26 protein-coding genes are annotated in these 47134 nt (G+C 72.4%); 12 read left to right on the top strand and 14 right to left on the bottom strand.

What is annotated here, in order from left to right:
- Positions 1-2: 2 nt before the first annotated feature.
- Complete coding sequence (locus tag D6689_09115) at positions 3-1331, top strand: hypothetical protein (GenBank protein ID RMH42166.1); 1329 nt, start codon at positions 3-5, stop codon at positions 1329-1331.
- A 106-nt stretch (positions 1332-1437) separates the two neighbouring features.
- Entirely contained in the window at positions 1438-2088 is a 651-nt protein-coding gene (locus D6689_09110) for a PorT family protein (protein ID RMH42165.1), read from the top strand.
- 134 nt (positions 2089-2222) lie between these two features.
- Here the strand turns inward: D6689_09110 and D6689_09105 are convergent, their stop codons facing one another.
- On the bottom strand, positions 2223-2705 hold the full coding sequence (locus D6689_09105; protein ID RMH42164.1) for a hypothetical protein: 483 nt from the start codon (positions 2703-2705) through the stop codon (positions 2223-2225).
- On the bottom strand, positions 2702-13945 hold the full coding sequence (locus D6689_09100) for a tetratricopeptide repeat protein (GenBank protein ID RMH42163.1): 11244 nt from the start codon (positions 13943-13945) through the stop codon (positions 2702-2704). Before D6689_09100 ends, D6689_09105 begins: the two co-directional genes overlap by 4 nt.
- Before the next feature lie 20 nt (positions 13946-13965).
- On the opposite strand from D6689_09100, the gene D6689_09095 reads away from it, so the two are divergent.
- From D6689_09095 to D6689_09070, 6 genes are all read left to right on the top strand, one after another.
- Positions 13966-15882, top strand: a complete 1917-nt coding sequence (locus tag D6689_09095; GenBank protein ID RMH42162.1) for an ABC transporter ATP-binding protein — start codon at positions 13966-13968, stop codon at positions 15880-15882.
- A gap of 74 nt (positions 15883-15956) precedes the next feature.
- Positions 15957-17696, top strand: coding sequence for an ABC transporter ATP-binding protein (locus tag D6689_09090; protein RMH42168.1), 1740 nt, complete (start codon positions 15957-15959; stop codon positions 17694-17696).
- 119 nt (positions 17697-17815) lie between these two features.
- Complete coding sequence (locus D6689_09085; GenBank protein ID RMH42161.1) at positions 17816-20275, top strand: response regulator; 2460 nt, start codon at positions 17816-17818, stop codon at positions 20273-20275.
- Positions 20276-20505: 230 nt separating this feature from the next.
- Positions 20506-20907, top strand: coding sequence for a hypothetical protein (locus D6689_09080; GenBank protein ID RMH42160.1), 402 nt, complete (start codon positions 20506-20508; stop codon positions 20905-20907).
- A gap of 17 nt (positions 20908-20924) precedes the next feature.
- Entirely contained in the window at positions 20925-22364 is a 1440-nt protein-coding gene (locus D6689_09075; protein RMH42167.1) for a potassium transporter Trk, read from the top strand.
- Between the two features lie 11 nt (positions 22365-22375).
- Complete coding sequence (locus D6689_09070) at positions 22376-23029, top strand: TrkA family potassium uptake protein (GenBank protein ID RMH42159.1); 654 nt, start codon at positions 22376-22378, stop codon at positions 23027-23029.
- Positions 23030-23041: 12 nt separating this feature from the next.
- On the opposite strand, the gene D6689_09065 is transcribed toward D6689_09070, so the two are convergent.
- Complete coding sequence (locus tag D6689_09065; protein RMH42158.1) at positions 23042-24127, bottom strand: ATP-dependent 6-phosphofructokinase; 1086 nt, start codon at positions 24125-24127, stop codon at positions 23042-23044.
- Positions 24128-24159: 32 nt separating this feature from the next.
- Between D6689_09065 and D6689_09060 the strand changes: the two genes are divergently transcribed.
- Entirely contained in the window at positions 24160-24672 is a 513-nt protein-coding gene (locus tag D6689_09060; protein RMH42157.1) for an SET domain-containing protein-lysine N-methyltransferase, read from the top strand.
- Between the two features lie 16 nt (positions 24673-24688).
- Here D6689_09060 and D6689_09055 read toward each other — a convergent pair whose 3' ends face one another.
- The 3 genes from D6689_09055 to asd are packed head-to-tail and all read right to left on the bottom strand — an operon-like array spanning position 24689 to position 28778.
- Entirely contained in the window at positions 24689-26491 is a 1803-nt protein-coding gene (locus D6689_09055) for a S1 family peptidase (GenBank protein RMH42156.1), read from the bottom strand.
- On the bottom strand, positions 26239-27699 hold the full coding sequence (locus D6689_09050; GenBank protein RMH42155.1) for a hypothetical protein: 1461 nt from the start codon (positions 27697-27699) through the stop codon (positions 26239-26241). The genes D6689_09055 and D6689_09050 overlap by 253 nt, the downstream gene beginning before the upstream one ends.
- On the bottom strand, positions 27687-28778 hold the full coding sequence (gene asd, locus D6689_09045; GenBank protein ID RMH42154.1) for an aspartate-semialdehyde dehydrogenase: 1092 nt from the start codon (positions 28776-28778) through the stop codon (positions 27687-27689). The genes D6689_09050 and asd overlap by 13 nt, the downstream gene beginning before the upstream one ends.
- Before the next feature lie 161 nt (positions 28779-28939).
- Here asd and D6689_09040 point away from each other — a divergent pair, with 161 nt between their 5' ends.
- Positions 28940-30820, top strand: a complete 1881-nt coding sequence (locus D6689_09040) for an ATP-dependent DNA helicase RecQ (GenBank protein RMH42153.1) — start codon at positions 28940-28942, stop codon at positions 30818-30820.
- A gap of 9 nt (positions 30821-30829) precedes the next feature.
- Here D6689_09040 and rlmB read toward each other — a convergent pair whose 3' ends face one another.
- The 4 genes from rlmB to D6689_09020 form a co-directional block, all read right to left on the bottom strand.
- Entirely contained in the window at positions 30830-31555 is a 726-nt protein-coding gene (gene rlmB, locus D6689_09035; GenBank protein RMH42152.1) for a 23S rRNA (guanosine(2251)-2'-O)-methyltransferase RlmB, read from the bottom strand.
- 38 nt (positions 31556-31593) lie between these two features.
- Entirely contained in the window at positions 31594-32301 is a 708-nt protein-coding gene (locus D6689_09030; GenBank protein RMH42151.1) for an orotidine-5'-phosphate decarboxylase, read from the bottom strand.
- Positions 32298-34022: a proline--tRNA ligase gene (locus D6689_09025; GenBank protein RMH42150.1), complete on the bottom strand. Its 1725-nt coding sequence runs from the start codon at positions 34020-34022 to the stop codon at positions 32298-32300. Before D6689_09025 ends, D6689_09030 begins: the two co-directional genes overlap by 4 nt.
- Positions 34023-34269: 247 nt before the next feature.
- Positions 34270-36147, bottom strand: coding sequence for a hypothetical protein (locus D6689_09020; GenBank protein RMH42149.1), 1878 nt, complete (start codon positions 36145-36147; stop codon positions 34270-34272).
- 107 nt (positions 36148-36254) lie between these two features.
- On the opposite strand from D6689_09020, the gene D6689_09015 reads away from it, so the two are divergent.
- Positions 36255-37298 carry a hypothetical protein gene (locus tag D6689_09015; GenBank protein ID RMH42148.1) on the top strand — a complete coding sequence of 348 codons (1044 nt, stop codon included), beginning with the start codon at positions 36255-36257 and terminating at the stop codon, positions 37296-37298.
- A 135-nt stretch (positions 37299-37433) separates the two neighbouring features.
- Here the strand turns inward: D6689_09015 and D6689_09010 are convergent, their stop codons facing one another.
- Complete coding sequence (locus D6689_09010) at positions 37434-38294, bottom strand: hypothetical protein (protein RMH42147.1); 861 nt, start codon at positions 38292-38294, stop codon at positions 37434-37436.
- Positions 38295-38345: 51 nt separating this feature from the next.
- Positions 38346-41858, bottom strand: coding sequence for a DNA polymerase III subunit alpha (locus D6689_09005; protein RMH42146.1), 3513 nt, complete (start codon positions 41856-41858; stop codon positions 38346-38348).
- Positions 41859-41934: 76 nt separating this feature from the next.
- Between D6689_09005 and D6689_09000 the strand changes: the two genes are divergently transcribed.
- Positions 41935-43686 (top strand): hypothetical protein, encoded by a 1752-nt coding sequence (locus D6689_09000; GenBank protein ID RMH42145.1) that lies wholly within the window; start codon positions 41935-41937, stop codon positions 43684-43686.
- An 86-nt stretch (positions 43687-43772) separates the two neighbouring features.
- Here the strand turns inward: D6689_09000 and D6689_08995 are convergent, their stop codons facing one another.
- Both D6689_08995 and D6689_08990 read right to left on the bottom strand, forming a co-directional pair.
- Complete coding sequence (locus tag D6689_08995) at positions 43773-45992, bottom strand: MFS transporter (GenBank protein ID RMH42144.1); 2220 nt, start codon at positions 45990-45992, stop codon at positions 43773-43775.
- Positions 45989-47134, bottom strand: coding sequence for a saccharopine dehydrogenase (locus D6689_08990; GenBank protein RMH42143.1), 1146 nt, complete (start codon positions 47132-47134; stop codon positions 45989-45991). The genes D6689_08995 and D6689_08990 overlap by 4 nt, the downstream gene beginning before the upstream one ends.

The following is a 47134-nucleotide window of genomic DNA, read 5'->3' as shown; positions in this document are numbered from 1 at the left end:
GCGTGGCGCCGGGCGCCGGCGCGCTCGATGAGCTGATCGCGGGCTGCGCGCGCGCGCGCGCAGGCACGGCCGCGCTGTCGACCTGCCGCCGGGCGCTGCGGGCGGCCGGGCCGGCCGGCGTCGCCGCCGCCCGCCGCATCGCGGCCGATGGTGGCGCGCGCCCCGCCGCGCGCACCGCCGCGCTCGACGTGCTCGCCGCAGCGGACGGCGCCGAGGCGCTCGACGCGCTCGCGGCGCTCGCGGGGACCGGCACGCCGCGGTGGCGGGCCGCGGTCGCCGCCGCGCTCGCCGCACGGCCGGCCGAGGATCTGGCCGCGATCGTCGCGGCCGCGGACGGCGCCGATACGCCCGCGCGCGAGGCCGACCTGTGGCGAGCCGCCGGCGGCCTCGCCCGGCGCGCGCCCGACCCCGCGGTCGCGGTCGACGCGATGCGGCGCCGGCTCGCGACCGCCCGCGACTATGAGGTGCGCTATCGGCTGATCGGCGCCCTCGCGGCGATCGACGCGGACGCCGCGAGGGAAGCCGCCGCCGCGGCGCTCACCGATCGGACCGGGGGCGCGCGGGGCGCGGCCCTACGCCGCGTGGCGGTCGCGGGGCTCGGCCGCAATCCGTCTCCGGCCGCCGCCGCGCTGCTGGCGCGCGCGCTGGCCGACCCGGACCCCGGCGTGCGCATCCGCGCGGTGGGCGCGCTCGCCGAGCGCGCGGACCTTCCGGCCGCCGCTTCGGCCGGCCTCGTCCGCGTGCTGCGGACCGACCGGTGGCCGCGCGCGCGGCGCGGCGCCGCCGGCGCCCTCGCCGGCCTGTGCGGCCAGCGGGCGGCAGCCGACGCCCTCGCGGGAGCCGCCGGCGCGGACCCGGATGCCGGCGTGCAGACCGCCGCGCTCGCCAGCCTGTTCGCCTGTCGCGACCCGCGCGCAGCCGACCTCGCGCTCGCGATCGCCCGCGACCGCGGCCGCGACCCGCACGTCCGCGCGCGCGCCGTCGCGCTCGCGGCCGCGGCCGGTGGGCCCGTGTGCGAGCCGCTGCTGAGCGCGTTCCGCACGATCCGCGGCCAGGCGTGGGACGACTCCCGCGCCGTCCGGGTAGCTGCCGCGGCGCTGGCGGCAGCGGTCGACGCGTGCGGCGCGCGGGCGGTGCCCGCCGTGGAGCAGGCCGCGGTCGACGACGCTTTCCCCGCCGTGCAGGCGGCGGCGATCGAGGGCCTCGGACGGCTGTGCCCGCCCGGCGCGGCGCGGCTGCTCGGCCGAGCCGCCAACCTGGACGACCGCGCGGTCGCGGCGGCGGCTCGCCGCGGCCTCGCGCGCTGCCGGCGCCCGGCGGGCGGCCGGTGACGCGGCGGCGGCGGCCGGCGCACGCCCCCTGGCCGCCGGACTGCGATGCCGTTCCGGCGCGGCGAAGCCGTTGCGCGCCTCGTCGATCTGATTACAATGCGCCGCGATGACACGCACCGCATGCGCTCTCGCTTTGTGCTCCGCGCTCGCGCCGCTGCCGGCGCTGGCTCAATCCGCCACCGCGACCCAGCCGACCGGCGACGCCGCCGGCGCCGCGCGCTGGCACAACGGCGTCAAGGGGGGGCTCGCGGTCGGCAGCCTCGGCGGCGACGTGACCGACAAGGCCGGGAGCCATGTCGGCGCGACGCTCGGTTACTACTTCGTCTACAGCTTCGGCAGCGGCATCGACCTGCAAGTCGAAGCCGCCGTCACCGAGACGGGGGGAACGGACGCGGTGCTCAACGAGTCCGGCCGCGAGTCGGACATCATCGCGACCTACTTCGAGGTTCCGGTGTTCGGGCGCTACGACATTCCGCTCACCGGGCCGATCCAGCCGTACGCCTACCTCGGCCCGATCGCGTCCGTGGTGATCGACGCGCGCCGGATGATCGGCACCGACGGCGTCGACTACGAGGACTCGCTCAAGCCGTTCAATGTGGCGGCCGCCGCAGGGCTCGGGGCCGAGTGGTTGATCGGCAAAGGCACCGGCATCTCGCTCGACCTGCGCTACGCCTACGGCCTCACGTCGATCGACGACGCGAACCTCGGCTCGATCAAGACGCGCACGTTCACCGCGACCTTCGGCATCTGGAAGTAGCGCACAGCGCGGGCGGGGCAGCGCCCGGGCCGCGACCGCACATCGCGGGCGCGACTCCTTGCGCCGCTGGTCCGCGCGGGGCGGACGCGGCGGTCACCTGCCCCTCGCGCCGAGCACCGCTCGCCGTCCGCCGATCATCGGCCGCCGGCGCCCGCCGCGTCGAGCACCGTCCGGTAGACGCGGTCCATCAGTGCATCGCAGGCGGCGGCATCGAGCGGCTGGCACGTGTAGCGCAATCGCGTGCCCACCTGTGCGACGAACAGCGTGCCGGTCTCGCACTGGTACGCGACCGCCGGCGGCGACACCTCCTCCGCGACCAGCGTGCAGCCGATCCGCTCGGCGCCCACCTTGAGAAGCGGCAAAACCGGCTGTGCGCTTCCGAGTTCGATCTCCGCGTAGTCGACCGGCGGCGCGGCGTCCGGCACGCCCGCATCCGGTTGCGAGCGCGCCGTCGCCGCGGGCGCCGGTCCCGGCGCAGCCGCCGGCGCCCGACCGCCGCACGCCGCCGCACCGGCCACCGCGAGCGCCAGCCCGACCCGCGCCCGCGCCGTGCGGATCCGTGCGCGCGCCCGCTGCGGCAGCGACCGCCGCCGTACCGTTGCCTCCGCGCGCATCACCCCTCCAGCGCCGCCAGCGCGCGCGACAGCTCCGGGTGGTCGGGCGCCAGCTCCAGCCCTCGCTGGTACATGCCTTTGGCCTTGGCCGGTTCGCCGAGCTGCACGTGAATGTTGCCCAGCGCCAGGTAGACGTCGGCCTTCGAGATGCCGAGCGACGGATCGATCTGTTGCAGCACCATCGACCGGTACACGCGACGCGCCTTCTCCCACTGCTGCGCCGCCAGGTACAGCCGGCCGAGACCGGCCATCGTGACCACGTCGGTCGGATTGACGCGGAACGCTTCCTCGTAGGCCGCGCGCGCCGCGTCGACGTCGCCGAGCGCCTCGGCGATCGCACCGAGCCGCTGGCGATAACGCGCGACGTCTTTCATCCGGCGCGCCGCCTTCGCCGCGTCCGCCAGCCGCTCGTACACGGGGCGCGCGTCTGCGTAGCGGCCGGCGGCGTAGTACAGGTCCGCCAGCGGCGCGGCGACTCGCTCGTCGTCAGGCGCCGCCGCGGCCGCCTGCTCGAGTAGCGGGATCACCGCGTCGGGCTGGCCGAGCCGCGTCCGGTACAGATCCGCGAGTTCGAGCGTCACGTCGAGGCGGACGGCCGGGTCGGTCTCGAACGACAGCCGCCGTCCGAGCATGTCGGCGACCACCGGCCAGTCCTCGCGGTCCCGCGCGATCGCCTCGACCGCGCGCACGGTCGGCGGGTGTGCCGCGTCGTGCTTGAGCGCCTCGCCGAAGTAGCCGGCCACCTGCTCGTCGTCGTCGCCGCGATGCCTCGCCATCTCGCCGAGCCGGAAGTACAGGTCCGCCGCGTCCGTGCCCTGCGGCCCGAGCGCCAGCGCCCGTTGCAGCACGTCGCTGCACCGGTCGTAGTCGGCCGCCGCCTCGTAGATGCGCGCGAGTCGGCTGAGTGCCGGCACGTAGTTCGGATCGCGCGCCAAGATCTGCTCGAGGATCTCGGCCGCGGCATCCGGCGCGTCGAGGCGCTCCTCCCACACATCGGCCGCCTTGGCCAGGTAGTCGATCTCGCGCCCGGCGTCGCCCAGCGTCCCGGCGACCTCCGCGGCGCGCTGGTACAGCTCGACCAGATCGTGCCAGCGTTCCGCAGCCGCCAGCAGCCGCTCGAGGTCGGCGTACACCGACAGATCGGCGCCGTCGAGGTCGAGGATCTGCATCAAATGGCCGATCGCGTCGTCCGGCGCGTCCCGGTGCTGCTCGGCGACGGCGGCCAATCGGCGGTAGATCGCCGCGCGCTCGGCGTTCGTGGACACCGCGTCGAGCCGGCGCATGAGCACGTCCTGAACCGACAGCCAGTCGCCGCGCGCCGCGTGGACGCGCTCGAGCTGTTCCAGCGCGTCCAGGTCGTCCGGCCGCAAGTCGACCGCCGCCTGCCACGCGTCGGCCGCCGCGTCCATGTCGCCGACCGCATCCGCGTACAGCCGCGCGATGCGAACCCGCAGCGCGCGCTCGGCGTCCGCGTCGCCGGCGAACCGCGCGGCGACACCGAGGATGTCGATCAGGTCGGCCCAGCGCTGCTGCTGCTCGTACAGCCGCGCGAGTTGCGCGTGGGCATCGCGATCCCCCTCGTCGAGGTCGAGCACCTGTCGCCACGCCGCTTCCGCACCTTGTACGTCGCCGATCTGTTCGCGAAGCTGGGCGACCTCCACGAGTTGGCGGCGCTTGGCCTGCGGGTCGTACGACAACCCCACGCGCCGCATCAGAATGTCGGCGACAGCGGCCGCGTCACCGCGATCGCGGTAGATTCTCTCGAGGCGAGCGAGCGCATCGTCGCTGTCGGGATCGTCGTCGACGATGCGGCGGAACGTCACCTCGGCCGCCGCCGCGTCACCGACGCGATCGAGCTGCACGTCGCCTAGATGCATCTGCAGCGCGCGGCGCACGTCCGGGTCGTCGAGCGAATCGATCACGCCCGCGAGCCGTGCGGCGACCTCGCCCCAGCGGCCGGTCGCATCGGCAAGGCGGTCGAGTTGCGCGAGCGCCTCCGGGGAGCGCGGATCCTCGGCGAGCCAGCCGCCGGTGGCGTCCAGCGCGCGGACCGGATCGCCGAGGCGGTGTTCGGCGATCTCGGCGAGGCGCGCGTAGATCTGCGCCCGCTCGAACGCATCGTCGACGATGCCAAGCTTGGCGCCCAGCAGGTCGGCAAGCCGAACGTAGTCGCCGTCAGCTTCGTACAGCGGCTCCAAGATCGCGATGATCTGGCCGCGCTCGGCATCCGACGACAGCAGTCGCTCGAGCCCGGCGCGTGCGGCACCGTGGGCCGGGTCGCGATCGAGAACGTCGCGATAGGCATCGACGGCGCCGGCCGCGTCGGCCAGTTGCCGTTCGCGCACGTCGCCGAGCCGATACAGCAGTTCGGCCTGTCGCGCCTCGTCCATGTGGACCTCCGCCTCCCGCGCGAGCACGCCCGCCAATTCGGCCCACCGCCCCGCCCGCTCGTAAATCCGGTCGAGCGCGGCCAGAGGCTCGCGTTCGTCGATCGCCAGGTCGAGCGCGCGCGCGTACGCGGCGGCCGCCCGCTCCAAGTCGCCGAGCGCTTCCTCGTAGATCCGAGCCTCCTGCGCGCGGTAGGCGTACTCCAACTCCGCGTCGCCGGTCGCGTCGGCCGCGCGCGCGTACAGATCCGCCAGTTCGCCCCACGCGCCGCGCGCTTGCGCCAGGCGTTCGAGTTCGGCGCGCACCTGCGGCTCGTCCGGATGGTCCGCGAGCGCCCGGGCCCAGGTCGCGAATGCAGCGTCCAGATCGGCGCGGCTGAGTTCGTGCACTTCCGCCAGCGCCGCAATCAGCGCGAGCCGCTCGCTCGGATCGCCCCCGGTCGCCGCCGCAATTCGCCGTTCGTACAGCTCGGCCAGCGCATCGTGCGCTCCCTCGGCCCGGTAGATCGGCTCGAGCGCCGCCGCCGCGGCCGCCATCGTGTCCTCCTGCGCCGAAAGGCGCTCGAGCGCGGCGCGCGCGTCCGCGTGGCTCGGATCGATGTCGAGGACGGCCGCGTAGCGCTCCACCGCGCGGTCGACCTCCATCAACTCCCGCTCGACCACGGCGGCGGCGCGGTAGGCGAGGTCCGCCCGGTTCGCCGCGTCGAGCTGCGCGCGCCGATCGATGACCTCCACCAGGTCCGTCCACATCTTCTCGCGCGCGAGCACCTCGTCGAGCCGCGCGAGCGCCTCCGCGTCGTCGGGCTGGTCGTCGAGCACGGCGCGCAGCTGCGCGATCGCCTCGTAGGGATCATTTAACCGCTGGTCGTACAGGTCGGCGGCGGCGAGCCGCAATCCGCGCCGTGTAGCCGCGTCGCCGGCGATCTCGATCTTGCGGCCCAAAATCAGCGCCAACTCGGCGTCGTTCCCGGTCGCGCGGTACAGGCGCTCGAGCGCGTCGAGCGCGCGCTCGTCCTCGTCGTCGAGGTTCAACACGGTCCGCCACGTGGCGATCGCATGGTCGACGTCGCCGAGTGCGGTCTCGTGAATCTCGGCGATCCGGTACAGGAAGTCTTTGCGCTGGACGTCGTCGTCCGCCAGCTCCGCGCGTCGCTCGATGATCTTGACCCGTTCGTCCGCACGCCCTTCCGCGCCGAGCAGCCGATCCAGTGCCGCAAGAGCGACCGCGTCCTCGTCGCTCACCTCGAGCAACCGGCGCCACGCGTCGATCGCCTTGGCGTTGTCGTGCCGGCGCGTTTCGTGGAGTTCCGCGATGCGCGCGAGAATCTTGGCGACAACGTCGAAGTCGTAGTTGCCGTCGATGCCCTCCTCGAGCGCGGCGATCAGTTCGTCCCACGCGCCCAACTTGGCCGCGAGCGCCTCGAACTCCGCGTAGACCTCGTCGGAGGTGACGTCCTCCTTCCACGCGCGCGCCAACGCGGCGAGCGCCAGCCGCGGATCGCCCCCGCGGGTCTCGTGAATGCGCGCGATCTCGCGCAGCATCGCGACCCGTTCGCCGGGATCGTCGACGTGCGGGAGCCGCGCGTCGTGCAGCAGGACGACGAGCTTCTGCCACCAGTCCCGCTCCCGATACAGCGGCTCGAGGATGCGCGCGATGCGATCTTGGTGGTCCGGCTCCTGCACGAGCCGTTCGAGCGCCGCGAGCGCTTCGTCCGCTTCCGCCCCGCCGCCGGCCAGCACCGTCTGGTAGTGGTCGATCGCCCCCGCGGCGTCGTCGAGCTGGCTCTCCAGCAGCTCGGCGAGTCGCAGCCGCAGGGCGGCGGCTTCCCGATCGTCCTGCGCGCCGGCGAGTCGGCGACCGAGCAACTCGGCCAGCTCGTACCACTGGCCGCTGGCAGCGTACAAGCGGTCGAGCGCGTCGAGCGCCGGCCGGTGGCCGGGGTCGATGTCCACGATCGCGCGGTACGCTTCGATCGCGCGGTCGACGTCCTGCAACCGCTCCTCCTGCACGCGCGCCGTCCGCGCCAGCAGCTCGATCCGCCACGCGTCGTCCGACGCGTCGGCGAGCGCCTGCTCGTACACGTCGACCAGCGCAAACCAGCGCTCCGCGCCGGACAGCATCGCCTCGAGCCGGGCGAACGTGTCGCGGTCGTCCGGCCTCACCCGCAGCGCGCGCCGGTACGCCGCGTGTGCGCGCTCGACCTCGCCGAGCCGGCGGTCGTAGACGTCCGCCAGCGCGAGTGCGATCGTCCGCACGTCCTCCGTGTCGCCGAGCGCGTCGTCCAGCACCTCCTGCAACACGGCGGCGTAGTCGCTCCAGTTTTCGAGAATCGTCGCCAGCCGCGCGAGTTGGTCGCGCACCGCCGCATCGGACGGCGTCTCGCGCAACACCCGGCCGTACCACCGGAACGCCTCCTCGAGGTCCTCGAGCTGTTCCTCCTGCAGCCTCGCGATGTAGCGCGTGAGCGCGAGCCGCTCCGCCGGCTCCTCGGCCGCGTCGAGCTTGATCTCGTAGATGCGCACGAGCTTGGCCCAGTCCTGATGCGCCACGTAGACCGGCTCGAGAACCGTCGCCGCCGCCGCGCGCGTGCCGGGATCGTCGAGCAATCGCTCGAGCGCCGCCGTCGCCTCGGCGTGGTTCGGGTCGCCGCCGAGCGTCGCCGCGTACGCGGTGACCGCCGCGTCCGGATCGCTCAGCTCGCGCTCGTACAACTGGCCGAGCCGGAACTGCAGCGAAACCGCCTCCGGCACGCTGTAGGCGAAGCCGAGGCGGCATTGCAGCAGGTCGGCCAGATCGTGCCAGCGCGATCCCTCCGTGTACAGCTTCTCGAGCGCCGACGCCGCCCGCGCGTCGTTCGGCAGAAGTTCGAGCACCTGCTCCCAGTGCAAGATCGCGTCGTCGGTTCGGCCGAGGTGGTCGGCGCACAGCTGAGCGGCCTCCGCCAGCGCCGCCGCCTTGGCGTCGATGTCATCGCCGATCGTCTCCGCCTTGCGCGCGAGCACGTCGTACAGGCGCGCGTGTTCCCCCGCGTCGCGGTAGATCGCCTCGAGCGCCGCCATCGCGCGCGGATCGTCCGGTTGTGCGTCGAGCACGAGCTGGTAGTAGCCGCGCGCGACCTCGTCGTCGCGCAACACCGCGCGCGCCAGGTCTGCGATGTCGAGATAGATCCGCCGCTGCAGATCGCCGTCGAACACATCCGGCGCGATCGCGCGAAACACCTCGATCAACTCCTCCATGCGCCCCTGCTCGGCGGCGAGGCGCTCGAGTTCGTCGATGTAGTGCGCCAGCTCCGGCTCCGCCAGCGCGTCCGGCAGCAGCTGCGCATACGCATCGAACGCGCCGTGGGCGTCGTCGAGCATGTGCTCGCGCAATTCGGCTACCCGTGCGAGACAGCGGACCCGCTCGCGTGGATCGTCGACCGACTCGGCCAGCCGCTGGAGCAGCCCCGCGAGTTTCGCGTGCTCGGCGTGCGCCTCGTACAGCGGCTGCAACACGTCGGCCGCGCGGCGGCGCAGCGCGTCGTCGTCCACCATGGACTCCACCGCGGCGAGCGCCGCGACGTGCGCCGGGTTGGCGCGCAGGACCGCCGCGTACCGCTCGAGCGCCTCGGCGCCGCGGCCGAGCCGGTGAAAGAGCAGGTCGGCCAGCTCGTGGGTATGCTCGGCGATCTCGAGCGGATCCTGCGCGAGCGCGAGCCGCCGCTCGGTCACTTCCAGCAGATCCGTCCACCGCTCGGCCTCGCGGTAAAGGCGGGCCAACTCCGCGAGCGTCTCGCGATCGTCCGGACTGTGATCGAGCACTTCGAGGTGCGCGGCGATCGCCTCGTGTGCGTCGCCCAGTTCGCGCTCGTACAGCGAAGCAATCCGCCGCAGCTGTGCCTTGCGCTCGGCGGCATCGCCGGCGAGGTCGACGCGGCGGCGCAGCACGTCGATCAGTTCGTGCCAGGCCTCGCGAGCGGCCAACAGCCGTTCGAGCGCGTCGAGCGCCTCGGCGTCGTCCGGAACGTCGACGAGCAGATCGCGCCACGCGGCGATCGCGGCGTCCGCGTCGCCCAGTTCGACCTCTTCGAGGCGGGCGACCCGGGCGAGCAGCTCGCGGCGGCGCGCCGGCGTGTCCGCCCATTCGGCCTGGCGCCGCAGGATGTCGCGCAGATCCGACCACTGTTGGCGGTCGGTGTACAGGCGCTCGAGCGCGGCGGCGGCGCGGTCCACCACGTCCCGGTTGCCCGGATCGACGTCCAGCAGCCGCCGGTACGCGGCGATAGCCTGGTCCCCGTCGCCGAGCGGGCCGTCGTACATCGCGGCCAGTTCGGTCAACAGCGCCGCACGCAGGCCGACATCGGCGGGATCGGCCGCATCGACCGCAGCCTCCCACGCGGCCGCGGCGTCCGGCCACCGGTCGAGCAGCTTGGCGAGCCGCCGGAGCGCCTCGCGCGGGCGCGGGTCGGACGGATCGGTTCGCAGCGCCTCGCACCACGTCGCGAACGCGCCGCGCTCGTGACCCAGGTTTTCCGATTCGATCTGCGCGACCTGCGCCAACAGGTCGACCGCCTCGCGGGGTGTCGCCGCGAACTCGCGCTGCGCGCGCAGCACCAGCACCAGGTCCCGCCACAGGCCGTCGGCGCGGTACAGCGGCTCGAGGATGCGCGCCACGCGCAGCCGCTGCTCCGCATTGGGCAACAGCTCCTCGAGCAGCTCGCGGCCGTCCGTGTGCCCGGGCGCCAGCTCCACGACCTGCTCGAGCAGGTCGATGGCTCCGGCCGGATCGTCGAGCGCGCGGGCGTGCAACACCGCGCGGCGATACAGCAGCGCGACCCGCTGCATGCGCAACTTGTCGTCCGCGGGATCCAGGTGGTCCAGCTCGCGCTCGATGGTCGCGTCCAGCTCCGGCCACGCCTCCTTCGCCTCGTACAGGCGCTCGAGCGCTTTGTACGCGCGGATCACCCCGGGGTCGAGTTCGAGCACTCGGTGGTACATGTCGATCGCGGCGTCCGGATCGTCGAGCACTCCCTCGTCGAGATCGCAGACCTGCAGCAACAGGTCCTTGCGGCGCTCGGCGTCGTGAAGCTGTTGCTCCCGCGCCAACAACAGGTCGCGCAGTTCCCGCCACCGCTCGGCGCCACGGTAGATGCGGTCGAGCGCGTCGTACGCGGCCGCGCACGCCGAATCGAGTTCGAGCACGCGCTTCCACGCCGCCTCGGCGCGGTCGATCTGACCGAGCCGGTCGTCGTAGATCGTCGCCACGTCGACGGCGATCGCCCGGCGAGTCGCCGTGTCCACCGCCTCCGCGTCCGCCGCGAGCGCGTCGAGCCGGTTCGCGGCGTCGTCGAGCGCGTCCGCCGCGACGGCGCAGTCGATCGCCGTGCGGCGCGCGTCGCGATCGTCCGGCGCCGCTTCCACCACGCGCATCGCTGCCTCGTAGGCGCTGCGGGCGTCGCCGAGGCGCCCCGCGTACAGCGCCGCCAGCCGCCGGTCGAACGCCAAGCGCTGAGCCGCGTCGTCCGTCGCGTCGCGCAAGATCTCCAGGCAGCGCGCGGTGTTCGCCGGCTCGTCGGTTTGTTCGTAGACCGGCAACAGCAGCCGCGCGACGTCCGCGCGTTCGTCGTGGTCGACGTCGGCCGGCGCGACGAGGAACCGCTCGAGCGCCGCGTGCACCTGCCGATTGGTCGGCGACAGCTCCAGCGCCCGGCGATACCCCGCCAACGCATCGGCGCGCCGACCGAGCTTGCTCTCGTACAGGGCGCCGAGGCGCAACAGGAGTCCGACCTGCGCCTCCGGCTCGCCGGCGAGCGCGAGCTGCCGCTCGAGCACGTCGGCCAGTCCGCCCGCGTCACCGCGCGCCTCCTCCACCTTTTCGAGCGCTCGCAGCGCGCGCGGGGAGCCGGCGTCGATGTCCAGGATCTCGCGATACGTCGCCGCGGCCGCGTCGAGGTCGCCGAGCCGCTCTTCTTCGAGAAACGCGATCTTGAACAGCAGGTCCAGCCGCGCGCCGTCGTCGTCGGTCAGCGCGACCCGCCGGCGGTAGACGTCCAACAGGTCGCGCCACTGGCCTTGCTCCGCGAACAGCCGCTCGAGCGCCGCGATCGCCGCCTCGTCGTCCGGCGCGATCGCCAGCACGCCTTCGTAGTACCGGCGCGCGTCGTCGGGGCGGTGCAGCCGCGTCGACGCAATCGTCCCGAGTTCGCGCAACAGCCGCAGCCGCTCGTCGTCGGGCAGATCCTGCGCTTGCAGCCGCCGGTCGAGCACCGCCGCGACCTCTTGCCATGCGTCCGCCTCGGCGCCGAGCCGCTCGAGGTCTTCGAGCAACGCGGCATCCGCCGGCGCCAACTCGTATGCGCGCGCCGCCCACTGGAACGCGAGCGCCTTCGAGCCGAGGCGTTCCTCGGCGAGTTTGCGGATCGCGAGATGCAGCCGCAACTGTTCGTCCACGTCAGTCGCGTGACCCAGCAGCACCTCGTAGATCGCCAGCAGGCGCGCCCACTTTTGCGTTCGCTCGTAGATCGGCACGAGCGCGGCGGCCGCCCGGCGGTGTGCGGGATCGACCGCGAGGATCCGCTCGTAGGCGCGCGCGACCTTTTCGGGATGGGCGACGTGCTGCTCGGCAATCGCGGCGGTGCGCTCGAGCAACGCCAGCTTGCGGTCCCCCTCCGCCCGGTCGGCGAGTCCCGACAGCACGTCGACCAGTTCGTCGAACCGGCCGACGTCCCTGTACAGCGCCTCGAGCGCGTCGGCGTCGCCGGCCGCTACGAGCAGTTCGCGCAGCTGGCGCAGCGCCCGCGCGTGCCCTGGATCCAGCGCGAGGATTTCTCGCAGCACCGGCACTGCCTGGTCCGCCGCTCCGAGCCGCTCGGCGTACACGGCACCGAGGCGTTCGAGGACGCCGATTGCCGCCGCCGGATCGGTGTCGCCGATCGCGGCGCGTTGCCGGTGCAGCACCTCGGCGAGCGCCAGGTAGCGCTTGTTGCGTTCGTACAGGTGCGCGAGCGACTCGAGCGCCTCCGCGTCGTCCGGGTCGAGTTCGAGCACACGATTCCACACGCCGATCGACAGCGCCGGATCGCCGAGCCGGTCAGACGCTAGCCGCGCGATATCCACCAGGTGCGCGCGCCGCTGGTCGGCGGGCAAAAGCTGCGTTTCGCGCTCCATCAACCGGATGAGCGCGCGCCATTGGCGCCGCCGCGCGTAGATCTCCTTGAGCTTCGCGATCGCGTCCCGGTCCTCCGGGCGCAGTTCGAGCAGCTGTTCGAGCGGCTTGATCGCCTGCGCATAGTTGCCGAACCGATCCGCCCACAGCGACGCCGTCTTGCGCAGCAGTTCGACGCGCTCGTCCGACGGCGTATCCGGCAACTCGGCCATGCGCGCCCACACCGCGATCAGGTCGTTCCACCGGCCGAGCTGCTCGTACTTGGCGGCCAGCGCGTCGAGCGCGGCGCGGTTGCCGGGCTGGAGCTGCAGGATCGTGTTGTAGGTGTTGATCACCATGACGTCGAGATGCAGCCGATCTCGGTAGATCTCGACGACCTGTTCGAGTCGGCTCACTCGCCGGTCGACATCGTCGGGCGGCAGTCGATCGATCTCGTCTTTGATCAGGTCGAGCAGCGCGTTCCACTTCTCGGTCGCGCGGTACAGCCGCTCGAGCGCGGCGCGCGCCTCCGCGTTGTCCGGCTCGCGCCGCAGCACGCCTTTCCACGCCTCGATCGCCTTGTCCGCGTTCGCCAGCTCGGAGTCGGACAGCCGCGCGATTTCGATCGACAGGTCGCGGCGGAGGTCGTCGTCGGCGGTCGCCTTGAGCGCCTGCCGCAGAACCTGCACGAGTTTGGCCGCCTCGCCGCGCGCCGTGTAGTACTCGCGATAGAACGTGAGCGCCGCGGGGTGGCCCGGCTCCGCCTTGCGAATGCGGCGGAAGTACTCCTCGGCCGCGTCCGGGTTGCCGAGCCGCTTCCAGTGCAGCATCGCGATCTGCAGCAGGATGCCGGTTTCGGGCTCCGTGTCGACGCTGCGGCGCCGCGCCTTGAGCGCATTGGTATACAGCATCACCAGCGCGGACCAGTTCTGCTCCTTTTCGTACAGGTCGGCCAGCATCGCGAGCGCCCGCGGATGGGCCGGGTCCTGGGCGACCAACTTCTTCATGCAGTCGATGGCGAGCTGCGGGTCGTTCAGGCGGGTCTTGGCGACATCGGCGAGCGCCAGCAGCGCCTGGCTGCGCTCTTCCTTGACGGCCGCGGCGTCGGCGCGCTGCTCGAGCAGCGCCGCCAGGTCCTGCCAGCGGCCGGCCCGCCGCAACAGCCGCTCGAGGTGCAACGCCGCGCGCCGGTTGCGCGGCTCGACCTCGAGCGCCTTCCGCAGATACCGTTCGACCTGGTCCGACTCCGGCTCGTAGCGCGCCCACATCTCGGCGGCCGACAGGTACAGCGACGTCGTGAGCTGACGGTCCGTCGACGCCTTCGCCTCGTCGACGTACTTGTCGGCGATCTTGCGCCAGTTGTCGCGCACCAGGTCGAGTTGCGCGAGCGTCTCGCTGGCGTCGGCGTCCTCCGGGCGCAGCGCGAGCACTTGCCGAAAACACTCGACCGCGGTCTGCTCATTGAGCAGGTCGTCGGCGTACAGCTTGCCCTTCGCCAGCAGCAGATCGGCCTTGCGGGCGCGATCCCCTACCGCAGCGATCTCCACGTCGAACAACCGCGCGACGACTTCGAGTTCCCCGCGCTCGCGCAGCTGCGCGCGCGCCCGCTCGAGCGCCACCGCCGCCTCTGGAGTATCGAGCTCACCGTTGTCGAGGCTTTCGAGCGCGCGCAGCGCCGCCTCGTCGTTCGGATCGGAGTCGAGGGTCGCAAGGTACTGCTCGTACTCGGCCATGTCCCGCCTTTCCCGGTTTTTTGTGTGTTTCGGGAGCGTTAGGATGCTACCGCGCGCGCGTCGCGCGCTTCAACGCACCCCGTGGGTTTTCGTCCGGATTGCTCGCGCGCCGCGCGCGGCCGCCGGCCGGCCCCGGCAACCGTACGGCAATCCGGGCTATAGACGACATCGTGGCCGCATCCTCCCGCACTCCTTGGACCTACCTGCGCCGCTATCGGCGCGCGGTGGCCCTGGGCTGCGCCGCACTCGTCGCGACCTCCGCGCTCGCGCTCGTCGTGCCGTACCTGCTCGGGCGCACGATCGAGGCGCTGCGCGGCCCGGCGCCGTCGGACGCCGTCCCGCCGCTGGCCGTCGCGATGATCGCCTTCGCCGCGGCGCAGGCGACGTTCCGCATCGCGTCGCGCATCCTCCTGTTCAACGCGGCGCGCAAGGCCGAGTACGACCTGCGCTCGGACCTGTTCGCGCACCTGCTGCGGCAACCGCCGTCCTTTTTCCGGCGATACCCGGTCGGCGACGTGATGTCGCGCCTCACACAAGACGTCCAGACGGTGCGGGCGATGTGGGGGCCCGGCGTGCTCAACGTCGTCAACACGACGTTCCTGTTCGGCACCGGCGTCGCGCTCATGTTCGGCATCGACGCCCGCCTCGCCCTGTGGGCGCTGTTGCCCTACCCGCTCATGGTTCTCGTCGGCCGGGGGTTCGCCGGCCGCCTGTACCGGTCCAGCCGCGACGTGCAGGACTACCTCGGTCGCGTGTCCGCCGCCGTGCAGGAAGACCTCGGCGGCATCGGCGTGATCAAGGCCTACACGGCCGAGCCGGAACGCGAGCGGCGATTCGCGCGCATGGCCGACGATCTGTTGCGCAAGAACATGCGCGTGACGCTTTTGCGCGGCCAGCTCATGCCGCTGCTGGGCGGACTCGGCTCGGTGAGCGTCGTCGTCGTGCTGTACGTCGGCGGCCACGCCTATGTCGATGGGCGCATCGACCTCGGCCAGCTCGTCCAGTTCAACGCGTACCTCGCGCTGCTCGTGTGGCCGACGCTGGCATTCGGTTGGATGCTGTCGCTGTTTCAGCGCGGGATCGCGGCGTGGAAGCGGCTCGCCGCCCTGCTGGACGCGGAGCCGACCATCGTCGACGGCTCCGGCCCCGACCTGCCGCCGGAGCACGTGCGCGGCGACATCGACATCCGCCATCTGAGCGTCGAGGTCGACGGCCGCCGCGTGCTCGACGACGTATCGCTGGCGCTGCCGGCCGGCAGTGTCACCGCGCTCGTCGGCCGGACCGGCGCGGGCAAATCGGTGCTGGTCGAGACGCTGCCGCGCCTGATCGAGACGCCGCCCGGCCACATCTTCCTCGACGGCCGCGACATCACGACGCTGCCGCTGGCGTCGCTGCGGCGCGCGATCGGCTACGCTCCGCAGGAGGCGTACCTGTTTTCGACGACGATCGCCGACAACATCCGCCACGGCCTCGCACACGCGGGCGCCGATCCGAACGACGACGTGCGCATCCGCCGCGCCGCCCACGCCGCGGGGCTGGACCGCGACCTCGCCGCGCTGCCGAACGGGCTCGACACGCTCGTCGGCGAGCGCGGCATCACCCTGTCGGGCGGCCAGCGGCAGCGCGTCGCGCTCGCCCGCGCGATCGCGGCCGAGCCGCGCGTGCTGATCCTCGACGACTCGCTGTCGTCCGTCGACGCGCAGACCGAACGCGAGATCCTCGCTCAGCTCGACGAGGTGATGCGCGGTCGCACGACCGTGTTGATCTCGCACCGGATCGCGGCGATCCGCCGCGCCGACCGGATCGTCGTCCTCGACGAGGGCCGCGTGGTCGCCACCGGCACCCACGACGAGTTGCTCGCCGCCGGCGGCGTGTACGCGGACCTGTACCGCACCGAGTTCGAGGACGCCGACGCCGGCGCCGAGGGGGTCGCGTGACCGCGCCGGCCGCCCCGTCCGCACGCGGCGTCGCGCCAGAGGAGGTCCTCGGCAAGGCGTACGACGCCCGCCTGATGCGGTGGGTGTGGGGGTTCGTGCGCCCGCACTGGCTGCTCCTCGTCGGCGCGATGGCGATGATGCTGCTGTCGGTCGCGTTCGAGATGGCGCAGCCGCTCGTGATCAAGCTGGCGATCGACGACTACATCCTCGCGGGCGACACGGCAGGTCTCGCGGGGGTCGCCGCCGGATTCATGGCGCTGGTGGTGCTGCAATCGGCCGCGATGTTCGCGCAGCTGTACGCGCTCACACTGCTCGGCCAGCGGTCGATGCGCGATTTGCGCGTACAACTGTACGGCCACGTGCTCCACCAGCGCGCCGCGTTTTTCGATCGCATGCCGGTCGGCAGATTGCTCACGCGCATGACATCCGACATCGAGAGCATCAACGAAATGTTCGCATCCGGCGTCGTGACGCTGGTCGCCGACGTCGTGAAGCTCGCTGCCATCGTCGGCATGATGCTCTACCTCAACTGGGCGTTCGCGCTGCTCACCCTGCTGACGGTGCCGCTGCTGGCTGGCGTGGTCGAGTACGCGCGCCGGCTGATGCGCACGTCGTTCCGCGAGATCCGAGTCAAGCTCGCGGCGATGAACGCGCACCTGTCCGAGCACCTCAACGGCCTGAAGGTCGTGCAGCTGTTTACGCGCGAGCGACAGTCGCACGCCGAATTCAATGCGCTCAACGCGGCCCATCGAGACGCCTATCTCGGAGCCATCCGCGCCGACGTCACCCTGTATGCGCTCGTCGAGGCGATCGGCACGGTCGCGGTCGCGCTCGGCGCCTGGTACGCCGCCGGGCAGATCGGCCACGGCGGCGTTACCGTCGGCCTGGTCGTCGCGTTCATCGAGTACGTCAACAAGTTCTTCGTGCCGGTGCGCGACATGTCGGCCAAGTACACCGTCATGCAGTCGGCGATGGCCGCCACCGAGCGCATTCATCGACTCATGGCGACCGACGAACCCGACGCGCCGGTCGCCGGCGAGCCGGACGCCGACGCGGCCGGCGGCCGCATCCCGCCGCCGCGGCCCGGCGCGCCCGCCATCGAGCTGCGCGACGTCACCTTTGGCTACCGGCCCGACGAGCCGGTGTTGCGCGGCGTGTCGCTGGCGGTCCCTCGCGGGCATACGGTGGCCGTCGTCGGACCGACCGGTTCTGGCAAGTCCACGCTGATCCGGCTGCTCGCGCGCCTGTACGACCCCGACCGAGGCGCGATCTACGTCGGCGGGCGCGACATCTCTCGCTTGCCCGCGCCGGTCGTGCGCCGCCTCGTCACCGTCGTGTCCCAGGACGTGTTCCTGTTCTCGGGCACGATCGCCGACAACGTTCGCATCGGCGCTCCCGACGCAACGGACGCGCAGGTCGAAGCCGCCCTCGCGCGCGTCGGCGCCGACCGGGTGCTGGCGCGCCGCGGGGTGGACATCCACGCGCCCGTGGCCGAACGGGGCGCCAACTTTTCCGCGGGCGAGCGCCAGCTGATCGCGTTTGCGCGCGCGCTGGTGCGCGACCCGGAGGTGCTCGTGCTCGACGAGGCGACCGCACACGTCGACCCGGAAGCCGAGCGCCTGATCGAGCGCGGCGTCGCCGAGCTGATGGCCGGGCGCACCAGCCTCGTCATCGCCCACCGGCTGTCCACCGTGCGGCGCGCGGACGAGATCGTCGTGCTCGTACGCGGCCGCATCGTCGAGCGCGGCAGCCATGACGAGCTGATCGCGCACGGCGGCGTCTACGCGCGCCTCGAGGGCACCGTCGTCCGGTGACCCGATCCCCCGATTTTGCGCAAAGCGTGCGGTTTCCATGGGTTGCTGGGACATCCCGGACAGCCCGACCGCGACGGCGCCTGCTACAATAGTGATGCCGCCTACGGTTTAGGGGATCTTTGCACCCGCACGACGACACGATTCGCCTCCTGGACCGCATGGTCGAGACCATGGCCGACGGGGTGATCCTCAGCGACGCCGACCGCGAGATCGTGCGCATCAACCCCGCCGCGCGCGCGATGCTCGGCATTCCGGCGGACGCCGCCGTCGACCGCCAGTACCTCAAGGAGCGGCTCGGCTTCTACCCGTTCGACCTCGTCGCGACCCCCGCTGCGGCGCCGGCCACCGGCGCCGACGAGACGCTGCGCGAGGAGCTCAAGCTCGGCGACAAGGTGCTGCACTCGACGGTGTCGCCGGTGCGCGCCGCCGACGGCCGGCTCGTCGGCGTGGTGGTCGTCCTGCGCGACATCACCGAGGCCAAGGCGCTCGATCGCCGCAAGGACGAGTTCGTGTCGGTCGTGTCCCACGAGTTGCGGACGCCGCTGACCTCCGTGACCGGGGCGCTCGACATCGTCCTGAAAGAATACGTCGGCCCGGTGTTGCCGAAGCAGCGCCGCTATTTGCAAATGGCGCGCGACTCGTGCGCGCGCCTGAACGTGATCGTCGACGATCTGCTCGACGTGGCGCGGTCGCAGACCGGCGGCATGCCGATGCACTTTCGCGACGTGCTGCTCGACGAGCTGGCGGCCGACGCGGTCGAGCGCTATCGCGGGGCGGCGGACGCCAAGGGCGTCGACCTGCGCGCCGAGTTCGAAGCGCGCGACATTCGCATCATCGGCGATCCCGATCGACTCGCGCAGGTCCTCAACAACCTGCTGTCGAACGCGATCAAGTTCACACCCGAACGCGGCCGCATCGACGTCGAAGTCTTCGGTCCGTCCGTCGCGTCGAGTCACGTCGGCGTGTCCGTCTACAACAACGGCGAGCCGATCCCCCAGGACGCGCGCGAGCGCGTGTTCGACAAGTTCGAGCAGATTCGCGACTCCGACAGCCGGCGAGTCGGCGGCACCGGCCTGGGGCTGGCGATTTCCCGCGCGATCATCGAGGCGCACGGAGGGCGCATCTGGGTCGACTCGCGCGACGACGGCACCAAGTTCGTGTTCACACTGCCCGCGGCGCCGGCCGCCGAAGTGCAGCGCGAAGCGGACGTGTCGCGCGCGCGCGACGCCACCGCGGTCCCGGCGGAGTTGGCGTCGACCATCCTGGTCGCGTGTGTGGACGACTACACGACGTTCATCGTCAAGGGCGTGCTGATGGAGGCGGGCCACCGCGTGGTCGAGGCGCGCGACACCTACCAGGCGATCGCCCTCGCCCGCCAACACCGCCCGGCGCTGGTACTCGTCGACGCGCCGAGCATCGGCCAGGAGGCCCGCGCTCTGGTCGACATCCTCAAGCACGATCCCGAGACGAAGAAGGCCGCCGTGCTCATGGTCGACACGGCCGCCAACCGCGAGGCGACGCTCGAGTGGGGCGCCGACGAAGCGATCGCCAAGCCGATCGAGGCGGACGGCTTGCTCGCCGTGTGCCAGCGACTCATCCGCGACGCCGGGCAGGCCCAGGCCGCGCGGGTGCTCGTCGTCGACGACGATCCGACCATCCGCATGATCTGCCGCGAAGTCCTCGAAGCGGCCGGCTACAAGGTCCACGAGGCGGCAGACGGCGCGGCGGCGGTCGCCGAAGCTCGCCGGTTCCGGCCCGACCTCGTGCTCCTCGACGTGATGATGCCCGACCGCGACGGATTCGAGACCGCCGAAACGCTCCGGTCGAGTCCGGCGGTCGGCTCGGCGCCGGTCATCTTCCTGTCCGCGCGCAGCGAAACCCACGACAAGGTTCGGGCGTTCCGCATCGGCGCCGAGGACTACATGGTCAAGCCGTTCGATGCGTCGGAACTGGTCGCGCGCGTCGAGCGCGCCCTCGAGCGCCGCGCGCGGGACGTAAGCGCGTCGCCGACGACGCAACTGCCGGGCGCCAGCGCCATCGAGCGCGAGTTGTCGGCCCGCATCGCCGGCGGCGGCCGCCACGCATTTTGCTATCTCGACCTCGACAACCTGAAGGCGTTCAACGACTACTACGGCTATGCGAAGGCGGACGGCGTGATCCGCCAGACCGGCGACATCATCCGCGAGGTGATCCACGCCGAGGGCGGTCCCGACGACTTCATCGGCCACATCGCGGGCGACGACTTCGTGTTCGCCACGTCCCCGGACCGCGTGGACCGCATCTGCACGGCGATCTGCCAGCAGTTCGATCGCCTCGTCCCGCTCTACTACAACCGAGCCGATCGCGAGCGCGGCTACATCGAGACGAAAGACCGGTTCGGCACGCTGCGCCAGTTCCCGATCATGACCGTGTCGATCGCGGTGGTCACGACCGAGGCGGGCGACGTCGGCTCGTTCAACGACCTCGCAGAGGCGGCTGCTGCCGGCAAGAAGCTGGCCAAGGCCGTCGCCGGGTCGTCCTACGTGCGAGACGGGCGCGTCATGCGCGGCATCCCGCCCGCCGAGGGCGCGCTCGCCTAGGAGGCGGTTGCGCATAGCCGCTGGCTGCGGTCGCGATCTACAGGCGATCTGCGGCGTACGTCCTCGCGCCCTTCGGTACCGTATGTGTATACGCGCCCTCGTGCGCTACGGGCGTGCGCCGGACCTCACCTCGCATCTCGCAGCCTCGCTGGCGCGCCTACGCGCAACAGCCTCCATACGGCGCCGGGCACCCGCGCGGCGCCGGGCGACTGGTGTACAGTGCGGACGTCATGATGCGCGCGTTGCGCACTCGAGCCGAGGTGCCGGTCGCCCCTGCGACCGGGAATGACGCGTTGAAGGCGTGTCGCCGTTCGCGCCCGCCGGTCCGCGCGCAGCGGGATCCGGCGCGGACGGCGAGGCGTGCCGCGTTCCGGCCCGCCGCAGGTGCGCCGGCCGGCGACGGCGCGCGCGGCCCGCGCGGTCGCGCGGTCGTTCGCCTCGGCACCGCCGGCCGCGACCCGTCCGCGGCGCCCGACGCGATCGTCGCCGCCGCACCGCGGACCAGGAGCGCCGGCGCGCGCGGGACGGCCCCTCGCTGCCACACCGACCCTCGCACACCGGGCGTCGATGCAGCCCTCGCGCACCCGCGCGATCGCAACACCGAAGTCCGCGCCCTCGTACACATCCCGTGACGCCGCTCCGCTTGCGATTGCGCCTGTTGTCCTTGCGCCTATTTTCGCTGCTATCCCCGCCAGCGTGGTGGCTGTGGTGGCGCCGCCTGTCGCCGCCGGCTCTCATCGTGACGAGCTTCGCCGCGCTGATCGCCGTCGGCACCGCCGGGCTGATGTGGATCCCGGGCCTGCAGGCGGGACCGCCGCTGTCGTTTCTCGACGCGCTGTTCACCATGACCAGCGCCGTATGCGTCACGGGCTTGATCGTGGTCGACACGGCGACGCACTTTACCCGCAGCGGTCAACTGTGGCTGCTCGTGTTCATCCAACTTGGCGGGCTGGGCGTCATCACGCTCACGACCATGCTGATCGGCGCGCTGGGCCGGCGGCTGTCGTTGCGCACCGAGACGATCGCGATGCCGCTGGTGTCGTCGGCCGATACTGACTTGGGCAAGCTGGCGGTCGCAGTCGGCAAGTTCACGTTGGCCGCGGAAGCGGCCGGCGCGCTCGCACTGTTCCTGCTGTGGCTGCCTCGCTTCGACGTGGCCGACGCCGCGTGGCACGCCGTCTTCCACGCGGTCAGCGCGTTTTGTAACGCCGGCTTCTCGACCTTTTCCGACTCGCTCGTCGGCTTCGCCGACAGTCCGCTGACTCTGCTGGTCGTGTCGGCGCTGGTCGTCGCCGGCGGCATCGGGTTCTTGTCCGTATGGGAACTGCGCCACTGGTGGCGCGGGCGCCGCGCGCTCGCGCCGAGCCTGCGAACCCGCGTCCGCGGCCCACGCCTGTCGAGCCACACCGCCACGGTGGTCGTGACGACCGCGGTGTTGCTCGGCGTCGGCTGGATCGCGTTCACGGTGTTCGAATGGAACAACGTGCTGGCCGACATGTCGGTGGTGGACAAGCTCGCCAACGGCCTGTTCATGGCCGTCACGCCGCGCACCGCCGGATTCAACTCGATCTCGTACGCCCAGGTCGGCAACGACACCGCGATGCTGACGATCGTGCTGATGTTCATCGGCGGTTCGCCCGGATCCACCGCCGGCGGCACCAAGACGACCACGATCGCCGTTCTCATCGCACTCGCGTGGTCGCGGATGCGCGGCCGTCGTTACGTGGAGCTGCGCGGCCGCGGCATCCCACAGGGCACGATCGACCGCACCGTGTCGCTGTTGCTGATGGCGATGACGGTCATCACGGCGGCTCTGCTGCTACTCAATTTCATTCGCGCCGCACACATTCCGCCCGCGAAGGCGCGCGGCGAGTTTCTCGCCATCGTGTTCGAGGCGACCAGCGCGTTCGGGACCGTTGGCCTGTCCATGGATCTCACCGCGTCCCTGTGGAGCACGGCCCGCGTGATTCTCATCTGCTTGATGTTCATCGGGCGCGTCGGGCTGCTGTCCTTCTTTTCCGCACTGACGTTGCGCTCGCGGCTGCCGTCGCGCGTGCGACCCGCCCACGAAGACCTGCTGATCGGCTAACCGGAGGTTGCATGAAACGGTTCGTCATCGTCGGACTCGGCACGTTCGGCCGCGTCACCGCCCTGCAGCTGGCCAATCTCGGCCAGGACGTGCTCGCGATCGACCAAGTCGAGGAGCTGGTCGACAGCGTCGGCCCACACGTCGCGCGCGCTCTCGTCGGCGACGCGACCCACAAAGGGGTACTGCAGGAACTCGGCGCCCCCCATGCCGACGCGGCCGTCGTGTCGACCGGCGACAACCTCGGCGCATCGATGCTCGCGCTGCTCGCGCTGCGCGACCTCGGCGTCAAGGACATCTTCGTCAAGGTACAGTCGGAGGAGCAGGCGCGCATCGTCGACGCGCTCGGCGCCGCCGAGGCGGTATTCCCAGAAAAGGAAGCCGCGCTCGGGTTGGCGTCGCGGCTGGTGAGCGGCCGATTGTTGCGATACCAACAGCTCGGCCCGGAATTTTCGCTGCAGGAAATGGCGGTTCCAGACAGCTGGAGCGGCAAGACCTTGCGCGAACTCAAGCTGCCGCAGACCTACCAGGTCCAGATCGTGGCCGTGCACGACCTGCTGAGAGACGCGCTGGTCCTGCCCGATCCGGACCGACCGCTCACGCCCTCGGACACGCTGCTCGTCGCCGGGGCGCCGCGCCGACTCGAGGCGATCGCGGAGACGAAGTGATCGCCGCCGGCGTCAACCGCCGAGTTCCACGCCACACGCGCGCGCGACCGCGACGAGTTCGCCGTGCGGATCGATCGTCTTTTGTTTCGACACGGCCTGGTCCATGTCGACCGCGACGATCTCGTTGCCCTTGAGCGCGACGACCTTACCGAAATCGCCGCGCTCGATCAGATCCACCGCGGCGACGCCGTAGCGCGTGCCGAGCACCCGGTCGAACGCGGTCGGAGTGCCACCGCGTTGGATGTGGCCGAGCACGGTCACGCGCACTTCGTAGTCGGTGTGCTCGCAAATCTGGTTGGCGAGTCGCTGGCCGGCGCCGCCGAGCTTTTCGAGCCGCGTTCCGTCGGAGGGGACCGCGACCGCGTGACCGCCGTCGATCGGCCGAGCGCCCTCCGCGACGACGACGATGCTATACGTGAGGCCCCGCGCGTGGCGCGAGTGGAACGCCTTGATCACCCGCCGGATGTCGTATGGGATCTCCGGAATCAAGATCACGTCGGCGCCCGAAGCCAGCCCCGCGACCATTGCGATCCAGCCGGCGTACCGCCCCATCACCTCACAGATGATGATGCGATCGTGACTCTCCGCGGTGGTGTGAAGTCGATCGATGGCCTCGGTCGCCACCTCGACCGCGGTCTGAAAGCCGAACGTGTAGTCGGTCGCCTCGAGGTCATTGTCGATCGTCTTGGGGACGCCTACGATCGGAAACCCGCGGTCGACGAACGCTTTCGAGATCCGCATCGTGCCGTCGCCGCCGACGGCGACGAGCCCTGCCAGATCGAGGTAGGACAGATGTTCGAGCATCGTGGCCGACACGTCCGTCGGCGTCACCTTGCCGTCCGGTCCCTTGAGCGGATAGTGGAACGGATCCGCGCGGTTCGACGAACCGAGGATCGTGCCGCCGCGCGCGAGCAACCCGCGCGTCTTGTCGCGCGTGAGTTCCATGTAGCGCTGCTCGTACAGCCCCTTGAAGCCGTCTTCGATCCCGATGACTTCCCAGCCGTAGGTGCCCTGCGCGTGTTTGACCACCGCGCGGATCACCGCGTTGAGCCCTGGACAGTCACCGCCGCCAGTTAGAATGCCGATTCGCTTGGGCATCGTCGCCTTTTCGGTGTAAGTAGGTTTCGCTCATGCCTCGAATGGACGGACTGGAAGTATACCTGTCGAGCATCCACGGGTACGGCGTGCGAGCCACGCGACCTTTCTTCAAGGGCGACATCGTCGTCGTCGGCGACGGCGTCCTGTACCGCGAAGACGACGACTTCGACGACGAATATGCACTCATCGTCCCCGGCTATCTGCCGAACCCCGACGGCTCCGAGGGACCGCCGCTCTACTACGACCTCACGGACCAGACGCGCTGGATCAACCACAGCTGCGATCCGAACACCGAGGTCGACATCAAGTGGAACTCGGAGCTACAGGTCGCCATTCCGTGGTGGACGGCGCTGCGCGACATCCAGCCCGGAGAGGAACTGACCTACGACTACGCGTTCGCCGGTCACCTGGCGATCCCGTGCCACTGCGGCGCCCCAACCTGCCGGGGCCTGATCGTCGATCCGGACGAGGCACACCTCGTGCCTGACGAGTTGCGCCACTTGCTGCGCGGCGAACTGGCCGAGTTCGCTCAGCGCGCGGGCTGAGCCCGCGGCACGCGCGTCAGCGCCGCCGGCGGCGCCCGGTCCACACCAGCGCCAACGCCGCGATCGCCAGCGCCGCGAGGCCACCCCACGTACCGCGCGGGTCGGCGCCGGCGACGCTGTTCGGATCGCAGAAGCCGCCGCCGCCCGAGATCAGCCGCCCGACGCACACGCGCGCCCCCGACTTGACCCGGCTGTCGACGCACTCGTACGGCGCCGCGTCCGGGTCGGCCGGAGCCGGGCAGTCGGCGGACGAATCACACTCGACGACGCAGATGCCCTCCTCGCACAGACCGGAGCGGCAGCCGGGATTTTCGCAGTTCGTGCCGCTGGCGCAGTCGCACGGGTACCCCTGCGAGCCCGGCGACGGCACCGTGTACTCACACTCCCCGGTGCCGTCCCCGAGGTCGGTGCACTCCATCTCGGCCGGACAGCCGCTCACCGCCGCGGCCGGGTCACACGGCTGGCTACAGTAGGTGAACGACGGGTCGTCTTTGGCCGCGATACAGCGACCGCCGCGCTCGCACTCGCCGGACTGCTCGCATGTGCCCCCGGGGAACACGCCGAGCGGGCAGTCCGGGTCGCGCGTCGGGCAGTCCTCCGTGCAGGTTCCGTCCTCGAGGCATGGGTCGCAATCCGGGTCCGGCGACCGGCAGCCGGACTCGACGCACGTGCCGTCGAATGCGCACGGGCCGTTGTAGCGGTCGACGAACGGATAGATCACGTCGCGCGCGAATCGGTCCACCCGCGCGCGGCGCGCGGTCGGCGAGCAGTCGCTGATCACCGTGTGCAGCGCGATCTGCACGGGGCCGTCGCCCAGATCGGCCAACACCGGTCCGCCGTCGTCGCCGCGGCACGCGCTCGTGTCGTCGGTGCCGGCCGCGACGGTGTCGCTGCCGATCGCGGTGATGGGCGTGTCGACCCGCCGCCGGGTGCCGAAGTCCTCGAGGTCGGCGTGGGTGATGCCGTAGCCGACGAACGTGGCCTGGCTGCCGACGACGTCGGGCGACAGCGGCGCGTCGTTGATGGCGATCGGCGCGACGCCGGGATCGTCAGTGAGGTGGATCAGCGCGATGTCGTTGACGTTCGGTATGTCCGGGTCGTAGTAGCGATGGATCTTGATGGCGTCGAAGCCGACGCGGTTGGCCTGGTCGAACGTGAGCCCGAAGGCGATGGTGATGTCGTCGAGGCACGGCCCCGGAGTTCCTTCCGGCGTCCCGTCGTTGCAGTGCACGTCGTCGCGGGTGTTCTCCTCGATGCAGTGCGCCGCGGTGAGGACGACGCGGTCCGCGATCAGCGTGCAGGAACACCACCGCGGGTCGCGCTCCTGAATCGGCGGCTCCTCGTCGAGCGGTAGGATCACTTCGATCGCGCACACCCCGGGAAACTCCGTGTCGAGCAGCGGCGAGCCCTCGGGCTGCGACACGGCGGCCGTGTCCCGCGCCAGGTCGGCCGGCGCCGGCTCCCCGTCGGCGGCACACCCCGCGGCCAGCGCGGCGGCCGCGAGCCAGACTGTCGAAACGCGATGCATCCGTCGGACCTCCGGGCGGTCGAGCATGCCGTTCGATATCACGAATGCCGGGCGCGGGGGCGACGGCGCAAGGCGAAAAACCCGAGGAGCGCGAGGCCGACCAGCCCCCACGGATTCGCGGCGCGGCCGCGCGCGCCGGCCGCACAGCCGCAGCCGTCCGGCGGAATCGTGCACGCCTTGACGCCGCCGCCGAACGACTCGCACGAGTAGCCCTCCGGGCACTCGGGCAGGCCGTCGCCGCACTGCTCGACGCAGATGCCGTGGTCGGGGTCGCACGCGCCGGAGCGGCATTCGCTGCCGTCGGTGCAGTCGGCGCCCTGCGCGCCCGGCGTGATCCCGGTGTAGTGGCACGCCGGCTCGCCCCCGTCGGCGGCGACGCACCGGCCGAGCGGCGGATCGCACTGCTCCGCGATCGGCTCGTCCGGGTCGCACCGCGACGAACAGTACTTGATGCGCGGATCGTCGAGCGCCGCGACGCAGAAGCGGCTTTCGCAGTCGTCGTTGTCGTTGCACGGGTCGCCGGCAAACCCCGCGACCGGGCAGTCGAGATCGAGTTGTGGGCAGCCTCTTGCGCAGAACGCATCCGGCTGGCACGGATCGCAGTCCGGGTCGGGAGCGGCGCAGCCCTCGGTCACGCACACGCCGTCGAACTGGCACGGCCCGGTCCACGCGTTGAGGATCGGCAGGATGAAATCGTCGCGGTAGACGTCGACGCGCGTCTGGTGGGAGTTGCCGACACAACCTTGCGGGCCAGTGGACGTGATGCCGATGACGGTCTCGACGCCGTCGATGTCGTAGAAGCCGGGGCCTCCCGAGTCGCCCTGGCACGTGTTGACCTGGTCGTCGCCCATTCCGATGAGCCGCGGCAGGATCTCGTTGATGGGCAGGAACACGCGCCGCTTGGTGCCGAAGCCGGTTTGGTTCTCGCCGTCGTTGGCGCCGAATCCCACGGCGAGCAACGTGCTGCCGACGAGCGATTGGTCGAGCGGCTCGAGGTTGATCGGCATCGGTTCGATCCCCGCCGGCGCCGGATCGCGCAGCCGCACGAGCGCGATGTCGTAGGGCAACCCGATCGCGATCGTCGACGGGTCGTAGTAGCGGTGGTACATGATTTGCGCGATGCTGACGGTCTCCGCGTCGGGGTCGCCGCTGCCGTTGCCGAACAGCACCGTGCCGCCCGTCGCGGTGTCCACGCAGTGCGCCGCCGTGAGCACGACTCGGTCGGCGATGAGCGTACCGCTGCACAAGCCGGTCTGGGTCTGGAGCATGACGACGGCCGGATGGCCGGTGTCCTCCACCCCGCCGATGATCGGCAGGGGCTGGTCCGCGACGGGCAGTTCCCCGTCCTCGACCGCGCACGCCGCGAGCGCGACCGCGCCGGCGGCGATCCAGCGAACCCACAGTGGACAAAGCGCCCCGGTAGACATGACAGCAGACCTCCTTGCCCGGGCGCGACCCCGCGCGCCACCGAGCCGAGCGCGGCGGCTCACCCGATCCATCCGCGCTCGTGCAAGTGCTCGGCGACCAGCACGCAGCCGCGCGCGGCGCCCATCTTCGTGTTGTGCGATACGAGCAGATACTTCCAGCCGTGCCCGTCGTCCCCATCCGGCCGCACGCGGCCGACCACCGTCGTCAGCCCGCCGCCCGCGTCGCGGTCGAGGCGTACCTGCGGCCGGTAGGGGTCGTCGACCACGTCGATGAGCCGCTCGGGCGCGCTCGGGTACCCGCGCGCGACGAACTCGGCCCCCGCCTCGCGCCACGCGCCGACCAGGTCGTCGCGCGTCGCCGGGCGTTCGAGCTGGACGAACACCGACTCGGTGTGGCCCTCGAGCACGCCCACGCGCGTACACGTGCACGACACGTGGACCTCGGCCGGCCGGATGACGTCTCCGTCGAACGCGCCGAGGATCTTGCGCGTCTCGCGCTCGACCTTGTCCTCCTCGCCGGGAATGAACGGGATGATGTTGTCGATGACGTCCAATGCCGCCACGCCCGGCGAACGCCCCGCGCCCGACACCGCCTGCATCGACGTCATGTACACGCGCCGCACGCCGAAGGCGCGGTGCAGCGGCGCGAGCGTCATCGCGAGGCCGACGGTGGTGCAGTTGGGGTTCGGCGCGATGAACCCCTTCCAGCCGCGCCGCGCCCGCTGGCGGTCGAGCAGACCCGCGTGGTCCGGGTTGACCCCGGGCAGCAGCAGCGGCACGTCCTCCTCGTAGCGAAACGCGGACGCGGTCGAGATCACCGGTACGTGCTGGGCGTAATTGGGCTCGAGTTCGCGCGCCGCGGCCGCCTCGGTGCAGCAGAACACGAGGCCGACCGCGCGCGCGTCGAACGCGGTCGCGTCCTGAACCGGCAGCGCCGCGACCGCGTCCGGCAGCGGTCCGTCGGCGTACCAACCGACCTGGCCGTCGGCATTCGCGAGGGCGTCGCGGTACGGCTTGCCCGCGCTGCGAGCCGACGCGGCCAGCGCGGCCACCTCGAAGATGGGGTGATCGGCCAATGCGGCCACGAACTGCTGGCCGGCCACTCCCGTGGCGCCGACGATTCCGACGCGGACTCGACTCGACGTGGTCATGTCACCTCACTGCAAACCTACCGCAGGCGCGCGAATTCACCACGCCCAGGCGCCGCCGGTCAAGGCGCGGAGCGCTGGCTGTCGGTGACCTCCCGACGGCGCCGCGCCGCCGCGATTCGGGGTTGAATCCTGCCCCGGGAATGAGGGAAGGTTTGTGACTCATGGTCGGGCGAAGTGACTGTGACGGGGTGCCCGTGGTTCCGGACCCGGATGTGGCCGCCGGCAGCGAAACGATGCGCGCGGTGGTCGCGGACGGCGGCGACGTCGCCGAGCGGATGCTCCAGATCGGACGCCGCCGGTTCGGCATCCGGCACTTTCGGCCCGGCCAGGAGCTGACCATCCGCAACGTGATCGCCGGCATCGACACGCTCGCGATCATGCCGACCGGCGGCGGCAAATCGCTGTGTTACCAGCTCCCCGCCCTGGAGCTGCCGGGCATCACCCTGGTGGTGTCGCCGCTGATCGCGCTGATGAAGGACCAGCACGACAAGCTCGAGGCCCTCGGTATCGAGGTCGTTCGCCTCGACTCGACGATCGGGCCGCGCGAGGAGGCCTCGGCGATGGCTCGCCTCGCCCACGGGGCGCCGTGCGTGGCCTACGTCACGCCGGAGCGGCTCGCGGACGCGAACTTTCGCGCGCGGCTCGGCGACGCGCGGGTCGCGCTGTTCGTGGTCGACGAGGCCCACTGCATCTCCCAGTGGGGGCACGACTTCCGGCCCGCCTACCTCGGGCTCGCCGCGGCCATCGAGGCGCTCGGCCGCCCGACCGTGCTCGCGCTCACGGCCACCGCACCGCCGCGCGTCAAAGACGACATCCTCGCCCAACTCGCCATTCCGGACGCCTCCGTGGTGGACGTCGGCCTCAGCCGGCCGAACCTCCGCTACCACGTGTTCAAGGCCCGCAGTGAACGCAAGAAGCAACAGCTGCTCCTGCAACTTCTGGAGCGCCAGGAAGGTTGCGGCATCATCTACGCGGCGACCGTCAAGACCGTCGATCTGCTGCACGATTTTCTGCGCGACCACGGCATCGCCGCCGGCCGCTACCATGGGCGCATGCGGGCCAAGGAGCGCGAGGCGGTCCAGACCGCGTTCATGGAGCGCGGCGAGCCGCGCATCATGGTCGCGACCAACGCATTCGGCCTCGGAGTCGACAAGCAGGACATCCGGTTCGTCATCCACTACAACTTTCCGGGCTCGCTCGAGAGCTACTACCAGGAGGCGGGACGCGCGGGGCGAGACGGCCAGCCGGCGAACTGCGTGCTGCTGTACCAGCCGGAAGACAAGCGCATCCAGAGTTTCTTCCTCGGCGGGCGCTACCCGACGCCCGATCAGACCCGCGCGGTGGCCGAGGCGCTCATCGAGTTGTATCAGGTCGACCGCCGGCCGCCGCCCGTCAAGCAGATCGCCGAGCGCGCCGACGCGCCCGCCAAAAAGACGCGGGTCGTGCTGTCCTTTCTCAAAGAAGTCGGCTTCGTCGAGGAGCGCGCCGGCGCCAACTTCCGGCCGCTGACCGCCGAGCCGCCGGGACTCGACGACCTCGAACGCGCGACGCGCCGCTACGAGCAAAAGCGCGCGCAAGATCGGGCGCGGCTGCAGGCGATGCTGCGCTACGCGACGTCCAACCTGTGCCGCACGCGCCTGCTGCTGACCTACTTCGGCTATGCGGACGACGCCGGCAGCGCGTGCGGTGTATGCGACAACTGCCTGCGCGCGCGCGAGCAGGCACAGGAGCGAGCCGACGCCGAGCCGATTCGCCGCGAGCGGGCGCCGGGGGCTCGCGGCGGCCCGGTCGACCGCCGCACCATGCTCGAGCAGGCGGTCGCGCGGCGCCACGCGCGCAGCCACCGGGTGCGCGCGCTCAAGATCGAGCGCGCCAAGAACGTCCCGCTGGCCAGCCACGGGCTCGGCAAGGGCGACGTCGTGCGCCACAAGACCTGGGGCGAGGGCGAGATCGTCCGCGTGCACGGCGAGACCGTCGGCGCGTTCTTCCCCGGCTACGGCGAAAAGCTGCTCAAGGCGAGCTTCCTCGAGAAGGTCGAGTGATCCGGCCCGCTACGCGCCGCGCGCGACGCGCTGTCGCGCCACTTCGTACAGCGCGATCGCGGCCGCGACGGACACGTTGAAGCTGCCGACGGCCGCGCCCGCCATCGGGATCTCGACGAAGCGGTCGCAGGCGCGCTGCACGAGCGGGCGGATGCCGCTGCCCTCGGCGCCGACCACGAGGCAGAGGCGATCGGTCGCGTCGATCGCGGACAGCGGCTGCGCGTCCGGGTGCGACGCGACGCCGACGACCCACATGCCCGCGCGCTTGGCGTCCGCCAGCGCGCGCGCGAGGTTCGTCACCCGCGCGATCGGCATGTGTTCCGTCGCGCCCGCCGACGCCTTGGTCGCGACGGCCGTCACGCGCGCGGCGCGGTCCTTGGGCACGACGACCGCGTCGGCGCCGAGCAGGTACGCCGAGCGGACGATCGCGCCGAGATTGTGCGGGTCCTGCACCGAGTCAAGCGCGACGATCAGCGACGGCTGCGCCGCGAGCACGTCGTCGAAGTCTGCGTAGGCGAACTCGCCCGCGAGCGCGACGACGCCCTGGTGGCGCGCCCCCGGGCCGGCGAGCGCGTCGAGTTCGGCGCGCGACCGGACCTGCACGTCGACGCCGCGGCGCGCTGCGGCCGCCGCGACGCGCGCGTCCGGCTTGTGCACGTACACCACCGCGACCGAGCGAGGCCGCCGCTCGAGCAGCTCGCTCACCGGTCCGACGCCGTAGACCACCCGCGCCACGCCGCCCTACCCGCCTGCCGCCGCGGCCGGACGCGCCATCAGCGCCGCTCCGGCGCGCGCGCCAGCTCGTCCGCGATCGCGCGCGCCGCCGCCGCCGGGTCCGCCGCGTCGCGGATCGGCCGGCCGACGACGACCAGGTCCGCACCGGCCGCGACCGCCGCCGCCGGCGTTGCGACGCGCTTTTGGTCGCCCGCGTCCGCCCCGGCCGGCCGCACGCCGGGCGTCACGATCAAGAAGTCGCGCGGCACGCGGCCGCGCACCGCGCGCGCCTCGACCGGCGACGCCACGATCCCCGCGCAGCCGCACGCCGCCGCCAGGCGCGCGCGGCGGTCGACCAGGCTGGCGACCGGACCGACCGCGCCGATCGCGTCGAGGTCGTCCTCCCCGAGCGACGTGAGCACGGTGACCGCGAGCACGCGCACGGGCGCCGCCGCGCGCACGGCCGCCTCGAGCATCGCGCGACCGCCGGCCGCGTGCACGGTGAGCAAGTCGGCGCCGAGCGCCGCGACCCGTTCGGCCGCGCGCGCGACGGTCGCCGGAATGTCGTGGAGCTTGAGGTCGAGCATCACGCGGTGCCCGGCGGCGACGAGCCGGCGCACGACCTGGGGTCCCTCGGTGCAAAACAGCTCGAGCCCGACCTTGACCAGCGCCGCGGCACCGCGAACGCGCTCGGCCAACGCGACGGCCGCCGCCGCGTCCGGCACGTCGAGCGCCACGATCAGGCGGGTGCCCGGATCGAAGCTCACGCCGACAGCCTCGCCTTCTCCTCGGCGACCAGCGCCGCGATCCGGTCGACCACGTCGGCGACCGGGACGTCGCTCGCGCCCGCGTCGCGCCGCCACTTGACCTCGACCGTACCGGCCGCCAGTCCGCGCTTTCCGACCTGCACGCGCAGCGGCACGCCGATGAGGTCCGCGTCGGCGAACTTGGCGCCGGCGCGCTCGGGCCGGTCGTCGTAGAGCACTTCGATGCCGCGCGCGCGCAGCGCGTCGTAGATGTCGTCGGCCGCGCGCACGACCGCGTCGTCCTTGGCCTGCAGCGACAGCACCTGCACCTCGTACGGCGCGATCGACATCGGCCAGATGATGCCGCGGTCGTCGCTGTGCTGCTCGATGGCGGCGGCGGCGACGCGGGTGACCCCGATGCCGTAGCAGCCCATTTCCATTACCCGGGTCTGGCCCTGCTCGTCGAGGAACGTGCAGTTCATCGGCTCCGAGTAGACGGTGCCGAGGTAGAACACGTGGCCGACCTCGATGCCGCGCTCGACGCGGAAGCTGCCCGCGTCGCAGCGCGGGCAGCGGTCGCCCTCCTGCGCGAGCCGGATCGGCGCCCACACGTCGACGCGCGCGTCGCGCTCGAGGTCGACCCCGGTGTAGTGCGCATCAGCCTCGTTGGCGCCGCACACCATGCCGGTGGCGCCGCGCAGATCCGCGTCGGCGATCACGCGCAGGTCGAGGCCGACCGGCCCGGCGAACCCGACCGGCGCGCCGGTCGCCTCCGCGGTCTGCTTGTCGCCGGCCAGGTGCACCGCGTCGACGCCGAGCACCTTCTTGAGCTTCACCTCGTTGACGGCGTGATCGCCGCGGACGAGCACGGCGACCAGCTCGTCGCCCGCCACGTACACGAGCGTCTTGACGATGCGGGCCGGATCGACGCCGAGGAACGCCGCCACCTCGTCGATCGTGCGCGCGTTCGGCGTCGCGACCCGCGCCAGCGGCGCGGGCTCGCCCGCGGGCGCGGCGGCGGCCGGACGGAATTCCGCCTGCTCGACGTTCGCCGCGTAGTCGCACGCGTCGCACGCGACCAGCGTGTCCTCGCCCGACGGCGCGAGCACCTGGAACTCGTGGGAGCGGTCGCCGCCGATCGCGCCGGTGTCCGCCTCGACGACCCGGAACGCGAGGCCACAGCGGCGAAAGATCCGCTCGTACGCCGCGTACATCGCCTCGTACGAGCGCAGGGCGCCCTCGCGATCCACGTCGAACGAGTAGGCGTCCTTCATGATGAACTCGCGCCCGCGCATCAACCCCGCGCGCGGGCGCAGCTCGTCGCGAAACTTGGCCTGAATCTGAAACAGGTTGAGCGGCAGGTCGCGGTACGAGCTGGTGTCGCGCCGCACCATGTCGACGATGACCTCCTCGTGCGTCGGGCCGAAGCAGAAGTCGGCGCCCTTGCGGTCCTTGAACCGCAACAGCTCCGGCCCGTACTTGTCCCACCGGCCCGACTCCTTCCACAGCTCCGCCGGCACCGCCGCGGGCATGAGCACCTCCTGCGCGCCGGCGCGGGTCATCTCGTCGCGGATGATCGCCTCGATCTTGTGGATGACGCGCCAGCCGAGCGGCAAGAAGTTGTACACGCCGGCCGCGAGCTGCCGGATGAACCCGCCGCGCACCATGTAGACGTGGCTGCGCACCTGCGCGTCGGCGGGGCTCTCTTTGAGGGTGGGCACGAAGGCCGCTGACATCCGCATGGTCGCAGGGTTTTACGCGCCGGCGGACCGGCGGTCAATGCGCGCGGCCGCGCACGCGCCGCAGGCGGCTCCGAGGCTGTTGCACAGCGGCGCGCCGGTGACGTGGCCCGATGCGGTGCGCGGTTCGGCGCGCGCCCGCCGCGCACGACGGCGCGGACGATGGGGCCGTCGAGATGCGCGCGAGGACGTACGCCGACGGTCGCCCGCCCCGTGCAGCCGGCAGCCGGTGCCCCGACGCGACGGCCTCCTACCGGAGCGCGCGAATCCGGTACTCGCCGTCGTCGTCGAGCACGACGGTGAACAGCAGGCCGTCGTCGGCGCGGCGGCGGTCGGCGCCGAACCGGATCGTGCCGGTGACACCGTCGACCGTCATCTGGGAGAGCGCAGCGGCGACGTCGCCACGCGATCGCGCCCCTGCGGCGACGGCGGCGCGCACGAGCGACGCGGCGTCGTAGGCGTACGCGTCGAGATACGCGGGATCGCGGCCGAACGCGCGGCGAAACCGCTCGACGTAGCGGCCGACGATCGGGTCGCGATCGTCCGCGTAAAATCCGGGCGCGAGGATCGCCCCCTCGCTGTAGCGGCCGGTCGTGCGCGCGAAGCGCGGTCGCAGCGCCTCGGCGGTCGACAATAGATGGACGCGGCGGCCCTGCTTCGGCGGCCGCGCGCCGATCGGTCCCACCATCAGGTTCGCACGCGCCAGCGCCGGCGCGATCAGCTCGAGCTGCGCGGCGGTGTCCGGCACGAACAGCGCGTCCCACGGCTTGCCCGCGATCGGCTCGACGACCGCGGAAAACGACCGCGCGCCCGGCGGGTAGCTGGCGCGGACGATCACCGTGCCGCCGAGGCGGTCGACTTGCGCGGCGAATGCGTCGGCGACGGCGCGGCCGTAGCCGCTGTCGGGCGCGAGGATCGCAAACCGGCGGACGCCGCGGCCGGCGGCGTGGCGCGCGAGCGCTTCGGCGCGCGCCACCGGCGACAGCACGACGTGGAACACGAACGGCGAGTCGACCGGAATGTCCGCGCCGCCGAGCGCGTCGAGCGCGACCAGCGGGACGCCGCGCTGCGCCGCCCGCTCGGCGGCGGCGCGCACGCTGGCGGCGTCGAGCGGGCCCACCACCGCCACGGCCCCCTCGCGCGCGAGCGCGTCGACCGCGTCCGCCGCCGCGTCGGCGAGCGAGCGGGTATCGCGGGTGCTCACCGCGAACGGCGACGGCTCGAGGTCGCCCACTGCGCCCGTCGCGACCCCGAGTCCGGCGAGCGCCGCGTCGCCGACGCGCGCGCGGCGGCCGGACAGCGGCAGCGCCGCGCCGACCAGGTGCGGGTCGCCCCCGTCGGCGGCCGGCGCCGGACCGAGACCGAGCCGCTCGCGCACGGCGTCGACGATCGCGCGAGCGTCGGCCGCGCCGGCGCGATCGCCGCGCGCCGTCCGGACCGCGGCAACCCGCTCCGCCAGGGCGAGTCGCGCCGGGCCGGGGTCTGCGGTGGCGGCCAGGGTGCGCTCGGCGGCCGCCTCGTCCAGCTCCGCGGCGAGAGCGCGCACCCGCGCGAGGATGAAGCTCCGCTCGGCGAGCGTCGCGAGCGGGTACCACCGATCGTAGTGCGCCAACGCGCGCGGCGCGTCGCCGAGCGCGGCGTGCGCCTCGGCCAACACCGCGAATCGCTCGGCGCGCTCGCCGTCGTCGACCGGAGCATCCGGGTCGTCCAGCGCGGCGATCGAGCCGGCCGCATCGCCCGCATACCCGCGCGCCAGGCCGAGGAACAGCCGCGCGCGGCGGCGCAGCGCCGCGTCGGCCGCCGGGTCGTCGACCGCCGCCGCCAACGCGGCGATGGCGTCGTCGTAGCGGCCGGCGCGCAGCGCCGCGCGGCCGGCGTACAGCCGGGCGAACGGCGCGATCGGATCGTCCGGGAACTCGCGGGCGATCGCCGCGAATTCGTCGGCGACCGCCGCGGTCCCGGCGCCGTCGCGCTCGAACCGGGCCTGGGCCTGGTCGAACCGCGCCCGCGCCGCCGGATCTCCGGTCGCGGGCGGAGCGGGCAGAACCCGTGACGGACGGGGGGACTTGGGGCAGCCGGCGACAGCGATGGCGACGGCGGCGAACAGCGCGAGGCGCGGCAGGGTCATGGTCGGTTCGTCTCCGGGCCGGCCCGCAGGCGGCCCGCGGCCAGCGTAGCCGGAGCCGGCGCCGGCCGCAAAGCGCGCGCGCGGCGGCGCCGCTACAATAGCGTCGCATGCGCACCCCGGCCGATTCGAGCCTCGACACCGATCCCGTCGCCGCCCACCTCGACCGCGCGTGGGAGCTGCTCGACCGCGGCGACGTGACCGGCGCGGCGGTGGCCGCCGACCGAGCCGCCGAACTGGCGCCCAAGGACCCGGAGGTGCTGACCCTGCGCGGCGCCGTCGCCGCGGCACGCGGCGACACGGCCGATGCACTGGAGCTGTACGAGGCCGCCGCCGCGGAAGATCCCGACTATGCGTCGCCGCTGTTGCAGAGCGCCGAGTTGCAGTTGTACACCCTCGACGACCACGAAGCGGCGCTGCGACTCGCCGACGAGGCGCTGGAAGTGTGCGCCGACGGGGACGAGCGCGTCGACGCGCTGCTGCTGAAGGCCGCCGCGCTGCGGGCGGCCGGCGACGAGGAGGGCGCGCACGCCGTCGCCGTCGAGCTGCGCGACGCCGACATCGAAGACCCCGGGCTGCGAGTGCGCGCCGCCCTGGCCTGTTTCGACGCGGGCGACCTCGACGCCGCCGAGCGGCACCTGCGCGCCGCCCTGGCCGCCGACGACGGCCTCGCCGACGCGCACCACGCGCTCGGGCTCGTGTGCGAGGCGCGCGGCGATGTCGACGGCATGCGCGCCGCGTGGCTGCGGTGCCGCGAACTCGACTTGCGAGCGCCGCCGCCGCCGTGGCACGTGACGCCGGACGAGTTCCACGCGATGGCCGAGCGCGCGTTCCAATCGCTGCCGGAGCAGGCCCGCGCGCGGCTCGGGAACGTGCCCATCCTCGTGTGCGACTACCCGTCGGTCGAGGTCGTCGCCGAGGGCAACGACCCGCGGATGCTCGGGTTCTTCTCCGGCGTGCCCTACGGCGACAAGCCCAACGTCGGCGACGCGCCGACCGGTCCGGACTGCGTGTTCCTGTACCAGCGCAACATCGAAAGCGCATGTCGCGACGGCGACGACCTCGAGCACGAGGTGTACGTCACCCTGTGGCACGAGACGGCGCACTTTTTCGGGCTCGACGACGACGATCTCGAGCGCATCGGGCTGGACTGAGACGTCGCGGCCGGAACGCGGGAGAGCGCCGCCGGGCGCGCGGGCCGCCGGCCGCGCGGGCCGCCGGCCGCGAGCCCGCCCGGAGCGCGCAGCGCCGGCGGCGCGGCCCGCCGCGGACGCCCGCGCCGCGCGGCGCTACGAAGTCGGCCGCTCGCTGGGCAGCCGGCGCGCCGGGCCGCGCGGTGGAAGCGGCAGCGGACGCAACCCGGATTGCCTGCGATATCGGTTTGTTTGACGCAAGACCTTCAACAAAAACCTGTGACCTTGCAGCGCGGTGCCGCGGACCTGGACGAGGCGCCGCCGCGCCTTCCAGAACCCGAGCCGCTGGACGAGCCGGCCGCCGTACGGCCCCGAGTTGTACGCCGTGATGCCGCCGTCGCGGCCGAACCGGCGCATGTACGCGCTCAGCAGTTCGGCGGCCGCGGGGATCGCGCGCTCGGGATCCATCACGTCGGCGGACGTGAACGCGTACACCCGCTCCCCGCGTCGCTGGCGCTTTTCGCGGACTTCGTTGACCGCCGCGATGCCGTCGCGGGTGAACTGCGCGATGCCGCGCGCGCCGCCGCCGACCGCCACCCGCTTGCCGCGCACCGTCCGGTAGATGCGCGCGCCCACGCGGGTCGGGTCGAGGCGGGACTCGCAGTACAGAAGCCCCTTGAGCAAGAACGGATCGACGCCCCACTGCGCCGCCGCATCGGCGATCAGACCGTCGAACGGACCGCGCTGCGTCCGGCGGAACGCGGCGAGTTCGCGCCGCGCCCGCCGGGTGAGCCGGTGCGTGCGCGCGCGCTGCACGCGCTGCCGCAGCGCGACCGGGCTGCCCGCGACGACGTCGCGCCACGCGGAGGCCGTCCACGCGAACCCGCGCGCCGCTTCGGTGGCGGTGACGGCCCGCGGTCCGCCGGCGCGAATCGACTGCGCGCCCGCGAGCGGCGGGCCGGCCAGCCAGGCGGCGGCCGCGACGGCAATGGCGTGACGAAGTCGCACGGACCCCAGAGCCTAGCCACGGGCCAGGCCCGGCCGCAAGAAGGAAATTTCCACGCAAAATCAAGCAAGTACCGCAACGCGGTCGCCGAACAGGCGCTCGAGGCGCGCCAGCAACTCGTCGTTGGCCGGCACCTTGTAGCGGTCGCCGAGCGGGATGATGGTCTCGGAGCGGTGCGGGATCCGCAGGTGCAGCACGGTCTGACACGACCCGCGCGAGCGCGAAAGAAGCTGCTCGAGTTCGCGAATTTGCTCCGGCCGAACGCTGTCGGCGCTCAGGTGGATGTGGACGGCCTTCGTCTTCTGGCGCCGCAGCTCGGCCAGCGGGGTCACGCTGTCGACAATCAGGCGCCATACCGGCGGCTCGCCGGCCGGCGCCTCGTTGCGCACCTCGCCGGTGCACAGGATGGGCTCGTCGCTCACGAGCACCTCGCGGACCTCGGCGAACGTCTTCGGAAAGACGATGACCTCGATCTGACCGAACGTGTCCTCGAGCTGGAAGAACGCGAGCTTGCCGTCACCGCGGCGCGTCGGCCGTTCGCGGTACGCCGCCACGACCCCGCCGATGGACGCCTCCCCCGGCGCGCGCAGCCCGTCGAGGAAGTCGCGCGTGGTCGCCGTCGCGAACCGCGCCAGTTCCGACCGATACCGGTCCAGGGGGTGGCCGCTCACGTAGAACCCGAGCGATTCCTTCTCGAACGCGAGCCGCTGTTTCGGCGTCCACTCCTCGACGTCGGGATACGTCTCCGGCTGCGCCGCCCGCTCCTCGGAGGCGTTCAACAGCCCGAAAAGGCTGGCCTGCCCCGTTTTCTTGTCGCGCTGGGCCTGGGCGCCGCGCTCCATCGCCCGGTCGATGGCGGCAAACAGGCGGGCGCGGGCGACGCCGGTGGCCGCGGCGATGCCATCGAACGCGCCGCTCTTGACGAGCGCCTCGACCACCCGGCGGTTCGCCCGGTGCCCGTCGACGCGCTCGCAGAAGTCGTAGATGGATCGGAACGGGCCGCCCTCGCCGCGCGCCTCGAGGATCGCCTCGACCGCGCCGTGGCCCACGCCCTTGACCGCGCCGAGGCCGAAGCGGATGACCTTGCCGCCGTCGTCGGAGCGCACGACGCGGAAGTCGGCCGCCGACTCGTTGATGTCCGGCCGCTCCACGGTGAGCCCCATCGCGCGCGCCTCGGCGATGAACTTGACGATGTTGTCGGTGTTGTCGGCGTCGCACGACATCAACCCCGCCATGAACTCGTGCGGGAAGTGGTGCTTGAGGTACGCCGTCTGATAGGTGATGAGCCCGTAGGCCGCCGAGTGCGACCGGTTGAAGCCGTAGCCCGCGAAGTAGGCCATCAGCTCCCACACCTTCTCGGCGGTGCGCTCGTCCACCTGGCGCTCGCGCGCCCCGGCCATGAACCGGGTCTTCTCCTTGGCCATCACTTCGGCCTTCTTCTTGCCCATGGCGCGCCGCAGCAGGTCCGCGGCGCCGAGGCTGTAGCCGGCCAGCACCTGCGCGATCTGCATCACCTGCTCCTGGTAGACGATGACCCCGTAGGTCGCCGCCAGGATCGGCTCGAGCGCGGGATGCGGGTACTCGACCTTCTTGCGGCCGTGCTTGCGATCGATGAAGTCGTCGACCATGCCGCCCTCGAGGGGGCCCGGCCGGTACAGCGCGACCGCCGCGACGATATCCTCGAACTTGTCCGGCTTGAGCTTCTTGAGGATCTCGCGAAAGCCGCTCGACTCGAGCTGGAACACGCCCGTGGTGTCGCCCCGCGCGATCATGGCGTACACGTCCGGGTCGTCCATCGGGATCGCCGTCAGGTCGAATTCCGGCTCGCCCGCCTCGCGGCGCTGCTCGTTGATCAGGCGCACCGCCGTATCGATCACCGTGAGCGTCTTGAGGCCGAGGAAGTCGAACTTGACGAGCCCCGACTTCTCGGCCTCCGCCATGGCGAACTGCGTGACGATCTCGTCGTTCTTGCCGCGGCAGCACGGCACGTACTCCCAAAGCGGCTTCTCGGCGATCACGACGCCGGCCGCGTGCATGCCGACGTGCCGGTTGAGACCCTCGAGCGCGGCCGCGATGTCGAGCAGTTCCCTCGCCTTCGGATCCTCTTCGTACAACTTCTTGAGTTCGGGCTCCTGGTCGACCGCCTTCATCACGGGCGGCGACTTGCCCTGTTGCGGCTCGGGCACGAGCTTGGCCAGCCGATCGGCCTCGGCGTACGGGATCTGCATGACCCGCGCGATGTCGCGGATGACGCCGCGCGCCTTGAGCTGGTGGAACGTGGCGATCTGCCCGACGCGGTCGCGGCCGTATTTTTCCTGCACGTAGCGGATCACCTCGTCGCGCCGGTTCATGCAGAAGTCGACGTCGATGTCCGGCATGCTGATTCGCTCCGGGTTCAGGAACCGCTCGAACAGCAGGTTGAACTCGATCGGGTCGATGTCGGTGATGCGCATCGCGTAGGCCACCAGCGATCCGGCGCCCGAGCCGCGCCCCGGCCCGACCGGTATGCCGTGTTCCTTGGCCCAGTTGATGAAGTCCCACACGATCAGGAAGTAGCCGGGGAACCCCATCTGCTCGATGATGCGCAGCTCGTGGGCGATGCGCTCGCGGTACTGGTCCGGATCGAACGCCTTGCCGCGCCGGCGCATCTCCTCGAACCGCCGCTCGAGCCCCTTGTCGACCACCTCGCGGAAGTAGCTGACCGTGTCGTGGCCCTCCGGCACGCGGTACTGCGGCAGATAGGTCTGGTTCAGCTCGAGCTCGACGTTGCAGCGGCGAGCGATCGCGACCGTGTTCTCGAGCGCCTCGGGGATGTGGCGGAACGCCGCGTTCATCTGCTCCGGGCTCTTGATGAAGTACGAGTCGACCGTGTGGCGCAGGCGTTTTTCGTCGGCCGTCGTCTTGCCCGACTGGATGCACAGCAGGATCTCCTGCGCCCGCGCGTCGGCCTGCTCGACGTAGTGGCAGTCGTTGGTGGCCACCAGCGGGATGCCGAGCTTCGGGCCCATCTTGGCGAGCTCCTCGTTGAGTTCGTCCTGCTCCGGCAGCCCGTTGGGCATCAGCTCGAGGTAGAAGTCGCCCGGCGCGAAGATGTCCTTGTATTCGAGCGCGACCTGTTCGGCCGCCTCCCGGCCCTGCTTGTGGAACGTCTGCGCGACCTCGCCGCCGAGGCACGCCGACAGGCCGATGAGCCCCTCGGAGTGGTCGCGCAGCAGCTGCTTGTCGATGCGCGGGTGGTAGTAGAACCCCTCGAGGAACCCCATCGAGTTGAGGTACGACAGGTTCTTGTAGCCGACCTCGTTTTTGGCGAGCAGGATGAGGTGGAAGTTGCGGCGGTTGGTCCGATCGCGGCGGTCGGTGGCAGCCACGTACGTCTCGCAGCCGAAGATCGGCTTGACGCCGTGTTCCTTGGCCCGGGTGTAGAAGTCGACCGCGCCGAACATGTTGCCATGGTCGGTGGCGGCGACCGCGTCCATCCCCAGGTCGAGCACGCGCGGGAACAGGTCCTTGAGGCGGATCGCCCCGTCCAGCAGGCTGTATTGGGTGTGCAGGTGCAGGTGCGTGAACTCGCCCATCGAACGTCAGCTTGTACCGCGGCCATCTGATCCGGGGTAGAGTCGACGGGCGGTCGCCGACCCGAATCCGCCCGCCGTGAACCCGATGACGCGCACTTGCGCCGCCCTGTGCGCCGCGCTCGCCGCCGCGTGCGGCGGCGGCGGCGATCCCCCGATGCCGGACGCGGGAGCGCCTCCGGCGGCGCGGCTGGTCATCCTCGACCCGCCGTCCGACTCGATCGGCCTGCCGTTCGGCGGCACCGTCGCGCTGCGCGTCCGCTACGAACGCGACGAAGGCGCGCCGATCGCCGGCGGCGTCGTCCACTTCGCGTTCGCCGACGGGCCGGTGGACGACCCGGCCGGCGCCGCGCTGTCCGCATCGGAGGCGACGACCGACGCCGGCGGCATCGCGCGCGTCGATCTGGTCGCGGGCGCCGCGCGCACCAGCTTCCGCGTGCGCGCGACGGCGGACTACGCGCAGCCGGTCACCTTCTACGTGCAGGTGAGCGACGAAGGCTTCACCGCGCTCGAGCTGGTGACGGCACACGAGGGCTGGCGCGACCCGGCGACGTTCGCGAGGGTGCAGGTGCGCGTGTACCGGCGCGCGACGGCGACCTGCGCGGACATCGACCCGGACGCGCCGCCCGAGTCGGAGTTCCCACCGCGCGCGATGACCTCGTTCGGCGCGGTGGCGGCGTACACGAACCTGAGCGCGCTCGAGCCGTACACCGTGATCGCGTGGGGCGAGATGCCGGCCGGCGCGCGCGCCGCGTACGGCTGCGCGGCGATCGCCGCGGCGCAGGTGCCGCCCGGCCCGCGCGCCCGCGCGGTCCTCGCGGTGGCCGACCGCCCGCTGGCGCTGCCCGCCGGCCCGGTCGCGCTGGAGGCGGCGCTCGACCTGACCCCGGTGGACGCCGCGGCGCGCGCGGCGGGCGCGACGCGGCCGTGGGACGTGTTGGCCTGCCCCGCCGGGCCGGCGCAGCTCGCGATCGACTGCGCGCTCGACGCCGCCGTGTCGGACCCGGACGCGGCGGCCGACTGCGCGGTCGACGCAGACGCCGCGACCGCGCCGCTGGCCGAGGCGATCGAGGCCCTGCGCGAACCGGCGGACGCGTCGGGCTGCCGGCCCGCGGCCGGGCTCGACGGCGACGTCCTGGCGGCGATGGCCGGCGGACCGTGGCCGGTCGGCGCGGCGCTCGACGCGCTGGTGGCCGCGCGGACGGAAGCCGCGACCGCTTTGACGTTGCGCAGCGAACTCACCGCGGTCCAGCCGCGCGCCGTCCGCCACCGGCTCGTGTCGATCGGCCGCGACGGCTTTTCGCTCGCCCTGGGCGACACGCCCCGCCCGATCGTCGACCGCTCGCCGATCGCGGTCGCCGTCGACGGGGCGGCCGGCGCGGTCGCCGTCGCGCCGCACGCGTTCAGCCTGCGCGTCGGGTCGGCCAGCTACGCGGCGTTCGCCGCCCTCGGGCTCGAACCCGCCGGCCTCGGGCCGCGAGCCGGCGACCTCGGCACCGCGCTGGCCGAGTCGATCGCCGCGGGCGGCGAGGTCGGTTGCGCCGCGCTCAGCGCGCTGGCGTGCGAGCCCGCCGGCCAGCCCGACGGCTGCCTCGACGGCGGCTGCGCCCAGGCCGCGGCGATGCTCGACGACGCGCTGCACGCCTGGTGGCGCTTTGCCGACGGCGCCGACGACGACTTCGCGGTCGAGGGCGACGTGCCGTTCGCCGACGACGGCGACGACCTGATCGTCGACCGGCTGGGCGCGCCGGCCGGCGCGTGGTCGGTGACGTTCACGCTCGCAGACGGCAGCGAGGTCGGCGCGGTCGCGCCGTTTTCACCCGCGCCGTAGCCGCGGCGCCGCAGGCGGCCGCGGCCGCGTGGGGCGCGCGATCGGCGCACCGCGGGCGGCTTCGCACCGAGCGCCGCCGGGGCGCGCTATCGGCCGGCGTCGCCGCGCGCCGCGCGTTCGATCGCCGCCTCGGACAACAGCACGTGGCGCGCCGCGGGTCCGAGAGGCACGAAGCTGTCGGCGGCCGTGACCCGCGCGATCGGCCCGCGATAGCCCGCCTCCACCAAGGCGGTGACGATCGCCTCGCCCACGCCCGCAGTGCGCCGCGTCTCGTCGGCGATCACGACGCGGCGCGCGTCGCGCGCGCAGGCGGCGAGCGCATCGACCGGCAGCGGCGCCAGCCATCGCAGGTCGACCACGCGGCACGCCGGCCCGCCCGCCTCCGCGAGCCGCCGCTGCACCCGGCGGCAGTGGCGCGCGCCGTTGGCGAACGACACGAGCAACACGTCGCCGTCGCCCTCGATGCGCGGCGCGCCGATCGGCACGTGTGGGCCGGCCGGGTCGTAGCGCATCGCGAGCGCGCCGTCGCCCGGCGCGTGCAGGTCGCGCGCGGCGTACAGCGCGATCGGCTCGAGGAACGCGCACACCGCGCCGTCGACGCGCGCGGCGGCCACACACGTGCGCAACATCGCCGCGGCGTCGTCTCCGCGCGACGGCGCCGCGACGATGAGCCCCGGGATCTCGCGCAGCGCGGCGATCGCGTTGTCGTTGTGAAAGTGGCCGCCGAAGCCATCAGGGTCGGCAAAGGCGGCGATGCGCACGACCATCGGGTTGGAGAACTGCCGCTGCGACAAGAACGCCAGGGTGGCCGCCTCGCCGCGCAGTTGATCGATCGCGTTGTGAAGATAGGCGAGGTATTGAATCTCCGGGACCGGCAGGTAGCCGACGTGTCCGGCGCCGATCGCGAGGCCCAAGATGGTCTGCTCGTCGAGCAGCGTGTCGAACACGCGCGCGGCGCCGGCGCGCGCCTGCAGCCCGCGCGTCACGCCGTAGACTCCGCCCTTGCGGCCGACGTCCTCGCCGAACACCAGCAGTTCGGGCACCGTCGCGAGCAGATCGCCGAGCGCCGCGCGGATGTGGTGCGCCATCGGCGCGGGCCCCGCGTCCTCCGGCAGCCGGTCGCCCCAAAACGCCGTCCGCGCCGCCGCATCGACCGGCCGCGCGGCCTCGGCCGCGACCGCGCCGGCCGGGGGCGGACGCAACGGCGCCATCACGTCGGCCGCGTCGCGCAGCGGCGGCGCGGTCGCCGCGCGATCCGCCTCGGCGTCGATCTCGGCGCGCGCGGCGTCCCAAGCGGCGCGCACCTGGTCGGCCGACAGCGCCCCCGTCTCGATCAGCAGGCGCGCCGTCGCGGCGACCGGATCGCGCGCCACGCCGGCGGCGATGTCCGCCGGGCTGCGATAGGCCAGCTCGACGTCCGACCCGGCGTGGCCGAGCAGCCGGACGCACCGCATGTGCAAAAACGCCGGCCGGCGGTGCGATCGCACGTAGCGAGCCGCCGCGCGAGCCGCCGCGTCGATCGACTCGAGGTCGCACCCGTCGCCGGCGAAGTAGCGCAGGCCGGGGCGACCGGCGAATGCGGCTTCGATCCATCCGGGCGGGGTCGGCACGCTGATGCCCAGGCCGTTGTCCTCGCACACGAACAGGATCGGCAGCGGCCAGTGCATCGCGATGCGGCACGCGGCCGCGATCGCACCGGTTGCGGTCGAGTGGCTCGCCGATGCGTCGCCAAAGCTGCACACCGCGATGGCGTCGGCGGGGACGCGGCCGGCCGCGCGCAACTTGCGGTCGCGCTCGATCGCAAACGCGCAGCCGACCGCCTTTGGCAGGTGCGACGCGATCGTCGACGTTTGCGGCGGCATCGCGAGCGCAGCCGAACCGAACACCTTGTGGCGGCCCCCCGCGATCGGCTCGTCGCGCGCCGCGACGACGCCCAACAGGAGATCGCGCGCGGGACGTTGCCCGGGCACCTGGGCGGCGCGCGCGAACCAGAACGCGCCAGACCGGTAGTGGACGAACGCCGGGTCGGTCGGCCGCAGCGCCGCCGCCACCGCCGCGTTGCCCTCGTGCCCGGCCGACGCGATCGTGTAGTAGCCGGCGCCGCGCGCGCGCAGCCGGCGCGCCGCGTAGTCGCACAAGCGGCTGCGGATCTGCGCGTCGAACAGCGCGACCGCGCGGCGGGCGGTCAGCGCGCCGCCGGGCCGCAACGGATCGTCCGGCGCGAGCGGCGCCGCCGGCGGCCGCGCCGCCGCGATCGCGTCGGCCAGCGCGCGGTCGAGCGCCGCGATCGCGTCGGCGGACGTCATGCGCGCTCGACGACGGTCGCCACACAGCGAACGCCGCGGGCGTCCAGCGCGGCCAGCACTTCGTCGAGAAACCCCGGCTGCTGCGCCGGGATCTCGGGCGGATACACCCCCGGGCCGAGCGGGAAGCGCCCCTCGGCGATCATGCGCGCGACCGCGGTGGCCGGGTAGGCGGTGGTGCGCGACATCGACCGCGTGTCGGTGTCCGGATCGTAGACGTCGTGCAGGTGCCACCGGTACTCGACCGCGGCGCCGTCCGCGACGCCGCGCGCGATCACGCGCAACACGGTGAGGTCCGGCTCGCGGTCTTCGTAGGCCCACTTCGGAAACAGCAGCGCGCTGGTGACGTCGAGCGGCCGCACCGCCACGCCGCCGACGTCGATCGGTTGCTTCGAGAACAACCCCGTGGTGCGAAACGCGCGCATCAGCGCGACGTGCCCCGGATACCGCAGCGTCTTTTCGCGCATGTTGGGTACCGGCAGCGTCTGGGTGAGGGATCGCAACCCGTCGGTGTTGAACGCCTCGAGCGTGCCGACCGACGGAAAGTCGATCAACTCCGGCTCCGACAGCGCCTCCTTGACGACGACCTGTCCGTGCTCGACGACCCGCGCCGGCCGGACGTACTCCTCGATCACGTCCGACGGCGCGAATCCGGCCTTGTACTCGAACGGCCACCGGCGCTCGACCGGCAGCCCGCCGACGTAGATGTCGATGCGGTCGCACCGATCCAGCTTGGCCGCCGCCCAACCGGCCATCATGTTGCTCACGCCCGGGGCGATTCCGCAGTCGACCACCGCGACGACGCCCTGCCGCTCCGCCCGCGGTGTCTCGACCAGGGGATCCTCCGCCATGAAGGAGATGTCCACGTATGGCTTGCCGGCGTCGATCACCGCGCGCAGGGTCTGCAGCCCGATCGCGCTCGGCAGCGCGCCGACGACCACGTCCGCGTGGGCGACCGCGCGGCCGATCGCGCCCGGATCGGCCACGTCCGCCGTCCGCGCCTCGATCCGCGCGTCGCCGGAGAACCGCTCCACCGCCTCCGACCGCGCGTCGACCACGGTCACGTCGTAGGCCGGATCGGCCGCCAGATCGCGCACCATCGCGGCGCCGACGCGCCCCGCTCCCAAGATCACCGCGTGTGGCAT

It is taken from the genome of Deltaproteobacteria bacterium, assembly GCA_003696105.1.
Classification (GTDB): domain Bacteria; phylum Myxococcota_A; class Polyangia; order Haliangiales; family J016; genus J016.
This window is presented reverse-complemented; position numbering and strand designations above follow the sequence as displayed.

Bases quoted from the DNA above. Each gene is read 5' to 3' on its own strand.
- D6689_09110 (RMH42165.1), top strand. From the start codon at position 1,438: ATGACACGCACCGCATGCGCTCTCGCTTTGTGCTCCGCGCTCGCGCCG.
- D6689_09100 (RMH42163.1), bottom strand. From the start codon at position 13,945: ATGGCCGAGTACGAGCAGTACCTTGCGACCCTCGACTCCGATCCGAAC.
- D6689_09090 (RMH42168.1), top strand. From the start codon at position 15,957: ATGCGGTGGGTGTGGGGGTTCGTGCGCCCGCACTGGCTGCTCCTCGTC.
- D6689_09080 (RMH42160.1), top strand. From the start codon at position 20,506: ATGATGCGCGCGTTGCGCACTCGAGCCGAGGTGCCGGTCGCCCCTGCG.
- D6689_09070 (RMH42159.1), top strand. From the start codon at position 22,376: ATGAAACGGTTCGTCATCGTCGGACTCGGCACGTTCGGCCGCGTCACC.
- D6689_09065 (RMH42158.1), bottom strand. From the start codon at position 24,127: ATGCCCAAGCGAATCGGCATTCTAACTGGCGGCGGTGACTGTCCAGGG.
- D6689_09060 (RMH42157.1), top strand. From the start codon at position 24,160: ATGCCTCGAATGGACGGACTGGAAGTATACCTGTCGAGCATCCACGGG.
- D6689_09055 (RMH42156.1), bottom strand. From the start codon at position 26,491: ATGCCGCTCCGGCGCGTGCGACCCCGACCACGGCATCTGCGTCGAGCA.
- D6689_09050 (RMH42155.1), bottom strand. From the start codon at position 27,699: ATGGATCGGGTGAGCCGCCGCGCTCGGCTCGGTGGCGCGCGGGGTCGC.
- asd (RMH42154.1), bottom strand. From the start codon at position 28,778: ATGACCACGTCGAGTCGAGTCCGCGTCGGAATCGTCGGCGCCACGGGA.
- D6689_09040 (RMH42153.1), top strand. From the start codon at position 28,940: ATGGTCGGGCGAAGTGACTGTGACGGGGTGCCCGTGGTTCCGGACCCG.
- D6689_09025 (RMH42150.1), bottom strand. From the start codon at position 34,022: ATGCGGATGTCAGCGGCCTTCGTGCCCACCCTCAAAGAGAGCCCCGCC.
- D6689_09020 (RMH42149.1), bottom strand. From the start codon at position 36,147: ATGACCCTGCCGCGCCTCGCGCTGTTCGCCGCCGTCGCCATCGCTGTC.
- D6689_09015 (RMH42148.1), top strand. From the start codon at position 36,255: ATGCGCACCCCGGCCGATTCGAGCCTCGACACCGATCCCGTCGCCGCC.
- D6689_09005 (RMH42146.1), bottom strand. From the start codon at position 41,858: ATGGGCGAGTTCACGCACCTGCACCTGCACACCCAATACAGCCTGCTG.
- D6689_08995 (RMH42144.1), bottom strand. From the start codon at position 45,992: ATGACGTCCGCCGACGCGATCGCGGCGCTCGACCGCGCGCTGGCCGAC.
- D6689_08990 (RMH42143.1), bottom strand. From the start codon at position 47,134: ATGCCACACGCGGTGATCTTGGGAGCGGGGCGCGTCGGCGCCGCGATG.